The sequence below is a fragment of the Bacillus sp. BC05(2025) genome (assembly GCF_056725905.1).
Genome location: NZ_JBWYRA010000001.1, coordinates 1,035,731 through 1,093,401, shown reverse-complemented (window position 1 = coordinate 1,093,401; position 57,671 = coordinate 1,035,731). Strand labels below are relative to the sequence as shown.

Genomic DNA, 57,671 nt, shown 5'->3' with positions numbered 1-57,671 from the left:
GTCCATTGCATCCGGTCTGTAAAATTGTTACACCATTTATTACGGTGTCAGCGATTTCTCGGTGTTGGTGACCTGTTAGCAAAATATCTATTCCTTCAATTTCATGGCACATTGCATATCCTTGGTTTTCACCTGTTAAAACTTCAGTCGGTACCCCGGTTTGTAAATCGCGTTCAAATCCTCCATGATACGCTACGACTAATAAATCTGGTTTCTCGTGTTCGTGAATGTAAGAAACCCACTTTTTTGTTGATTCTAATGCATTTTCAAATTGTAAATCTTGAATGTGGTGGGGTTGTTCCCAATTAGGAATGTAATGCGTTGTCATCCCTAAAATAGCAATTTTTATATTTGATTCAATCTGTTTTATTATATATGGTTTTCCGAAATAAGATTCTTTGCTGTTTTTATCTAAAATATTTGCTGATAAATACGGGAAGTTGGCAGTAGAAATAGCATGATTTAATACATCCATTCCATAATTAAATTCATGATTCCCAATCACTGCAGCGTCATAACGTAAATAGTTTGCTATTAATGACATTGGGTTTTTCTTATCTTTTTCATATGTAGCGTAATGATAAGTAAAGGGTGTTCCTTGTATGAAGTCACCATTATCAATTAATAGGACGTTTCTATTTTGGGAACGTTCTTTTTTTATAAGAGTAGAAATTTTAGCTAAACCAATTTCAGCTTTGGAGTTATCTTGATAGTGAATTGGATAAACAGTACCATGTATATCACTTGTTAATAAGATGTTTAAAGTTACAATTTGATTTTGATTCAATATCATTCACCTTTTCTATTATTATCTACTAGTTAAGCATATCAAATATATGAAGAGAATTTTAATGAGAGTGTATAGAATGTGTAAAGATTCTGTAAATAAGCAATTATTAATAAAAATGTGTGATATATTTCTTCATGTTCACGGAAGGTAATTTATAACAATAAAAATGGAGGCATTAATATGTTTAAAAAAGTTTTTGCAATGAGCACAACAGTTGTGCTAGCAGCGGGATTATTAAGTGGCTGTGGAACGAAGGAATCAAGCGCAAGTAAAAATGAAGATACGAAAAAAGGGTATGTACCGAAGACTTTAAATGTTCAATTTGTTCCTTCTCAAAATGCAGACACGTTAGAGGCGAAGGCTAAACCACTTGAGAAGCTATTAAGTGATAAATTAAATATTCCGGTAAAAGTTAGTATTTCAACGAATTACAATACAATTGTAGAAGCGATGGCATCTAAGCAAGTAGATGTAGGCTTTTTACCTCCAACAGCGTATGTGCTAGCACATGAGAAAAAGGCTGCAAACGTAATTTTACAAGCGCAACGTTTTGGAGTAGATGATGAAACAGGAGCACCTACAAAGGATTTAGTAGACTTTTATAAATCTGAGTTTGTAGTTAAGAAAGATTCAAACATTAATAGTGTAAAAGATTTAAAAGGTAAAAAAATTGGTTATCAAGATGTAACGTCATCAGCGGGATATGTATGGCCTGCGGCTGTACTACTAAAAGAGGGCGTTGATCCGTTAAAAGATGTGAAACCTATTACATTAAAAGGTCACGATCAGTCGCTTATTGCTCTTTTAAATGGTGATGTAGATGCAGCTGTTGTATTCCAAGATGCTCGTAATATTGTAAAAAAAGATTATCCAAATATATTTGATCAAACGAAAATAGTGAAATTTACAGAGAAGATTCCAAACGATACGATTTCGGTACGCTCTGATTTAGATGCAGAGTGGAGTAAGAAATTACAGGATGCTTTCATTGAAATAGGAAAGAATGAGGAAGGTCACAAAATCATTAAAGAAGTATATTCACATGAAGGATATGTTAAATCCGATGATAGTAAATTTGATATCGTTCGTGAATATGGAAAGAAAGTAAAAACGCAATAATACATATGGAAATGGCGGCTAACTGGAAGGATATGTTTTCAGTTAGCTTGCAGTTTTGAATACATAGAAGGTAGGTAAGATGAGTGATAGAGTTTCGAAATGTCTCTAAAGTGTATCCGAACGGTACAAAAGGGTTGAATCATATAAACTTGAACATTCAAAAAGGTGAGTTTGTTGTAATGGTAGGGCTGTCTGGTGCTGGAAAATCTACACTTCTAAGATCAGTAAATCGCCTTCATGAGATTACAGAAGGTGAAATCATGATTGAAGGTGAGTCTATTACTGCTGCGAAAGGAAAAAGTTTACGCCGCATGCGCCGGGATATTGGTATGATTTTTCAAAGTTTTAACCTTGTAAAGCGATCAACGGTATTGAAAAATGTGTTAGCTGGACGTGTTGGGTATCATTCGACTTTGCGTACAACGTTAGGTCTATTTCCAAAGGAGGACTTGGAGCTTGCCTTTCAATCGTTAAAAAGAGTAAATATTTTAGAAAAAGCATATGCACGAGCTGATGAATTATCAGGAGGGCAACAGCAACGTGTATCGATTGCTAGAGCGTTGGCGCAAGAAGCAAAAATCATATTGGCAGATGAACCTGTTGCATCGTTAGATCCGCTCACAACAAAGCAAGTATTAGATGATTTGAAAAAAATTAATGAAGATTTTGGGATTACAACAATTGTAAACTTACATTCTATTGATTTAGCTAGGCAATATGCGACTCGTATTATTGGATTACATGCGGGTGAAATTGTTTTTGATGGTTCAGTAGAAGAGGCGACAGATGAAAAGTTTGCTGAAATTTATGGAGACGTTGCGCAGAAAAGTGATTTATTAGAGGTGGCAGTTAAATGAATGACGTGACGATATATTCGAAAGCGATACCGAAGCCGCCGGGTAAGTTGAAACATATGTTAACGGCTATTCTAGTCATTTTGCTGTTGTGGGGAAGTTGTGTACAGGTCGACGCATCATTTTCAAAACTAGTAGTGGGTTTTCCTAATATGATGGATTTGTTAAAAGAGATGGTGCCGCCTGATTGGAGTTATTTTCAATTTATTACAACAGCGATGTTAGATACAATACGTATGGCGATTATTGGGACGACTTTAGGAGCGATTTTAGCTATTCCACTGGCAATATTTGCGGCAAGTAATGTATTTACTAGTACATTCTTGTACGGTCCAGCTCGATTGATTTTAAATTTTATTCGAACGATACCAGATTTATTATTAGCGGCAATTTTCGTAGCTATTTTTGGAATAGGACCACTTCCAGGTATTTTAGCTCTTACTTTTTTCTCAATTGGGCTCGTGGCGAAATTGTTGTATGAGTCAATTGAATCAATTGATCCAGGCCCGTTAGAAGCGATGACAGCAGTAGGAGCAAATAAAGTACAATGGATTGTGTATGGGGTAATTCCGCAGGTGAAAGCACATTTTGTCTCCTATGTTCTTTATACATTTGAGGTGAACGTACGTGCAGCAGCTGTTTTAGGTTTAGTAGGAGCAGGTGGTATCGGATTATATTATGATCGTACACTTGGCTTTTTACAATATCAACAAACTGCATCTATTATTATCTATACCCTTGTTGTTGTTTTGTTAATTGACTACATTAGTACATTATTGCGGGAGAAACTATAATGAGTAGAACGACGATGATTGTGCCAAAACCGAAAAAACCGAGTATATATCGCTGGATTATTTTAATAGCACTTACATTTGTATATGTATGGGCTTTTTCAGGTGTACCGTTAGAAGGAATCAAAGATACGGCGGGAGAGATTACAAAAGCAATTATGACAGGTGTATTGAATCCGGATTGGTCGTATGTATCTTTGCCAGATGGTGAAGATTTAGTACATGGTTTAATTGATACGTTGGCAATTGCGATATTAGGTACATTTATTTCTGCCTTTTTATCTGTTCCATTCGCTTTTTGGGCGGCAACGAATATGAGTAGTGGAAAATTAACTTCGGGAACTGGGAAATTTGTACTTAGTTTTGTCCGTACATTTCCTGAATTAGTTATGGCCCTTTTATTTATAAAAGCTGTTGGACCAGGTTCTTTTGCCGGCGTTCTAGCTTTAGGGTTACACTCTATTGGAATGTTAGGGAAATTATATTCCGAAGGAATTGAAAATATAGATAAGGGGCCAACAGAGGCGTTGATAGCAACAGGCGCAAACCGGTTTCAAATACTTTGGTATGCAGTATTGCCACAAGTATTACCAGATTTTCTATCGTATACGTTATACAGGTTCGAAATTAATGTACGAGCCGCTGCTATTTTAGGTGTTATTGGAGCAGGTGGGATTGGCACGCCTCTAATTTTTGCACTGAGTTCACGCAATTGGTCTCGTGTAGGAATTATTTTATTAGGTATCATTTTAATGGTTATTATCATTGACTTTATTTCAAGTTCGATACGGAAGAAAATTGTATAAGTTATTTTAAAAGCACCTACAAAAGGTGCTTTTTTATATAATTAAGAATAATGAATGTAGACATTATGGAAAAACAGGAGGGATATTTTGGCTTTACAACATGATTTTGTATTTGTTTCAAATGAAAAAAAGGATTAGATTTTAAAGATATAGATTGGATTGAACTTTGTTTTCTATATAAAGAAGAGGCAACGATAGATGAGTGTGTTGTATTAAGTGATGAGCTAATCGTATATCTATTAGATTTCATTCATTGGATTCCGACCTATAATCCAGCGAAAAGAGCAGAAGGATTCGGAATTCACTATTATGGTATTACGAAAATAGAACAGCGAGGGGCAGTGATAGCAGAACAGTTATTTTGTTCGCTCGTTAGCATGTTTTCTTTAGCACCAGAAATAATCGAATTGACAGGACAGTTTCAATGGGAAAATGATAATAATACGGATGGAGAATATGAAAGATACGTATTTAATCGAAATAAATTATGCCAAGGTTTACGGTCGTTTATTTCTTTGCTTCGTAGAGTGAAAAATGGGGAAGGATATATTTTGCATTATGGAATTTAAAATTGATGAATAAATATACAGATAATTCTCTTTCTTTTTAAAATAAAAACAATGAAAAAGTATGTCATATTGAATGCCCATACATTCGCGAAATCATTGATTTTTTTATAAAAAATCAAAAAAACATCAACATATTTGTCGATACATGTTGTATAATCTTGCGTGGGAAGCTATCATATAAATGTATAAAACGTTTACTAATATAAGCGAAGGGAAGAATAGCATGTCACATTCAATCGAACAACTTTCTATCAACACGATTCGCACATTATCCATCGATGCGATTGAAAAAGCAAACTCTGGTCACCCAGGAATGCCAATGGGTGCAGCACCAATGGCTTATACATTATGGACTCAATTTATGAAACACAATCCAAATAACCCAACGTGGTTTAACCGTGATCGTTTCGTATTATCTGCAGGTCATGGTTCAATGTTATTATACAGCCTACTTCACCTATCTGGTTATGATGTAACAATGGATGACTTAAAGAACTTCCGTCAATGGGGAAGCAAAACTCCAGGACATCCTGAGTACGGTCATACACCTGGTGTAGACGCAACTACTGGTCCACTTGGACAAGGTATTTCAACTGCTGTAGGTATGGCAATGGCTGAAAGACATTTAGCTGCTAAATATAACCGTGATGCGTATAATGTAGTAGATCATTATACATACGCTATTTGTGGTGATGGAGATTTAATGGAAGGCGTTTCTGCTGAAGCATCTTCATTAGCTGCTCATTTACAATTAGGTCGTCTTGTTGTGCTTTACGATTCAAACGATATTTCATTAGATGGCGATTTAAATCGTTCATTCTCTGAAAGTGTAGAAGATCGTTACAAAGCATACGGATGGCAAGTAATCCGTGTTGAGGATGGAAACGATATTGAAGCTATCGCGAAAGCAATCGAAGAAGCGAAAGCTGACGAAAAACGCCCAACGCTAATTGAAGTAAGAACGACAATTGGTTTCGGTTCTCCAAACAAATCAGGAAAATCAGCTTCACATGGTTCTCCACTTGGTGTAGAAGAAACAAAGTTAACGAAAGAAGCATATGCTTGGACTGCTGAGCAAGATTTCCATGTAGCAGAAGAAGTATATGACAACTTCCGTAAAACAGTACAAGATGTTGGTGAAACTGCACAAGCAGAGTGGAACACGATGCTAGGTGAATATGCACAAGCATACCCAGAATTAGCAAACGAACTACAAGCTGCAATGAATGGCCAACTTCCAGAAGGTTGGGAGAAAAACTTACCAACTTATGAACTAGGATCAAAAGCAGCAACTCGTAATTCTTCAGGTGCTGTAATTAATGCAATTGCAGAGTCTGTACCATCATTCTTTGGTGGATCTGCTGACCTTGCTGGTTCTAACAAAACATACATGAATAACGAAAAAGACTTTACAAGAGATGATTACAGCGGTAAAAACATTTGGTACGGTGTTCGTGAGTTCGCGATGGGTGCAGCAATGAACGGTATTGCACTACATGGCGGTTTAAAAACTTACGGTGGTACGTTCTTCGTATTCTCAGACTACTTACGTCCAGCAATTCGTCTTGCAGCATTAATGCAATTGCCAGTAACGTATGTATTCACACACGACAGTATCGCTGTTGGTGAAGATGGCCCAACACATGAACCAATCGAGCAATTAGCAGCGCTACGTGCAATGCCAAATGTATCTGTTATTCGTCCAGCTGACGGTAACGAATCTGTTGCAGCTTGGAGACTAGCTCTAGAATCTACAAACAAACCAACTGCTTTAGTATTAACTCGTCAAGACCTTCCAACATTAGAAGGTGCAAAAGATGATACGTATGAAAAAGTAGCAAAAGGTGCATATGTAGTTTCTGCAAGCAAGAAGGAAACAGCTGATGTAATCTTACTTGCAACTGGATCTGAAGTAAGTCTAGCTATTGAAGCACAAAAAGCTCTAGCGGCAGACGGCGTTGACGCATCTGTTGTCAGCATGCCATCTATGGATCGCTTTGAAGCTCAAACAGCTGAGTATAAAGAGTCTGTATTACCAAAAGCAGTAACAAAACGTTTCGCAATCGAAATGGGTGCTACATTCGGATGGCACCGTTACGTAGGTCTTGAAGGAGATGTGTTAGGTATCGATACATTCGGTGCTTCTGCTCCTGGTGAGAAGATTATGGAAGAGTATGGATTTACTGTAGAGAACGTTGTTCGTAAAGTAAAAGAAATGCTTTAATGATTTTAGAAAAATCTCTCCGGCATGGAGAGGTTTTTCTATGTAAATGAGTTTTTTCGACAGAAAAAGTTTTTTATCTCTCCGCAGTCAGACAATCATTGCAAATTTTCTTCTATATAATGAAGAGAAAAGGTTGTCCAGATTGGGAGGCGAAAGATGAAAACGTATGAATTGTATTTAATTCAAGAGGATATTGCGAAAGCTTACTTTGGTCGTGAATATTTATTTTTTGATTTATTTGCTCGATTTTCAGAATCTGGGTCCCTTTCGGAGAAAAAAGTGTTATATAAACAAATGATGTATATAACGATGCCATTACAAGTAATGAAAATTCATCATAAATTAGAACAAGCTTTGCGCGTTCTTGGTAAATATGATCGAACACATCATACACATACACTTTATACAGGAGCGGAATATGGCGAAATAATGGTGAAACCACACTATATCCGCATGAATACCTCTGGAAATGTCTCCATGGAAACGACTTTCTTTGAGGTGCTAAGGAAGTGTGAATTAACATTTTTAGCTATGGATTATGAAAATACAAAGTACGGATGGTTGAATCCTCTAAAACAAGTACGAACATATGTGTAAAAAATGTCGAATTGTATCTTGTCTTATTGAAAAGGTTTTAGTACACTGTAAGGTAGACAACATGAAGGAGGAAAATATATGCCAATTTGGTTAGGTATTCTAGTGGGCGTAGTAGCACTAGTAGCAGGCGTGGCGTTAGGATTTTTCATTGCCCGCAAATACATGATGAATTACTTACAAAAAAATCCACCAATTAATGAACAAATGTTAAAAATGATGATGATGCAAATGGGACAAAAACCTTCCCAAAAGAAAATCAATCAAATGATGAGCGCGATGAACAAGCAACAAATGAAATAAGCGCTAAAAGACACTCGCTAAGAGTGTCTTTTCTTTTTGTTAGTTATAGAGTTTAAAACTTTTAAAAATTCTGTATTTTTGATAAACTGAAAACATCGCTCATTTTAAGGAAGGGGGAAAAATATGAAAGTGTTTATGAATTTAGCTTGGTTTTTTAAACAAGAAAAACGAGCGTACATAACCGGAATTATTTTATTATTTGGCGTTGCACTTTTAGAACTTGTCGCACCAAAAGTAATTGGGATTGTTGTAGATGAAATTAATGATGGAACATTAACGACTGATAAGTTACTAAAATGGGTTGTACTCTTAGTAGTCGTAGGTATTACGATGTACATATTACGTTACGTGTGGCGTATTATGATTTTCGGATCTTCATTAAAGTTAGCTCGTCAATTACGTAAGAATTTGTATGAACATTTTACAAAGATGAGTCCATCTTTCTATCAGTCAAATCGCACAGGTGATTTAATGGCACACGCGACCAATGATATTCAAGCAATTCAACAAACTGCTGGAGCGGGCGTTTTAACACTTGTTGATTCATTAGCTGTTGGGGGATGTGTACTCGTAGCGATGGGCTTTACAATTAGTTGGAAGTTAACATTGTTAAGCTTAATTCCTATGCCGATTGTAGCAATTTCAACAAATTATTACGGAACATTATTGCATAAAAGGTTTCATAAAGCACAGCAATCGTTTTCGGAAATCAATGATAAAGTGCAAGAGAGTATGAGCGGGATGAAGGTAATTCGATCGCTTGGACAAGAGAAAGAAGATTTACAAGCGTTCCGAAAAAAATCAGAAGATGTCGTACATAAAAATATGTTAGTTGCACGTATTGATTCGTTATTTGATCCGACAATCTCTCTTATCGTTGGATTTTCTTTTTTAATTGCAGTGTGTTATGGATCCGTATTAGTTGTGAGAGGTGAATTAACTGTAGGTGACCTTGTTACATTTACAACGTATTTAGGTACACTAGTCTGGCCAATGTTAGCGTTTGGATGGCTGTTTAATATTATGGAGCGTGGACGTGCTTCGTATGACCGTGTAGAGAAAATTCTCTCTCAAAAATCAGATGTAGTAAATAGAGAAAATGCTGTGCATACAATAGCGAGTGGTGATGTTTCATTTGCGGTCGAGTCGTTTTCGTATAAGAAAAATGAACTGTTACATTTAACGGATATTCACTTTGATTTGAAGAAAGGGGAAACGTTAGGGATTGTAGGGCGTACAGGTGCAGGGAAAACGACTTTATTAAAATGTTTAATCCGTGAGTATGATCATTTTAATGGTGAATTAAAAGTTGGAGAGCGGGATATTCGCGATGTAACACTTTACGGTGTCCGTTCTGCCATTTCATATGTGCCGCAAGATCATTTTTTATTTTCAGCAAGTATTGGGGAGAATATCGCCTTTGGAAAGGCGGATGCTACATATAATGAAATTACCCGTGCTGCAGAGATTGCTTGTATTCACAATGACATCCTTCAATTTTCAGAAGGATATGAAACAGTAGTAGGAGAAAGAGGCGTTTCGTTATCTGGAGGCCAAAAACAGAGGATTTCTATTGCGCGTGCTTTATTAACGGATGCTGAAATTTTAATTTTGGATGATTGTTTATCAGCAGTAGACGCAAAAACAGAAGAAACGATTTTAAATGCATTAAAGAGGGAAAGAGCAGGGAAAACAACGATTATTACTGCTCATCGCTTAAGTGCAATTCAACATGCCAATCTTATTCTTGTTGTGGATGAGGGCAGAATTGTGCAACGGGGTACACATGAACAACTAATGAAAGAACATGGTTGGTATAAAGAAATGTATGAGAGCCAGCAGTTAGAAGCATTAGTCGAGAAAGGAGGCGTATGATGGCTGAGAAAAAACAGAGCGATTTAAGAAGATTGCTTTCTTATATGAGGCCATATAAAGGACTGTTAGCATTAGCATTTTTATTTCTAGTTGGTGCAACTGTAACGGAAATGATGGGTCCTTTTTTAATTAAACAATTTCTTGATGAACACTTAGTACCACGTAACTTTGATCAATCAGCACTTGTTACTCTATTTGTAGTGTATATTGTTGCTCACTTATTAAAAGTATTATTTACTTATTTAGACTTGTTATATTTTCAAAATATCGCTTTTAAAATTGTTCAAGATATGCGTGTTGAAGTATATGAGCATGTTCAAAAGTTGTCATTAAGTTTCTTTGATCGTACGCCGATTGGTACGCTCGTATCGCGCATAACGAATGATACAGAAGCAATTAAAGATTTTTATGTCAGTGTATTATCAACATTTGTTAAAAATATCGTATTTTTAGTAGGGATTTTAGTAGCGATGTTTTTATTAAATGTAAAATTAGCGCTATTTTCTCTCGTATTAATTCCGATAATGTTTGCGATTATGGTGCTATATCGCCGGAAAAGTGCAGCTTTTTATTTAGAAGTCCGTAATCAATTAAGTGTGTTAAATGCAAAGTTAAACGAGTCCATTCAAGGGATGAATATTGTTCAAGTGTTCAGACAAGAAAAGCGTATGAGAAAAGAGTTTGAAGAAGTGAATACTAAACATTATAGTGCAGGGCGACGTACATTAAAGTTAGATGCATTGCTTTTACGTCCAGCAACTGATTTAGTTCATATTGTAGCTATTGCGTTAGTACTTGGTTTATTTGGAATTGATGCTTTGAAGAGTCCTGTTGAAGTAGGCGTTTTATATGCATTTGTTAACTATATACATCGTTTTTTCCAGCCTGTAAATGAGATGATGATGAAATTATCATTTTTCCAACAGGCACTTGTTTCATCATCACGTGTATTTCACTTAATGGATGAGAAAGATTTAGCGCCAGTTCAAAAAGGGGATGGAAATCCTCAAGTTATTAATGGAGATATTGAATTTAAAAATGTTACTTTTTCGTATGATGGAAAACGTGATGTTTTAAAAAATGTATCATTTCACGTGAAACAAGGGCAAACGGTTGCTTTCGTTGGACACACTGGTAGTGGAAAAAGTACCATTATGAATTTGTTAATGCGATTTTACAATATTAAGTCCGGAAATATTGTAATAGATGGTGTAGAGTTAGAGGAATTTGAAGAACAAGAAATTAGAAAGAAAATAGGACTTGTATTGCAAGATGCATTTTTATTTGCGGGAAATGTAAAACAAAATATTCGTATGTATAATGAAGAAATTACGGATGAAGAAGTAAAAGAAGCGGCACAATTTGTGCAAGCGAATACGTTTATTGAAAGATTACCAGAGCAGTATGAAACGGAAGTAGTAGAAAGAGGAGCTGCATTTTCTAGTGGTCAACGACAATTAATTGCTTTTGCTAGAACGATAGCAACGAATCCGAAAGTATTAGTATTAGATGAAGCAACAGCAAATATTGATACAGAAACTGAAGATGCGATCCAAACAGCGTTACAGAAAATGCGAAAAGGACGGACGACGATAGCAATTGCACACAGATTATCTACTATACAAGATGCAGATCAAATCTTTGTTATGCATGATGGAGAGATAGTAGAAAGAGGGACACATCAAGAATTACTGAGTGAACAAGGGTTGTATTATAATATGTATTTACTACAAAATAAAGGAAGTTTACAAAAGGCCTTGTAAAATTACAAGGTCTTTTGACTGCGTGTGAAATTTTTACAAAAAATATAGGAATAACATAGTATAATGTAGTAGAAATATGAATGAAATAAAGGAGAAAAATATATGGATTATGTGCTAATAGGTGTAATTTTATTATTATTAGCTGCGGTATTCGTGCTGTTTTATAAAAATAAACAGCTAGAATCAGAGAGTCAGCAAGCGGAATTTGAAAAGAAACAAGCAATTGAAACGTACGAAAATGAAATTGCAGCTACGGTTACAGAACATAAAGAACAACAAAATACATTGAAAAATATGGAACAGAAGAAATACAATGATTTACAAATAAGTGCAGCTAGAGAACTTGAAAATATGCGTATGATGAAAAATCAATTAGCTGTGCAACATAGTAAAGAACGCAGTGAAATGCAAGAAAAACATAGTAATGAAATACATATGTTTCAAAAGTTAATTGCAGATTTGCGAGAGTATACGAAAAGTGGAGCTGAAGTAAGCACACACGAAACATTACAATATATGAAGCGTGGTTTCGTAGAGCAAGGCATAATACAAGATCATGAATTTCATATTATGCCGAATGTTTTTATTAGAAATCAGCATGGAGGAAATGACCTTCGAATTCATCATCTCGTCTTAACTAAAACGGGTATGTATGTACTTGAGACGAAAGAATGGACAGGGAAGTTAATTCATGGCTTAACGAAAGAAAATGCTAGTATATATTCATTTATGATTGATGAAATTGGTAAGTATCAACAAGAAGTAGAGAAAGAAGAGACGCTTGAATATATTACAGGTGAAGATTCATTAACGATACAAGTGAAAAATGAAGGGAACCCAGTATATAGAGCGAAGAAACTATCTCATATTCTATACAATTGTTTGAAAGAAATGCAAGTTGATATTGTAAAGGAAAACGTAAAACCGATTGTATATTTTTATAATGAGAATGGGAAAGAAGTGCTAGATCTTTCTGAAGAAAAAACGCTGAGATTAAAAGATAGAGAGCAAATTGTAACGTTCTTTAGAAATGAATTCTTAACGGGGAAAGTAATATATACAGGTCAAGAGTTAGAAAAACTTCGAGAGACTATCAATCGAATGAATTATATAATGAATTAAAAAGAGGTGGGATTTCTGAGTGCTATATTAAGGGGTATTTTGTATGTTTATATTTGTTTGTATATACTAATGTATCTTGCTTTTATGTTTATTATTGGTATGGCTCATACGTCATTAAGTGTAATGAGCGTTTTTATAATAGTCATGCCATTTGTTTTATTAGTTATGATTCAAAAGTCGATCTTATATATTGCTAAAAATCGTAATGAAGAAAAGAAGCAAATGTCGGGAGTGTTAATAGTAGCACTTGTTCCGTTAGTAGTATGTACTGCACAATTAAGTATGAATACATACACTTCAATGTTTAACCAAGATCGGTGGTTACATGCTGAAGATAAACGGGTACATATGGTAGATGATCTAATACAAAAATATAAATTAACAGGAAAATCAAATGAAGAAATTACACAATTATTAGGAACGCCTACTGAAACGAGAAATGGAGAAAACGGGGTTATCACTTTGTACTATCTGGGAACTGAACGTGGCTTTATTTCTATAGATAGTGAACATCTTGTTTTACAATTTGATAGAGATGGTAAAGTTGTGGAATATAAGGTGCATAGCGATTAAAGAAATGTAGAAAGAAGCTAAATATTATAGCTTCTTTTTCATATTCCAATATAGTAAATGTAGGCAAATAGTAGTCATTCCTATCTATACGAATTGGGATGAGTCTGTTATAGTGTAAATGGTTATGTTGCTTAATAGTTTAGTAGATAACCTATATTTTAGTTGAGGAGGGGAAGTTTAACACGAATTTAATGATATACGTGTTAAGTAGTATGATGAAAAAAGGATTTTATAATGTTTTAGCTGCATCAATTGTATTTAGTATGGTAGCGATTCCGAATTATTCCTACGCTAGCGAGTTGGAAAAAACTGTTGTAGTTTCACCTAAAGAACAAGCTTTAAAAAGTATTGAAAACCATATGAAAGAGGAAGATGGTCGGGGAGAAGATCAAGGTGTAAAAAATGAAGTGCAAGGTGAGTTTCTTGTACATATAGTGAAAGAAGTACCTTTATATGATTCTAGTAATTTTCAAAAAGAGACAGGGGTTCGGATTTCGAATCAAGTCGTAAAAGCTGAGAAGAGAAAAGGAAACGCTTACTATGTTCAAACTTCATCGGGAACGGGATGGATACAAAATAGTGAGGGAAATGTAGAGGTTAAAGAAATTCACCCGTTATTAAGTGAAAAGTTAGTTATTAATGAAGTAACTTCTACTTACTCTGAACCATTTACTTCATATAAAGAAGAAAATGTACTAGAGCCACAAACTATTCAAGCAATTGGACAGGCTGGAGAATGGTTCCAAGTTAAAATAAATAATGAGATAAAATGGATTCATTCACCTTCAGCAAAATTTGAAGGAACAAAAGCTTCGCTTATTCAGGATACAACGCCAACACGTACAAAACGTGCAGCAGCTATGTATGCCGCGCCAATAGAAGAGAAGACAACGGATATTTATGGTGTACCTTTAAAAGAAATGATTGTACCAAAAGGAAATGAAAATATTCGTCCAGGTTATGCGATGAAGCCGAAGTATATTACGATTCATGAGACCGATAATTATAGTGTTGGGGCAAATGCTAGAAACCATGCAATATATTTATATAACCAAGCAACAGGAACGGAAGATCGTTCAGCGTCGTGGCATTTTACGGTAGATGATAAAGAGATTTATCAACATCTTCCATTAAACGAAAATGCTTGGCATGCTGGAGATGGAGCAGAAGGAACTGGAAATCGAGAATCCATTGCGATTGAAATTGCTGTAAACGAAGATGGTGATTATAATAAAGCTGTTGAAAATGCTCGTAAACTAGCAGCTTATTTAATGGGGGAATTACATATTCCTTTAGAAAATGTGAAGAAGCATCAATTTTGGAGTGGTAAAAATTGTCCAGCCATTATGATTAAAAACAATGCGTGGGAACCATTCTTACAAGGAACAAAAGTTTATTATGATGCGAACCATAAGGATGATATAACAGGTGGTTGGTACGAAGCAGATATTCGTGAATTAGACAAACGAGGTATTATGGTTGGAGATGGAAAAGGTTCTTATTGGCCAGAGCGTCTCGTAACACGTGGTGAATTTGCAAATTTAATATCAAGATCATTGGAGTTACCTGAAGGCTCATCGAATTTTAATGACTTAAATACAGCACACCCTTCGTTAATTGATGGTATTAATCGAGCAGCAAGTGCCGGAATAATAAGTGGTAGGGGAAATGGTATATTTGCCCCAAATGATACGATTAAACGAGATGAAGCTGTTATCATGATTGACCGTGCATTGCAATATAAAAAAATTAAAGGTAACTTAGTTCCACTGCCGTTCTCGGATCAAGATTTAGCATATGATAAACAAGCTGTACAACGTGTTTATGGATTAGGTATTGTAAAAGGAAATGAAAATAATGAATTTATGCCGAAAGGTTCAGCGACGCGTGGGGAATCGGCAGCATTTATTAATAGAATGTTAAAAGTAATAGAAAGTAAATAATGAAAATGCATTCGCTTTTGCGAGTGCTTTTTTATTTTTCAATATGTTATGGAAGGGAGCGGAGGTTTTTGAGTGGAATAAGGAATGAAAGCGGAGGTGATGCATATATATAGATGCGTTGGATTGTTTTTAACGAGCTATTTGCGAGCAGTCTGATTGAAAACCCATACTGGTTAAAGTTTCACTTTATCATATTGTATAAATGAAAAGGAGGTAAGACGGTGAAAGCTATACCGACTGATGTCCTGAGTAAAGAATTGATGGAAAGAGAAGGAGTTATCTCTATTACAGTAAAGGAATTTGAAAAGATAGAAGTAGCTGGAGTAGTAGTTGCTGGCCCTGCGGTTATTTTAATTAATCAAGATTAAGTACATAGTGTTGAAATAAAAAGTATCCTAGACGGATGCTTTTTATTTGTGTAGAAGAAAGAATATGGTAGATAATTGCTTTACTGGAGGGAGAGTATGTGGCAATTATTATAATAATGTTAGTAATGGGAATTTTATTAGGGTTTGTTGGAGCTGGGGGAGCTGGGTTTATTATCGCGATACTCACTTTAGTATTCCATATTCCTATTCACGTTGCGCTTGCAACGTCTTTAACTGCTATGGCATTTACGACATTATCTGGGGTTATAAGTCATTATCGTGAAGGAAATGTAGTACTTACTATAGGCGGGATTGTTGGGGGATGTGGAGCGCTTGGTTCTTATATCGGTTCAAAAATTGGTTCACTTATACCAGGACATCTTCTTCATTGGTTTACAGCTGGGATGTTATTTTTATCTGCAATTTTTATGTTTATTAAATTAATTAAGTTTCAAAATAGGGAAGAGTTACTTTTAGCAGAGATTAAAGATTTTTCGAAAGAGAACATAATGAAATGTATATGTCTTGGATTAGTCACTGGAATGATGGCTGGTTCATTCGGGATTGGTTCTGCACCATTTATTCAACTTGGATTAATGGTTCTATTAGGGTTAACGATTCAGCAATCTGTAGGAACAACAATGCTTGTTATATTGCCGATTGCGATTGGAGGGGGGCTAGGATATAGTTCAGAAGGTTACCTAGATCATATATTATTATTGCAAGTATTAATTGGGACGATGTTAGGAGCTTATGTTGGGGCGAAGTTTACAAATTATGCACCACGTATGCTTTTGAAGTTTTCAATGATTATGACACCAGTTCTAGCTGGATGTATGTTATTGATGGAATAAAATAATATAGCAAACTAATATGTTTTACGAATGAATTATGTAAGTAATTCATATTTCCCATATAAAAGGATTTGCTTTAATATAATGAGTGTAAAGTTCGAGTATTCGAAGTACTACTTGAATTATATCCCTATCCCTTTTCTAAAAATGCGAACAAGTTTTGCCCTATTCTATTCAATAATTAATTGCATAGAAATATATTGTTCGATGACCATTATGGAACGTACATAATGGGAAAATCCCGATCCTTAAAGAGGATGCCCCTAATCTTCATGTGAAAATATGATCGGAGAAGAAAGCTGACCAATTCATGGTTGGCTTTCTTTTTGTTCAAAAATTATTTCTTCTTTAATTTCTGTTTGCAATAATAAAGCTTTTCCAAAACGACGTTTACATTCCGCACGCACTTTTTCAATGGCTAGTAGCTGAGTAGTGGCGGGAACTGTTACGATAGCTTGGCGAGGTTTTCGATTTTCTTCACAAAAGACACATTCCACAACATATTTAGAAATCATATTTTCATCCTTTCGTTTTTCATTTCTAAGAAGGGATTGTCTATGAAGTTGATGTAATCTTTCGTCAATGTTTTACTATTTTCCTCTTTTTTCAAGGAGAAAATAAAAAAGAAGACGAATAGTAGTAGGGGAGGGATGTATATGGAAAGATGGATAGGTTGTGCAGCAGTATGTGTAAATGAAAAAAATGAAATTCTAATGGTGTTACAAGGTCCAAAAGGGGAAGAAAAAAGGTGGTCTGTTCCAAGCGGCGGGCTTGAAAAGGGAGAAACACTAGAAGAATGTTGTATTCGAGAAGTTTGGGAAGAAACAGGTTTCGATGTGGAAGTTGTAAATAAAATATACGAAAAAGAAGGTATTACATACGGGGTTCCTGTATACGTTCATTATTATGTCGTTAAAAAAATAGGCGGTAGTATGAAAATCCAAGATCCTGATGAGTTAATACATGAAATTGCTTGGAAGAGGATAGATGAAATGAAGGAATTAACGCTATCTTTTCCGGAGGATTATGAGATTTTAAATAAATATATAAATAAAAAAGCGAGTGTTTAAACACTTGCTTTTTAATGTATCCACGATAAGAAAAGCGGAACGATAACTAAACTAGCTCCCGCTGTTAAAAGCATAGATAAACTTGCAATCGTTCCTTCTACAGGACCAATTTCGAATGCTTTTGATGTACCAGTTCCATTCGCGCTTGTGCCTAACATAATACCTTTAGCAATTGCTGTTTTAATACGGCATATACGTATGAGAGAAGGTCCGAGTAACGCTCCTGTCAACGCGGTTAAAACAACGAATACGGCTGTTAATTGTGACATACCACCAATCATTTCTGAAATAGCCATGGCGATTGGTGTCGTTACAATATGAGGCGCTAAACTATGTTCTAACGATGAATCAATTTGAAAATAATTCGCTAGTAGTGCGGAAGTAATAACTGATAAAAAAGAACCGACAATGACATTAAGTAAAATAGCCATTCCGTGTTTCTTGAGTAAATCAAAGTATTTATAGATTGGCCATGCAAAAGCAACTGTTGCAGGTTTTAATAGTTCTGTTAACCATTGCCCACCTGTTTCGTATGTTTCATAAGGGGTGTCTAGTCCGAGTAATAAAGCAATTAAAATAATAGGGCAGACGAGAAGAGGAGAAAGTAAGCTCCAATTCCAGCGTTTATACATTTTCTTCGATATCCAATATGTGAATAGTGTTAATAATAAACAAAGAAAGCCGATCATTGCACGGATCCTTTCCGCTTTAGTAGCAATTCTGTTAAAAGTCCTGTAACGAGAGTGACACAAAGTGTACTAATCATAATAATTAAAATGAGATCGATTCCATATTGTGACAGTGTATCTTTGTAGCGTATGACAGCGACTGCAGAAGGAATAAAAAATAAAATAAGTTCTTTTAATAAAAAGTCTGCTCCGTCCTGTATCCACTCTTTTTTCACTAGGTTAAATTTTAATGAAATTAATAATAAAAAAATACCGATTATACTTCCTGGAACTGGGAGGTGTGCCTGTTTTGCAATCCATTCACCTGTCCAAGCGAAACAAAATAATAATAAGATTTGTCCGCTTAATTTCCACCATTTCATACAGTAATCACCTCTTTCTTTTTTCACATAAAAATTGTAAAAAAGAATTAACAATTTCTACTATACGTTCATTCGAAAAATTTGTCTAATATATAAATTATATGTTATTAATATATTAGATGTATTAATCGAAAGTGAAAAGGGTGTCCAAAATGGAATTACGGCATTTGCAATATTTTGTTGTAGTGGCAGAGGAGTTACACTTTGGACGAGCAGCTGCTCGTTTGCAAATGACACAACCGCCGCTTAGTCAACAAATTCAGCAATTAGAAAAAGAAATGGGAGTTATGTTATTTTCAAGAACGAAGAGAAAGGTTGAATTAACAGAAGCAGGAGAGATGTTTTTAAAAGAAGTAAAAAAAGCGTTTGAACAAATTGAAAAAGCAGTAGAGATTGCACAAAGTGCCCAAAGGGGAGAAGTGGGCTCGCTTTCAATTGGTTTTGTAGGTGCGGCGATATATGATATTTTACCATCTATCGTCAGGGAGTATAGAAAGAAATTTCCGAGAGTGTCTGTTGCACTACATGAACTGTCAACACCAGATCAAGTGCATGCGCTTCACGATAACCGTATTGATATTGGTTTTTTACGTCCACCAATTCCAACACAATTACTAGAATTAGAACCAATTCAAAAGCTTTCTTGTACGTTATGTTTACCGAAGGCACATCCACTTGCGGAAAAGGAAGAAATACATATTGAAGATTTAAGAGATGAACCGTTTGTATTTATTACGAGACCAGTATGGCCAGCATTATATGATACAATTTTATCACTTTGCCGTGAAGTTGGGTTTAGTCCACGTATCGTACAAGAAGCAACAGAATATCAAACAGTTATGGGGCTTGTGGCGGCAGGAATCGGAATTACGGTAATACCTGTATCAGCAAATAAATTGTATAAAACAGAAGTCGTATATAAAGAATTATGTGATTCTAATTTTGTTGCAGAAATGTCAGTAGCTTACAAGAAAATGAATACTAACCCAGAGCTTTTAGAGTTTTTGAAAATTGCAAGAGAGAAGAAAAGAATTGAAGTAGAGGATGAGATTAATTAAGTTATTAAAAAGTACACCTCATTAAACACTAAAGCGGAAATGCAATAGTATTGCATTTCCGCTTTAGTGTTCTTTTTTAGTTCTATACTAAAAAGGTAAACATGTGTGTTTTCTTGTAATAGTTGGTCAATAGAGTTTTTTTCCTCAAGCATTGGCACTCTTATGGTTTCATTATTCGTTTTTATTTTCTAGGACTAAAGACTTAGAACGAATTCAGGTTGTGGTGCGATGTTTAAAATGTCATATTTTTATACACTAGTAGTATAGAATGAGTTTGTTATGAAGTAAGGTAGGGGAAGAATATATGTCTTTATGTCAGTTAGTGAGAAAAAATATAAGAACATTTGCTGCCAAAAGGATGAAGCAATTTATGTGGATTGCTATGAGTACTATGGTTTTGTTTTTTATGATATCGCTCCAGTTAAATAAAGGAGCTATTGGGGAATTAGGGACTACACTTTTATTTCAAATTTGCTTTTACACGCTGTTTATTGTATTCATTTTTATATGTATTTTTACTACATATAAAATAACGCTCTCTCTTCTGCACGTGAGGAAAGAGGAAATTAAATCTTATGTAGCAGAGAATAGGAAGAGAAATGACGTACTATGTGTATTATGTCAGGAGCAATTATTTATTTATGGAGCAGCGTTTGTTTTTGGGTTAGTTAATGGGATGTTATTTTTGAAATTATTTACGATTATCTTTATGAAAATAGCGGGAATACAAGGGATAAATGGTGCACCGATTACAATATATGCAATAGTAGTTGTTAGTATCATTATGATCGTTATTCTCTTATTATCAATGGTGCAATGTTTTCGATTTGTTCAAAGTTTACAAGATGAAAATTCATTTCATTTCAAGGAAAAGGCATGAGGAATCATGCCTTTTTCTATTTTACACATAAAAATAATCATGTTACAGTGTAAAGACCTGACAAAGAATGGGAAGGAAAGGTTGTATAGAATGACAAACGAACAATCAATTGTAAAGGTCGAGCGGTTAACGAAGCGCATCGGTTCAAAGACACTTGTAGAAAATATTAGTTTTGAAGTTAAAAAGGGTGAAGTAGTTGGTTTGCTCGGACCAAATGGCGCTGGAAAAACGACTTTAATGAGAATGATGGTCGGCATGATTCGTATGACAGAGGGCGAAGTTTGGATTGATGGTCAATCTGTAAAACAGCAATTTGAAAGTACTGCTTCGAAAATTGGAGCAGTAATTGAGACACCGGAATTTTATCCTTTCTTGAGTGGCTATGAAAATTTAACATATTTCGGACGAATGAATGGGAACGTGACAGAAGAACGTATCGATGAAGTAGTGAAATTGTTAGGAATGGGACAAGTAATTGACCGCAAAGTAAAAGCATATTCACTCGGCATGAGACAACGTTTAGGAATTGCTCAAGCGCTTATTCACGATCCAGATGTATTAATATTAGATGAACCAACAAATGGATTAGACCCTAGTGGAATACATGAAATGAGAATGTACATAAAGAAAATTGCACATGAACAAGGAAAAGCGGTACTTGTATCTAGTCACTTGCTTTCAGAAGTTGAATTAATGTGTGATAGAGTTATCATTATTCAGCACGGAGAATATGTCGCGACGCAAAATATTCAGCATAATCAAAGTGAAGAGATGGAGACAATCCGTATACGTGTAGATGATGCGAACAAAGCAGCAGAAATGTTAGAACGAGATGTTTTAATAAAAGGTAATGATCTACTTATTCATGTAAAAGATGAAGAAATCCCAAATGTTATTCGTACATTGCTTGAGAAAAACATTCAAGTATATCGTGTATATGAAGAAAGAAAAACGTTAGAAGAGCAATTTTTAGAATTAACAGGGGGAAAAGATATTGTTTAATTTAGTGTATAACGAACTGTATAAAATATTTAAGCGGAAGCGAACGATTATTCCATTTGCGGTTATTGCAGTATTAATAATCGGATTAGGATGGGTTACGGTAAAGTATTTGGAACCGGAAACAAAAGGATGGAAAGTGGATTATACAGAACGAACTGTAGAAATTGAGAAAAAGCTAGGCATGAAAAAAGAAGCTATTTTGGCAGAACGATCTGGGGATGAGCTTGTAAAGGAATATCAGCTCAAGATGAAGCATTTAGATACAGGTACAGCACCGGCAAGTAGTTCTCCACTTTCTTTCATGAGAGATACAGGTTTTATCGTATTTCCAATATTACTCCCGTTTATCCTCGTGTATGCAAGTACAATTTTTGCGAATGAATATAGCTGGGGAACATATAAATTTTTAACGATACGACCAGCGAGTCGCTTTAAAATTTTGACAGCTAAATTTTTAGCAATTGTGATATTTGCAGCGTTATTGTTTATATTTAATATGATTTTTTCCATTTTATGTGGGCTTGTTATTTATAAATTCCAGCAGCCTGCATGGAGCGAGTTTATATTCCAAGGTGGAAATATTATAAAACAAAATATTTTTGTAGAAGCTAGTAAGTATTATATTTTATCGTGGTTGCCGACGATTGTGTACGCAGCATTTGCATTTATGATTTCTGTGCTAACAAGATCTAGCGGAGGTGCGATTGGTATTTCACTATTTCTCGCTTTATCGGGAAACATCGCATTACTAGCAGCAACTAGATATGATTGGGCGAAATATTTATTGCCAGCAAACACAGATTTATACAGTATTGCAAAGAATGGCAGTTTTATTGATGGAGTAACGTTCCCGTTTGCTTCATGTATGTTATTACTATACTTATTTGTATTTTTAAGTATCTCCTATACCGTATTTTTAAAACGCGATTTAACTTAATCAAAGAGAGCCGTTAAGTATTTCTTAACGGCTCTCTTTTTTATGAAAATTGTTTAAGGGCTTTTTCAGCTAGCAAAGCGAAGTATTCTGCGCTTATAGGTAACGCTCGCTCGTCTACTGTAAAAGCAGGATGATGCCATTCATGTGTACCACTCGTTCCCATAAAGACGAATGAACCAGGTATTTCTTGTTGATAAAAAGAAAAATCTTCTCCAGCCATTGACGGGGTAGGAGAGATGATATTTAAATTCATATTTTCGGCAACTTGGGTTGATAAATGTGTTAGAGATGCATCGTTATGAACAGCAGGAGGACCTGCAAAAAAACGAAATTCTGTTTTTACACCTAATGCATCAGAAACCCCTTGGATAATACGTTTCATTAGTGCTGGAATCTTTTCGCGTGTTTCATTTTGGAATGTACGTACAGTTCCTTCCAGCGTAGCTTTTTCAGGAATAACGTTCCACGTATTTCCTGAATGGATGTTTGTGACACTGACGACGGCATTATGTGAAGAACTTATATTTCGGCTTACAATTGTTTGGAGTGCCATCACAATTTGAGAAGATGCGACAATAGGGTCTACCCCAGCATCTGGTACAGCTGCATGTGTACCAACTCCGTGAATTTCAATTTCAAATCGATCAACCCCGGCCATGAGTGGACCATCTTTAATCCCGATTGTACCGACTGGTAAATCAGGTTTGTTATGCATACCGAAAATAGCTTGTACGCCATGTAAATGCCCAGCTTCAATGACTTTGCAAGCACCATCGCTACTTTCTTCAGCTGGCTGGAATATAAAGCGTACCGTTCCACTAAGAGAAGTTTCTTTTTCCTTTAATAAATAAGCGGCACCAATAATAGCAGCTGTATGAAAATCATGCCCACAAGCATGCATTTTACCGTGAATTTTTGAAGCGTACGGTAAATTTGTTTCTTCTTGAATAGGGAGGGCATCAATATCAGCACGAATTGCTATAATTGGTCCGCTATGATTCCCAGAAATTTCAGCAATAACACCTGTTTCTAAACTTGAATTTATAATCGTAATGTTTTTCTCTTCTAACCAATTCTTTATAGCTTTCGTCGTTTTAAACTCTTCGTATGATAATTCTGGATGCTCATGTAAATTCCGACGAATAGAAATTAGCGTCTTAGTTAATTTCTTTAGATTTGCTGCCACTTATAATGCCCTCTTTCTTAAATAAAGTATTTACATTAAGTATACAATAAGAAAAGAGAGGATTCTCAATTGAAAATCCTCTCCCATTAAAGTCCGATTGATGAGGGCTAATAATCGGTGGGGGATGAAGCCCCCACATTGATTAAAGTTTCACTTTATGCTGCCAATTTTTTGTGTGTAGGATGTTTACGATAACGTCCACGCATTGCATAGGCAATTTGCGGGATAGCAATACCGATTAAAATAAGTGATACACCGAACCATTGTGAAGATAGCACAGCTTCTTTTAAAACGAAGACAGACATAATTGTTGTAACTGGTAATTCTGCGGCACCAAGAATAGTTGCTAAGCCAGAACCAATCTTTGGAATGCCAATTGTAAAGGCGATAGAAGGAATAACGATACTAAATGTTCCCAATCCTAAACCGTATTTCCAAAGTCCTTCTGAAATTGCACCGTTAAAAATAAATGTTGGCGGGAATACGATCATTACTAAAGTTAAAGCGCCTGCCATTAAGAGAACACCGCGCGGTAAGGAAGGTACTTCAACAGCAACTTTTCCGCTCACAAAAATGTATGTTGCAAATGTAACAGCAGATAATAAACCTAATATGATTCCAGTCGTATCAAAATCACCTGCTGATTTTTCTAGTAAACCACTTGATAAAAATGTACCTGCAAGTAAGAAAATAACGGAAATCACCTTTTCTCTTGAAGGTAATGTTTTTGTTGCTACTGCTTCAATAATAATTCCGACCCAAACGAATTGGAATAAAAGTATGATTGCAATAGATGCTGGTACAGTTTTTAATGAAGCATAATAAAAAATTCCAGTGAAACTTGCAGATGTACCTGCAACGAATAAAATTAATGCTTGTTTTAATGGAACACGATGTCTAGAAAATAGAAGTGTAATAGCAAGCAAAATAATCCAACCGAACAAATATTGGCTGCCAATTACCTCTCCAAGTGAAAATCCTTCTGCATATGCAAGTTTAACGAAAATAGCTAAAATCCCATAACTACACGCTCCTAATAAAACTAAAAGAGAATAACGAAGCATGAAAAATTCCTCCCATCTATATGAACTTGTTCCGTAACGGACATATATAACTAGAGGGAAGTATACAAAATTAAAAATGAAGGGTCAAATAAAAGAAAAGTATGACATTTTATAGAATAATAATAAAAGTATGATATTTATGCATAATCTTGAAATTAGTAATAATAAAAGTATTGTAAAATCAGCTATGCGCTGTATAAAGATAGCATTTGAAAAAAACATTTTTTAGGGAGATAAAAGGGTAGTCCATTATAGTGTGCCAATCATTTGAGAAACTATGTTACCTTTGTTATGTTAATATCAATTAGAGAAGTTCCGTAGTTCAATTGAGATTTCTCTATATAATAGAAGGAAATGAAAACGTTTTTTAGAAACTGTGTGAAAGGGTAGTTTTTCTTATTATCACGTTGGAAAAGTGATTTCACGAATTGTTCATAGTATTTTTATATGTTTTTGCTACAATATGAAAGGAGAGGAGTGGAACAATGCAAGATATTAGTATTTTTTTAGCGTTTGGCGCAGGTTTTTTATCATTTATTTCCCCATGTTGCTTACCGCTTTATCCGGCATTTTTATCGTACATAACAGGTATGTCGGTTTCTGAGTTGAAAGAAGAAAATGCAATGCTTCGCAAAAGAAGTATGATACATACAGCTTTTTTCTTACTTGGATTTTCAATTATATTTATTGCAATTGGATTTGGTACAAGTTTTATTGGAGGCATCTTTACAAATTATAAAGATTTAATTAGACAGTTAGGTGGTATATTTATCATCGTATTTGGTCTTATTATTGTCGGTGTGTTTAAGCCGAAGTTTTTAATGCAAGATCGTAAATTCACGTTTAAAAATCGTCCGAGTGGTTATTTTGGATCTGTTCTAATTGGATTGGCCTTTGCAGCAGGGTGGACGCCGTGTACGGGACCTATTTTAGTATCGGTTATTGGATTAGCAGCAACGAACCCAGAATCAGCGATGATTTATATGATTGCATACATACTTGGATTTGCTATCCCATTTTTCGTACTATCATTCTTTATTACGAAAATGTCTTGGATTAAAAGAAACAGTATGAAGTTCATGAAAATCGGGGGATACGTTATGATTATCATGGGTATTTTCTTATACTTTAACTGGATGACGAAAATTATCGTATATTTCTCAAGTTTATTTGGTGGTTTTAAGGGTTTTTAGTATTATTCTGTGAAAATGTTGGAAATACTAACGGAAAAGCATATAATGAAAGTATATTTTGCATATAGCCACAAAAAAGGATGAGAAAATATGAACATAGTTGTTTTATCCAGTATCGTTGCTGTTTGTATGGCTGTTGGTGCGATGTTTATTCGTTTAAAAGCAGCTAAGAAACCTGCAACATTGAAAAAAATTATACTTCCACCATTTTTTATGAGTACGGGAGCATTGATGTATGTTTTTCCTGAATTTCGATTAACTCCAGCAGAAATGTTAGAAGCAATTGGTGTCGGTTTGTTTTTCTCTATTTTTCTTATTAAAACATCTAAATTTGAAATTAGAGGACAAGAGATTTATTTGAAGCGTTCAAAAGCCTTTGTTTTTATATTAATTGGATTACTTGTCGTGCGAATTGTATTTAAAACATACTTAAGCCAATCTCTTGATTTAGGACAACTTAGTGGTATGTTCTTCTTACTCGCGTTCGCAATGATTGTGTCATGGAGAATTGCGATGTACCGTTCCTTTACGAAATTGCAAAAGGAAATGGAAAAAGAAGATGGTTTTTATAATGAAAAAGATATGAAATTAACTTAAAAACTGTATATGTATAAAATAAAAAGACAGCGTTTTTTGACGCTGTCTTTTTATTTTATATTGTTAACATCTTCTGTCCCAGCCGCGTCGTATAAAACGTTCCCCATTAAAGAAACAATTTAAATTTGGTGATACAAACGGACCGATAAATGGAATAATATTTGGCTCTGTAGTCTCATCAACAGAAATCGGTGGCTTAGTAGAATCAGGTCTAAGTGTATAGCGAATGTGGGCGGTATTTTGAATGAGACCGTTTCGTGGCTCTGCTGTTACTTGAACGATAAAACGGACAACAACAGATTGACCTGGATTAACAGTTTCAATAAGAATACCAATTGTCGGATTACTTCCAGGACGTGAAACGCCGTTTACTGTTACTGAATTTGGATAGAAAGTAACTTCGGGAGGCAGTGAATCAGTAATGAGTACATTATTTGCAGGAGTAGCGCCATTATTAGTAAAGGTAAGTGTATATGTGATGAAGTCACCGAGTTCTACACGATTTACATTCGCAGTCTTAATAAATGTGTTTGGCTCATTAGGGTTTACTTCTATCGTAATTGGTGTTGTTGTTGTCGTTGTTGTGATAGGTGGTCTAGTCGGATCAGGTTGAGAAGTGTACGTAATGGAAGCGATATTTGTAATCATTCTATTAGCTGGAAGTGTAATAACCTGTACTTGGAATGAAATAGTTACTGATTCTGTTGGATTACAAATAGACTTGGCAGAAGCTAGATTAACAGCCGTAAAATCAGTAACTGTAAGTTAAAAAAGATTGCTATAATCTAGCAATCTTTTTTATGAGGAGGATTTTGTCAGTAAAGATTCATAATGAGAATAATCAATTTCTTTTTCTTGTAGTTTTTTTACTAAAAATTTATGGTCGCGTTTTGGTGTAGCAATAATATACCCTTTAATAATTAAATCTTGTGTAATTTGAGAAGCTTTTTCTTGTAATGCCAGTTCTCCAATTTTGCCAGCAATTTTTGATTTAGCAACATCGCGAAATAGTTCTGGAACAGGACTTACGAGCTCTTCTAACAATTGTTTTTGTTCGTCATCCCATAAATGCCTAGTTTTATTAATATAGTGCTCTTCCCAATCTAAAATAGACATACCATCTTCTTTTGGTAATCGTTTTAAAAATTTTCTGAACATAAAGTATCCGCCGATAGACATAAGTCCTAATAAAATAACAGTCCATAGCACAATAAACCAACTGAACCATCCTTCGAGCAAGTATATCCCCCCTTAATGATTGCGGTTTTCTATTATTCATATTATAAACAGTGAGATTCATAGAAAGCAAGAACGCTTGGTCATTTTGACCAAGCGTTATCATTTAAACAAAGTATAGTTGTTCCACACATAAATTATTATTATCATCTTCTACATATTCAATGATTAATGTGCCAACTTTACGATCTTTATCTTTAGTTGTGAAAATAGAGTAAGAAGTAAAACGTGCTGTTGATAGGCCGCTTATATGTGTAGGTAAAGAAATGTAGTCATTATCGTGGAAGAATTCCATCAGTTCAATATCCTCAAATTCTTTTCGGTCAACTTGTTTGTTTGTATAGCGGCGTTGAAGTTGTTTTAAAGACTCATTCCAAGAAATTGCTTTTGTATCGTATACCATTGTTCTATCTCCTTACTGTATGTAATCATTAAGAACATACGTTCTAAACTAGTATACTCTTTTTATTAGAAAAGGGAAAGCAAAAAATAATGTAAGCTTGGATTTCCAAGCTTACATTATCGATGCGTCCGTCATAATCTCTATTTTTATTATAAATTAGATAAGAATAAGAAACAAGATGATATATATTTTGTTGATGGTTTTCAAAATTCTGTATATTATAGGTGTACGAAAGTGCAAAGGACTGAGAGGGATGGCGTATGTAATTTCACTACAAGGACCGATGGCAAGTGGGAAAACAACATTAGCTAAGAGGTTAGAACGATTTGGGCTTTCGATTATATATGAAAATCCTTATCCAATTGTAGAAAAGCGAAAGCAATTAAATTTGGATATGAATTCAAAAGAAGGATTTATTATAAATCAAAAAATGTTTATGGAAGCAAAAATAAAGGAGTTTCAAAATGTGAAAGATTCAGTTGTAATTTTTGACCGTGGACCAGAAGATATTGAGTTTTACACACTTTTTTATCCAATGATTATAGGAAAAGAGTGGGATATAGAAACAGAATTAAAAGATGAATTATATAAATTAAGAGAATGTCGCTCAGATACTATTTTTTATTTAGATGTGACGGAAAAGAATGTATATGATAGAAAAAATAACGATAGGACAAGAAAACGAAGTACATTTGAGGAGCAATTTAAATTAGTAGAAATGGAAAAAGACTGGTATAAACAATTTCCTGTAACTTATGTGGACACGAATAAATTAACAGCAGAAGATTTAGAGGTATATTTTATGAGGTGGCTAAAGAAGAAAGGTCAATATGACGATGGAGAAACTTTTACTTGAGAATGTATAAAAGCTAGCTAATGCTAGCTTTTTTCTTTTTGACATCGATAAATGGCTAACGTTTTCGGATCGCGCCATATACCGTTATGAAGTAACAATTCATTTTCTACTTCTTCTTTTAGCCATTCCTTCATTTCGGCGTGAAGATGTGTATTATCAGGTATATTTAGCGATGGAAACATGCTAGAAATATAGTTTACAATTGGAATAGCATGATGGAAAATGAGTGCATTATGAATAATAGTTTCTTCAACAGTTTGAAAAGTAGACTGTAATATCTCTTTACCATTTTCCAAACAAAATGGCGTGACTGAAGATGTTGTTTTCGGTAAATCAAATGCGTCTAACATGCGGTTACACATTTCAACTATACGAGGTAATGTAACGTCAGAATTTGTTGTAGCTAAAAGTGAGCCACCAGGACGTATTACTTTATGGAATCCTTGGACTGTTTTTTCGACGTCTTTCATGTGGTATAACATATGTCTTGCGACGATCCAGTCGTAGCAATTAGCTTCGAAAGGAAGTTTACCAGCGTCACCTAGTCTCCACTCAATTATGCTATTTTTTATTGTAGCTTCAGAAAGCATCGTTTTCGATTGATCCAAACCTGTTAAATGTCCTGTATGACCGTTAATTTGTAAAAGGGAAAGAAAACTCCCGTTAGCGCACCCAACCTCTAATATTTTTTCATCTCCTTGAAGTTGTAAATGATCCATGACGACTTCATCTAAATTTACATGTTTTTCTTCATAATGTTTATGCGTATCGATACGTGTTTGTAAATGGTTGCTTACGTTGTATTGGCGTTTTACATCATTCATTTTTTCGCATTCCACCTTTGTGCAAAATTGCTGAATTGCGTGCGTTAATACGTCGGTTTTCTTTAAACCTTCGTAATGAAGTGCAGATTCAAACCTTTCAAGTAATTTTTCTTCAATTCGAAAATGAATATCTTTTCGCTTCGTCAATGAAATCTCGCTCCTTTGCATCTGTTAGTGAGACTATAGCACGCCTAGAAAATTTGTGTAAATCATTTGTGTACACAAATGGAGGAGATGAAAAAATTGTTTGAATGTGAGTTTAAACTATTGACGATTTAACCGTTTTCATATATTCTTAAATTAAGAAATATTCAAATAATTAAAAGAAATGAGAGAGTCACATGCTTCTTCAAGGAACACATCGAATTGGTCGTATGGCCATGCTGTTGGCACTTGCGGATGAGAATGAAAGCCCTGTATTATCTATCCCGAAAGGTTGGAAGTATTGTACGGGGAAAGTGGGTTCGATGAATTCGCAAAAGGTTGTCGCAGCAATGGAAACAGCGGCTAAAAGCAACCAAGTTATTGAAACAGACGTTTACAGAGAAACACATGCACTTTATCATGCAATAATGGAAGCTTTGTACGGAGTGACGAGAGGTCAAATTCAGTTAGCAGACGTTCTTCGTACAGTAGGACTTCGATTTGCGATTGTGCGCGGTACACCATACGACGGAAAAAAAGAAGGCGAATGGGTTGCTGTTGCATTATATGGAACGATTGGTGCACCTGTAAAAGGATCTGAGCATGAGGCGATTGGTTTAGGAATTAATCACATATGATTTGCCCATAGTCTATTAGTTAGAAGGGGGCCTTACTTTTTTAGGACAGAAGTCTGTCTTAAAAAGATAAGGTCTCCTTTTGCCTTTTTAAGGAGGAAAAAGAATGATTACGTTAACAGGACACACATTGACAATTGAAGAAATGAAGAGGTTGTTACTTGAAGGAGAAGGTGTAACAGCTTGTCCAAATAGTCTGCAAAAGGTGGCGGAGTGCCGCGAAGTAGTTGAGAAAATTGTAGAGGACGGAAAAGTCGTTTACGGTATTACAACTGGATTTGGAAAGTTCAGTGACGTGCTTATTCAAAAAGATGATGTAAAAGCACTGCAACACAATTTAATTCAGTCACATGCATGCGGGATAGGTGATCCATTCCCTGAAGAAGTATCACGCGGTATGTTAATTTTACGAGCGAACACGATGCTTAAAGGAGTATCTGGCGTTAGACCACTTGTTGTAAATATGCTTCTTGAGTTTGTAAATCGAAAAATTCACCCAGTCGTTCCGCAACAAGGTTCACTTGGTGCGAGTGGCGATTTAGCGCCTTTATCTCATCTTGCGCTCGTATTATTAGGTGAAGGCGAAGTGTTCTATAAAGGGAAACGCGTTCATGCGATGGTGGCTCTTACAGAAGAAGGTCTTGAGCCGATTGAACTTGAAGCGAAAGAAGGTCTTGCATTAATCAATGGTACGCAGGCGATGACAGCGCAAGGAGTTCTTTCTTATATAGAAGCAGAAGCAACGGCATATCAAGCTGAATTCATTGCTTCGATGACAATCGAGGGGCTACAAGGCATTATTGATGCATTTGATGAAAATGTTCATAAAGCACGTGGTTATAAAGAGCAAGTGGAAGTAGCGAGCAGAATTCGTGACATCCTTCATGATAGTAAATTAACAACAAAGCAAGGAGAACTACGAGTACAGGATGCATATTCACTTCGCTGTATCCCGCAAGTACACGGTGCTTCTTGGCAAGTTTTAAATTATGTGAAAGAAAAATTAGAAATTGAAATGAATGCAGCAACAGATAATCCACTAATCTTTGATGGCGGGGAAAAAGTAATTTCGGGTGGTAATTTCCACGGTCAACCGATTGCGTTTGCGATGGACTTCTTAAAAGTAGGAATGGCGGAACTTGCAAATATTTCAGAGCGTCGTATTGAGCGTTTAGTAAATCCACAATTAAATGATTTACCAGCATTTTTAAGTCCAGAACCAGGACTTCAGTCTGGTGCAATGATTATGCAATACGCAGCAGCATCACTAGTTTCTGAAAATAAAACATTAGCACATCCGGCGAGTGTGGATTCAATCCCGTCATCAGCTAACCAAGAAGATCACGTAAGTATGGGAACAATCGCTTCACGCCATGCACATCAAATTATTCAAAACGTAAGACGTGTTCTTTCAATTGAAATGATTTGTGCGATGCAAGCTGCAGAATATCGAGGTATTGAAAACATGAGTACAGTGACGAAGAGCTTTTACCATCAAGGTCGTCAGCAAGTACCTTCTATTACAAATGACCGCATATTCTCAACGGATATTGAAAATATTGCGTATTGGTTAAAAACGAATTATTCGATCAAAGAAAGATTAGATGTAAACGCAGCACTATAAAATGAGAAAAGGGAGAGATTGAAATGGAAAAAGTTAAACAAACAATTCGCGCGCCAAGAGGTACGGAGTTACAAACGAAAGGGTGGGTTCAAGAAGCTGCGCTTCGTATGTTAATGAACAATTTAGATCCGGAAGTTGCTGAAAAGCCAGAAGAATTAGTTGTATATGGCGGAATTGGCCGTGCAGCTCGTAACTGGGAAAGCTACAATGCAATTGTAGATTCATTAAAAACGTTAGAAAGCGATGAAACATTACTTGTTCAATCAGGAAAACCAGTTGCAATCTTTAAATCACATGAAGATGCACCTCGCGTTCTTTTAGCGAACTCAAACTTAGTACCGAAGTGGGCGAACTGGGATCACTTCCGTGAACTAGAGAAAAAAGGTCTTATGATGTACGGACAAATGACAGCAGGTAGCTGGATTTATATTGGAACACAAGGTATTTTACAAGGAACATATGAAACGTTTGGAGAAGCGGCACGTCAACATTTCGGTGGTTCATTAAAAGGTACATTAACACTTACTGCCGGTTTAGGTGGTATGGGTGGTGCACAACCTCTTGCTGTAACGATGAATGGCGGTGTTGTCATTGCTATTGATGTTGATAAGCGCAGCATTGATCGTCGTATTGAAAAGAGATACTGTGATATGTATACAGAATCATTAGAAGAAGCATTAACGGTTGCGAACGAGTATAAAGAGAAGAAAGAACCAATTTCAATTGGTTTATTAGGAAATGCGGCAGAAATTTTACCAGAACTAGTGAAGCGTAATATTACGCCAGATTTAGTTACAGATCAAACATCTGCTCATGATCCATTAAACGGTTATATTCCAGTAGGTTACACGTTAGAAGAAGCAGCAAAACTTCGTGAAGAAGATCCGGAGCGCTACGTACAATTATCAAAAGAAAGCATGACAAAACATGTAGAAGCAATGCTTGCTATGCAAGCAAAAGGTGCAATTACATTTGATTATGGAAATAACATTCGCCAAGTTGCTTTCGATGAAGGTTTGAAAAATGCATTCGATTTCCCAGGATTCGTTCCAGCATTTATCCGTCCATTATTCTGCGAAGGAAAAGGACCATTCCGCTGGGTAGCACTTTCTGGTGATCCAGAAGATATTTATAAAACAGACGAAGTAATTTTACGTGAGTTTGCTGATAATGAACATTTATGTAACTGGATTCGTATGGCACGTCAGCAAGTTGAGTTCCAAGGTCTTCCATCACGTATTTGTTGGCTTGGTTACGGTGAGCGCGCGAAATTTGGTCGCATCATTAATGAAATGGTTGCAAATGGTGAATTATCAGCACCAATCGTTATCGGCCGTGACCATTTAGATTGCGGATCAGTAGCATCTCCAAACCGTGAAACAGAAGCGATGAAAGACGGTAGTGATGCAGTAGCAGACTGGCCAATTTTAAATGCATTAATTAACAGTGTAAACGGTGCAAGTTGGGTATCTGTTCACCACGGTGGCGGCGTTGGTATGGGTTATTCACTTCACGCTGGAATGGTTATCGTTGCAGATGGAACGGAAGCAGCAGCAAAACGTATTGAGCGCGTATTAACTTCTGACCCTGGTATGGGTGTTGTTCGTCATGTGGATGCAGGATATGACTTAGCTGTGGAAACTGCGAAAGAAAAAGGCGTTAACATTCCAATGATGAAATAAGGAGGAGAAAACATGCTGGACACTTTACTAATAAATATCGGTCAATTACTAACAATGGATCAAGAAGATGGCTTGTTAAGACGGGAAGCGATGAACACGCTTCCTGTTATCGAAAACGGTGTAGTTGGAATTGAAAATGGTGTAATTACTTTCGTTGGAACAGCAGAAGAAGCGAAAGGATTACAAGCGAAAGAAGTTATTGATTGCGGCGGAAAAATGGTTTCTCCTGGTCTTGTTGACCCGCATACTCACCTTGTATTTGGTGGATCTCGTGAAAATGAAATCGCACTAAAACTACAAGGAGTTCCGTACTTAGAAATTTTAGAACAAGGCGGAGGCATTCTTTCAACTGTAAATGCAACGAAACAGGCGTCGAAAGAAGAACTTGTTCAAAAAGCGAAATTCCATTTAGACCGTATGCTATCTTTCGGAGTTACAACTGTAGAAGCGAAGAGTGGTTACGGATTAGATGACGAGACAGAATGGAAACAATTAGAGGCAACTGCACAATTACAAAAAGAGCATCCAATCGATTTAGTTTCTACATTTTTAGGTGCTCATGCTGTTCCGAAAGAGTATAAAGGTAGATCGAAAGAATTTTTACAATGGATGTTAGACCTACTACCAGAAATGAAGGAGAAGCAATTAGCTGAATTCGTTGATATTTTCTGCGAAACAGGCGTGTTCTCTGTTGAAGAGTCGAAAGAGTTTTTATTAAAAGCAAAAGAGCTGGGCTTTGACGTGAAAATTCATGCAGATGAAATTGATCCTCTTGGTGGTGCGGAAGCAGCGGCTGAAATTGGTGCAGCATCAGCCGACCATTTAGTTGGTGCTTCTGATAAAGGAATTGAAATGCTTGCAAACTCTAATACAGTAGCCACTTTATTACCAGGAACAACTTTCTATTTAAATAAAGAAAGCTTTGCCCGCGGTCGTAAAATGATCGATGAAGGTGTTGCAGTTGCGTTAGCTACAGACTTTAACCCAGGTAGCTGTCCAACTGAAAACATTCAGCTTATTATGAGCATCGCAATGTTAAAGCTGAAAATGACACCAGAAGAAGTTTGGAACGCGGTAACAGTTAACTCTTCTTATGCTATTAATCGAGGCGATGTAGCTGGAAAAATTAGAGTTGGTCGTAAGGCAGATTTAGTTTTATGGGATGCTTACAATTATGCTTACGTACCGTATCATTACGGCGTAAGTCATGTAAATACAGTATGGAAGAATGGGAATATCGCATATACAAGAGGTGAACAATTGTGGAGCACGGCCACTATTTAAAGAAAAATGCAAAGTTTATTGATCGTGAAGTGACGAAATGGAGTGAGATGATTAAAGATTGGGAGGAAGGTGTAGAAATATTCGGTGCAGCCTTAATTGGAGCACCACTTTCTAAACCATCTATTAGTCATTCAGGAGCAAGTTTTGCTCCAAAAACAATTCGTGCGATGTTAGATGCATATAGCACATACGCAATTACAGAAGAACATGATATGAAAGAAAGTGTCTTATATGATTGCGGCGATATTACGATGCATGTGACGGATATAAAAGAAAGTCATAACCGGATTGCGAAAACAGTTGGTCATGTAACGAAAGTAAATCCGAACATGATACCAATCGTCCTTGGCGGTGATCACTCGATTAGTTTTCCGAGTATAACAGGATTTGCAAACAGTAAAGGAAAGATCGGTATCATTCAATTTGATGCCCATCATGATTTACGTAATTTAGATGATGGTGGTCCGTCAAATGGTACCCCTTTCCGTAGTTTATTAGAAAATGGTGTCATTACAGGAAAACAACTCATTCAAATCGGTATTCGTAATTTTTCAAATGCACGAGCGTACCATGAATATGCAAAAGAACATGGTGTGACAGTATATACAATGAAAGATGTACGAGAACGAGAAATAAAAGATATTATGACGGAAAGTATTGAAGTTTTAAGAAAGCAAGGCGTGACTTCAATTTACATTTCTCTTGATATGGACGTATTAGATCAAGCATTCGCACCAGGTTGTCCAGCAATTGGCCCTGGCGGAATGGACAGTATGACTTTACTTGATGCAATTGAATTCCTTGGTAAAGAACCGCTTGTGCAAGGTATGGATATTGTAGAAATCGATCCAACCCTTGATTTTAGGGATATGACTAGCCGAGTAGCTGCGCAAGTGATTATGAGTTTTCTTTTAGCGAGAGAAACAGTCCGGAAGCAGGTTAGTATATAGGCGTGAAGTTAATAGAGAATTTTTACCGATTTCGTATAAAAAGACACATTACTACTCATAGGTAGTAATGTGTTTTTATGTGAAAAGAGAAAGCGAAATTAGAGTGTATATATGTGCGGGAAAGTTAAGAAGATTGTGGGTTTTAAGTGATATTTTCCGAGTTTATTTTTTGAGTTTGAAAGGATTGACACTAAAAATAATTTTATGATAAAATAAAAATTTTGCTAAAAAAACGAATATATGTTAAGATTGAGAAGGTTACCATATATGGAGGTGGATTATTTGTTTCAAATTGGCGATAACATTGTTTATCCAATGCAAGGAGCAGGTATAATTAAAGCCATAGAAGAGAAGGAAATCGCAGGGGAAAAACAACAATATTATGTTATAAAAATGTCGGCTAGTAATATGGAAATAATGATTCCTGAAGGGAAAATATTGAGTTCAAATATACGACCAGTAACGGATATCGCGGCATTAATACACATAATAGATATTTTTCAACATGGAGAATCAGATAGATTACTTACGTGGAAACAAAGGTATAAATTGAACACTGATAAAATAAAAACGGGTAAAATGCAAGAAGGTGCTGAAGTTGTGCGTGATTTAATGCGTATACAGAAAGAAAAAGCACTTAATGCAAGCGAAAAGAAAATGTTAGATAACGCACATGAATTTTTGATTAGTGAACTAGGATTAATTGAAGGTATCACAGAAAATCAAATAAAAAGCTTTTGTTAAGGTTTATTACAAATAATGTATTGCATCCCAAAAAAGATTTTGAATTTTTTGGGAACAAAATTATAGACAATCAATCATTTCAAAGACATTCAACTCTTTTAAACCACTTTTTGAGCATTAACCTCTTTTGTTATTACTACAATCAAATCCATTTTTATTTTTTAATTCTTTTACGAATGTTCGAAGTTTAATTAAACACTTCGATAGAATAGTTACTTGATTTTTGCAATCCTGATTCACACTGGCACGGACGAGGAGCCGTAAGGATGAAAGAGAGGTAGGGCTTTCATTGTTTTAGGTTTATAAGTTATTATTTTTAGAAGAATACTGAACCATTTCCACTTCTATTGATAAGGAATTTTTTATATGTGAAGAGATAATAATTCTTTATATAAAAGAGATAAAGAAATTGATACCCATATATGGTCAACTAAAAAAGGTTTCCTACTAAGGAAACCTTTTTTAGTGTATTTATCCCGCTATTTGCCGGGCAGTAAGACCCCACCTCAAAATTCAGCGGAAGCAAAGAAGTTAGGTGGGGGTTGGGCTGCCCGTAAAAGCCCGATTGGTGAGGGCTGATTAAAGTTTCACTTTATAGCATTCTATTTGTTTGATATTCGAATATTTCGTGTTTAAAGCGTATAAATTGACGTTACTATCTAAAAGTAAGTATGATGCGATTATAGTAAGTATATTTTTAGGGGGAAGAAAAATGACAAGTTCAAATAATAAAGCAGCAAGTATTTATGAAGGAACAAATATAAACGCTTGGGGATCTTTTGAAAACATTGAAGAAACGAAGTTGTTTGATCCGATTCAAATTGGATCTTGGTCTCTTCGTAATCGTATAGCAATGGCACCGATGACGAGATGTTTCGCGAATCATGAAACGGGAGTCGTTGGTGCTGACGTAGTTGAGTATTATAGAAAGCGTGCAGCTGATGGAGTTGGATTCATTATTACAGAAGGAATCGTCATTAGCCCAAGAGCAAAAGGGAATCCGGGAGTACCAGGGATTTATACACAAGAACAAATCGATTCTTGGAAGCCTGTTACAGAGGCAGTACATAAAGAAGGTGGAACGATTATTGCTCAAATATGGCATGTTGGACGTATGAGTCATCACGAAATAATTGGTGGGCAAATGCCACAAGCACCGTCTGCTATTGCTGCAGAAGGAAATGTTCCACGTTTTCGTAAACCGTTTGATACGCCAGAAGCAATGACGTTAGAAGAAATACAAGAAGTGATCGGTCAATACGCACAAGCTGCGAAGAATGCGATTGAAGCTGGATTTGATGGAGTAGAAATTCACGGTGCACACGGATATTTAATTGATCAATTTACTTATGAGTTTGCAAATAAGCGTACTGATAAATACGGCGGTGACTTAAAGGAAAGATTAACGTTTATGAAAGAAGTAACTGAGGCTGTAATAGAAGCCGTTGGAGCTGATAAAACACTTCTTCGCTTCTCTGCTTTCAAAGGTGATAATCCTACTTATATGTGGGAAAATCCTGAATTTGCAATTGAAACATTTGTAAATATGTTCAAAGAAGTTGGGTTAACGATGATTCACCCTTCAACAATGAATTATACGGCAGTTATTGCTGACGGAAAGAATTTTCATCAATTAGTAAGAAAATATTGGGATGGTACGATCGTAGGAGTAGGAAATTTAAATCCGAAAGAAGCTGAAGAAGCGTTGCAAGAAGGAACAATTGATGTAGCGGCATTCGGAAGACCTTTAATTGCTAATCCAGATTTTGTTCATCGAATTAAAAATGCTGAAAGTTTAGTTGAATATGATGCGAAAGAGCATCTTGCTACATTAATTTGAATAAAGATAAAAGGAGAACACATCAGGTGTTCTCCTTTTATTATGGATTTCATAGGAGGAAGCGGGATGAGTGAAACGCTACTCGTTATTATTAGTATATTGCTCTTATTGATGCTACTATTAATCATTTTTTTTATTATTACATTTTTCATTAAAAAACGGACGCATCATTCTATATTAAAGCTGCATCCATACTTAGGGAGAATGCGCTATTTACTTGAAAAGATTGGACCGGAATTTCGGCAATATTGGTTTGATCATGATACGGATGGAAAACCTTTTTCACGTTATGATTTTCAAAGTGTAATGTTTCTCGCAAAGTATCGTTCTGAAATACTCGGTTTTGGATCAAAACGAGATTTTGATGTATCTGGCTATTATATTGCTAATACATTATTTCCGATATTAACAGATGAATTAAGTGTGAATGTAACGCAAGAACGTGAAGGGAAAAAATATGTGATTCATAAAGAGGGGTTATTTTCACGAAAAGAAAAATTGACAGCGGATACAACGAATCTTTGGTTATATGAAGAAGATGATGCAATTATCGTCGGTGAAAGTCGTAAATATCCATGGAAACTGTATGGTATGTTTGGTGCATCAGCAACGTCTTACGGTGCGATTGGCGAAAATTATATTTTAGCGAGTGGTCTTGGTGCGAAGATGGCTGGCGGTTCGTGGATTAATACGGGAGAAGGTGGTGTAATACCAGAACATTTACATACAGGTGCAAATATTGTTGCACAAATTGGTCCAGGTTTATTCGGGTATCGTGATGAGGATGGTAATTTTTCAATGGAGAAATTTATGGAGAAAGCGAAAGAAAGTAATATTAAAGCATTCGAATTGAAATTTGGGCAAGGTGCGAAAATACGTGGTGGCCATCTAGAAGGACAAAAAGTAAATGCAAAGATTGCTTTTGTTCGGAATGTACGAGAAGGCGAGACAATTAATTCACCAAATCGATTTTCATTTTTAAATAATGCAGCAGATACACTTTATTTTATTCAGCGTTTGCAAGAAAACGGCGGTAAACCAGTCGGTATGAAAATTGTAATTGGGCAGCAAGAGCCGCTAGAAGACTTATTCAAAACGATGAAAGAGTTAAACATCTATCCAGATTTCATTACCATTGATGGTTCAGAAGGTGGATCAGGAGCAACGTATAAATCGATGGCAGATAGTATGGGGATGCCGCTTATTCCAGCATTATTAACTTGTATTGATACAGCGAGTCATTATGGTATTCGGAATAAATTCAAAGTGTTTGCCTCAGGGAAATTAATTACACCAGATAAAGTGGCAATTGCTTTAGCAATTGGAGCAGATGCCGTAAATTCAGCACGCGGATTTATGATGGCAAGTGGCTGTATCATGGCGCTTCAATGTAATTCCGGACAATGTCCATCTGGGGTTGCCACGACGAACCCGCATTATCAAAAAGCGCTAGATCCGTATGAGAAGAAATGGCGCGTCATGAATTACGTTGTTAGTATGAGATATAGTTTGTTTTCACTTGCGGCAGCGGCGGGAGTAAAGAGTCCGCGTCATTTAACGAGAGAGCATATTGTATTTAAAGATGAGGTGGGGAGAGTAGTTCCTCTTTCGGAATTGTTTCCTATAGTGAATCAAACTTAAAAGTATATTTAATATGTAAGATTTTTTCGTAGGATAATTATATTATTCAGAGAATATTAGGAGTATAATGGGAAAGTATTTTAAAAATGCCTATTTTTGGGGAGAGATTCATTTGCAACAAGGTTCGTACAGTATTACAATTTTTTTACTCGTCATAGGGATCGTTATATTTAGGCGTATGCGCTCTATGAATCGCCCTATTAAAAATAAGGGAAGACGACTATTACTGCCATTATTCTTTTTATTACCAGGTTTGTCTTTATATGCTGCACCGATACAACTTGCTAGTTGGCAAATTGAGGTAGCTGCTGGAATTGGACTGTTATTGTCAATTCCACTTATTATTTTAAGTGGGTATGAAGTGAGAGAAGATGGCCAAATTTATGCGAAAAAAAGTATTGCTTTTATTGCTACATTTTTAGTTATCGTTCTTTTACGTGCTTACTTTAGAAGGCATTTACAAGGTTTAGATCCAAAGTCAATCGGCATTCTTTTCTATACTCTTGCAGTTTGTTATATAGTGCCTTGGCGAATTGGCTGCTATATAAAATTTCGCAAAGTATACGTAGAGGAAGAGAAAATCGCGATGTCAATAAGCTAAAAGTCATACATTCGTATGGCTTTTTTCTTTTAAAAATTTGTCTGATAAAATAATGAAAACAGGGTATAAAAAACAGTGTTATATTTTCTGAATATTTTTACTTCATTTTCTTTTGAAAGCCGGGTAATTCACTGGGATAAAGGCGTTTATAGCGGTTTTCACATGTAGTGAAAAGGGTTTGTTCACTTGAAAGAACAAAAAATGTTTGGTAAGGTAGGGAACCATAAGCGAAAACAAGAAAATAGAAAAAGTCATTTTTCGAAATTTTGAATGGCTTATGTAACTAAGGGAGAGATTTGGTGAAGATTGAGATTATGGTTTCGCTTGCTATTTATATGGCAGGTATGTTGTATATCGGTTATTGGTCTTATAAGAAGACATCCGATTTATCAGATTATATGTTAGGCGGAAGGGGACTCGGTCCAGCAGTTACAGCTTTATCAGCTGGTGCTTCTGACATGAGTGGTTGGATGCTAATGGGATTACCTGGTGCGATGTATGCAACAGGATTATCGAGTGTATGGATTGCGATAGGTTTATTAATAGGTGCTTATGCAAACTATTTAATTCTTGCCCCGCGTTTGCGAACGTATACAGAAGTGGCAAATGATTCAATTACGATTCCAGACTTTTTAGAGAATCGTTTTAAAGATCGTACAAAAATACTTCGTTTTGTCTCCGCTATCGTCATTTTAGTATTTTTCACATTTTATGCGTCGGCTGGTTTAGTATCAGGTGGACGTTTGTTTGAGAACTCTTTCAACCTAGATTATAAAGTTGGTTTATTTGTAACTGTCGGTGTCGTAGTTGCTTATACACTATTCGGTGGCTTTTTAGCAGTAAGTTGGACCGACTTTGTGCAAGGGTGTATTATGTTTATTGCTCTTGTATTAGTACCAATTGTTGCTTTTACAGATGTGGGCGGTGTAACAGAAACATTCAATACAATTAAGCAAGTTGATGCATCGCGTTTAGATATGTTTAAAGGGACTACAATTCTTGGTATTATTTCATTTTTAGCATGGGGTCTCGGGTATTTTGGTCAACCGCATATTATTGTCCGCTTTATGGCAATTACTTCTATCAAAGATTTAAAAACTTCTCGTAGAATCGGTATCGGTTGGATGACGATTTCAATTATAGGTGCAATGCTTACTGGACTAATTGGTATTGCTTATTACGCTAAAAATAATGCGACATTACAAGACCCAGAAATGGTCTTCGTAACATTCTCAAATATTTTATTCCACCCGTACATCACTGGGTTTTTACTATCAGCTATTTTGGCTTCGATTATGAGTAGTATTTCCTCGCAATTACTCGTTATTTCAAGTGCTGTAACGGAAGATTTCTATAAAACATTTTTCCGTCGTAACGCAAATGATAAAGAACTTGTATTTATCGGTAGACTGTCAGTATTAGTAGTAGCTATGATCGCAGTTGTTTTAGCTTATCATCCAAGTGATACAATTTTAACACTTGTCGGTTATGCTTGGGCAGGATTCGGTTCAGCATTCGGACCAGCAATTTTATTAAGTTTATATTGGAAGAGAACGAACAAATGGGGCGTTCTTGCAGGGATGATTGTAGGTGCAGTAGTTGTAATTACTTGGGTACAAATTCCAAGTTTAAAAGCGACTATGTATGAAATGGTGCCTGGATTCTTCTGTAGCTTATTAGCTGTTATTATTGTAAGTTTAGTAACGAAAGAACCAGTGAAAGCAATTCATCGTGAATTTAATGAGATGGAAGCAGTGCTCGAAGAGGAAACGAAGTAATTAGCGAAGAGAGTAAACTGGCGTTTACTCTCTTTTTATCCCACTTTAATGGGCAGTAAGATCCCCACCTCAAAATTCAGCGAAAGTAAAGAATTTAGGTGGGGCCGGGCTGCACATAAAAGTCCGATTGGTGAGGGCTAATAATCAGTGGAGGATGAAGAAAACCCTCACTGATTAAAGTTTCACTTTATTTAAAATGAAAATAAGGAACTTGTTGACAACTAAAAGTAAGTAACTTATAATAAGTTTAAATTCAAGATAATTTGTGTTACGAATAAAGATTTCAGATGGAGTAAATATTTTTTTGGAAATTATCTTGAATTCGAGATAATTTCGATGAACTAGATATGGATGTATAATTTTATAATTGATATCTTGAATTCGAGATAAAATAATAATAGTGGATTTTACTTTGCAGTATGGACAAAATGAATAATGAATTTTATTGTATAAAAACTTTTATAAGGGACTAAAAAGGAGTGAACGAAATGGAAAAGAAAACAATGGGGATCCATCATATTACAGCAATCGTAGGGCATCCACAAGAAAATGTAGATTTTTATGCTGGTGTATTAGGGTTACGTTTAGTAAAACAAACTGTGAATTTTGATGATCCAGGCACGTACCATCTTTATTTTGGGAATGAAGGAGGAAAACCAGGAACAATTATTACGTTTTTCCCATGGGCTGGTGCTCGTCAAGGCATTATTGGGGATGGTCAAGTAGGCATTACGTCTTATGTCGTACCAAAAGGTGCAATGGAGTTTTGGGAACATAGATTAGAAAAATTCGATGTTGCGTATATAAAAATGACTCGATTTGGAGAGCAGTATTTAGAATTTGATGATCCACATGGTTTGCATATAGAATTAGTAGAAAGAGAAGAGGGCGAATTAAATAATTGGACTTTTGGAGAAGTTACGCCAGAAGTAGCAATTAAAGGATTTGGCGGTGCTGTTCTTTTATCTGCACAACCTCAAAAAACTGCTGAACTATTAGAGCATGTTATGGGTCTTGAGAAAATTGGAGAAGAAGGTGAATTCGTTCGATTCCGTTCTTCTGCTGATATTGGGAATGTTATCGACTTGAGGCTGTCAACAATCGGGCGTGGTCAAATGGGTGTTGGTACAGTTCATCATATTGCTTGGAGAGCGACTGACGATGATGATCAACTAGACTGGAAAGAGCATGTGACTCGTTTTGGATATCACGTAACACCTGTACAAGATCGAAATTATTTTAACGCAATTTATTTTAGAGAACACGGGGAAATCTTATTTGAAATTGCAACAGACCCTCCTGGTTTCGCTCATGACGAATCGTTAGAGACGATGGGTGAGGAATTAAAGTTACCGGAGCAATATGAATCACATAGAAAACAAATTGAACAAACACTTCTACCATTTGAAGTGAGACATTTAGATTAAAGTGATTGAAAGGGGAAAAGGATTATGATGAAACATGTTTTTCAAAAAGGAAAAGATACGTCAAAACCAGTGCTGTTATTACTTCATGGTACAGGAGGTAATGAATTAGATTTATTACCACTTGCAGAAATAATTGACCTAGAAGCATCTGTATTAAGTGTTAGAGGTAATGTATTAGAAAATGGCATGCCACGTTTCTTCCGTAGATTGGCAGAAGGCATTTTTGATGAAGAAGATTTAATTTTTCGTACGAAAGAATTAAATGAGTTTTTAGATGAAGCTGCAAAAACATATGAATTTGATAGAAATAACATTGTAGCTATCGGTTATTCAAATGGAGCAAACATTGCTGCAAGCCTATTATTCCATTACGAAAATGCATTAAAAGGCGCTATGCTTCATCACCCAATGGTGCCTAGAAGAGGAACACAATTGCCTAATTTAGCAGGAAAATCCGTGTTTATTGCTGCTGGGACAAATGACCCGATTTGTTCATCAGGAGAGTCAGAGGAATTACAGGTACTATTAGAAGATGCAAACGCTAATGTAACAATGCATTGGGAAAATAGAGGGCATCAATTAACTATGAGTGAAGTAGAAAAAGCAAAAGAATGGTATGACAAAGCATTTTAAAAAAGAAGCATCTGCTAACAATTAGCAGATGCTTCTTTTATTATTTACGACTGAATTGCAAGATGAGATGAAGAAAGCGGTAATTGAATGTCAACGATCGTACCTTTATTTAATTCGCTTGCAATGTGTAATTTACCATGATGTTCCTCAATTATTTTGTAACACATCATTAATCCTAGTCCTGTTCCCTTTTCTTTTAAACTGTAAAATGGTTCGCCTAGACGAGAGATACGATCTTCTGGGATACCGCAACCTTCGTCAATAATCCGTATTAAAATAAAGGTATCATCTAATGGTTTTGTTTGGATGTAAATATTTCCGCCATTTGGCATCGCTTCTATCGCATTTTTTAATATATTTATAAAAACTTGTTTTAATTGGTTACCATCGCATTGAATATCATGTTTGTAATCAAAATGATCCATAATAATATGAACACTATGCATAACAGCAGTTGGTAAAATAAATGTAACGACCTCTTCAATTAAAGCTTGTATGTTACAAGTTTGGATAGATAATACTTGTGGTTTAGACATCGCCATAAATTGACTAGTGATAGATTCCATCTGTGAAATCTCACTTAACATAACATCGATATACCATTTTTGCTCCTCGTTGATTTCAGGGAGTAGCAATGTTAGAAAACCTTTTAGAGAAGTGAGTGGATTTCGAATTTCATGGGCGATTCCAGCTGTCAGTTGTCCGACTACTGCGAGCTTTTCTGATTTTCGTAATAACTTTTCCGTTTCTTTTAGCTCGGTAACGTCTCTTCCCATTACGATAAGACCTTTTCGCGAGCCGTCAGGATGATAAAGTGGAACTTTCGATATACTTAAGATTAGGTCGGAATCATCTCTATGAATAATGAATTCTTCACCATGAAGAATTTGTCTTTGTTGCCATGCTAGTTCGTCCACTTCTTCACAATGTAAAAAAGCTTCTCGGTAGGCTTCGTTATATTGAATGAGTTCACTATCTTTTTTTCCGTGATAAGGTACATGGTGGAAATTGAAACAAGAAAGTGCATAGTCATTTGCTTCAAGCCAGCGTCCTTCATGATCCTTAAATATAACAAACGCAGGCATGGAGTCCACTAATGTACGTAATCTCTTCTCACTTTCTTTTAGCATATTCTCAATTCTTTCTGATTTTTCAAGAGGTTTCATAATGGCATATACGCCAGTTAGACGATTTTGGACAAAAATAGGAACTAGTTTTGTTACGACGTCTAATAAGAATCCATTTTTATGATAAATAGATAAAATATATTCTTGTTGATTATCCGCTTCCGTATTCTTTATATTTTGTAATACTTGCTCAGAAATATGGGCTTCTAAAATAGAGGTAATATTTTTCTGTTCTAATTCTAAAGAAGTATAACCTAATATTTTTTCGGCAGAAGGATTTATATGTAAAATAATGCCCTCCAAATTTAATGAAATAATACTATCAGGATTATGTTTGAACAGAGATGCGTACATTTCTGTTAATGAACGATCTTGTATATGGTTTCGCAAACGTCTAGAAATGTTCGGATGACGTTTTCTTTGAGTTGATGAATATTTTTTACGACTCATAATAGTTCCTCCGTACAAATAGCATCTAAAAAGATTTGTCTATTCATAACTATAATATAGATGTAACGTGTATTTCTATAAAAAATGGAAGTTATATAATAAATTTTGTTTTCTTTATTTTTTGCAAAGTGAGTGCCAGGTGGTAATAAGGGGAGCTTATATTGTTTTATAAACCTTTTGTAAGTTACAAAAGTGGGTTTTCTGTATAACATTAGGGTAGAAGAGGGGGAGAGAAAATGAGAAATTATATTCAAGGGATTGATCATGTACAAGTAGCTGCGCCTGTAGGGTGTGAAGAAGAAGCGCGAGCGTTTTATGGTGAAACAATAGGTATGGAGGAAATCCCGAAGCCAGAGGAATTAAAGAAGCGTGGTGGATGTTGGTTTAAGTGTGGAAATCAAGAGATTCATATCGGAGTTGAGCAAAATTTCAATCCAGCAAAAAAAGCACATCCGGCTTTTTATGTTTTAAAAATTGATGAATTTAAACAAGAGTTAATAAAGCGAGGTATTGAAGTAATAGATGACCATGCACGTCCAGATGTAATTAGATTTTACGTATCAGATCCGTTCGGAAATCGAATTGAATTTATGGAAAATAAAAACTAGGTTGAAATCCACCTAGTTTTTTAACCTTTTCTAAACAATCCTAATACTTCAACCGTTTCGGTAATGTTAACGAATGCATGAGGGTCAATTTCAGAAATTGTTAATTTCATGCTTGCTAATTCTTCACGAGAAACGACTGTCATAAGTACACGTTTCTTTTCGCTAGAATAAGCACCTTCGCCATCAAGTAATGTAATTCCACGTACAACAGTTGAAAGAAGTTGTTTTTTCATTTTTTCTGCTTCATTTGTTACAATCATAAGTGTAACCTTTCGATGTTTCGTATGAATGGCATCGATAACTTTACCAGTTACATAAATTGAAAGTAAGCTTGTAAGAGCGACATCCCAAGTGAAGAAGAATCCTGCAATGATTACAACGACTGCATTTAAAACAATAAGGAATCCGCCAAGTTTAATATCTCTTTTGCGAGACAACAACATACCGATAATATCAAATCCACCAGTTGATCCATTACAGTTAAAAACAAGACCGATACCAGCTCCGGCAATGACACCACCAAAGATAGATGATAAAAGCGGATCTGTTGCGACGACTTTCACTGGAACATAGTATAATGCAACAGATAATACAATAACAGAGATAATTGTGTTGAAAATGACTTTTTTTCCAAGACCTATGTATCCTAAAATAAGGATAGGTAAGTTTAATACAAAATTAATAATACCTGTGTTTACAGGAGTTACAATCCCTAAAATAATAGCAATTCCGCCAATTCCACTACTTAAAATTTTGTGGGGGATAAGGAAAAGATTAAAGGCAATCGCAATAATAATAGAACCAATAATAACACCAAGAAATCTGACCATCTCTTTCCCGTCCTTCACTAAAAAATTCATATTATTTCAAGATTATATATGATATTGAAAGTTTTGGGTAAAAACAGTTTATTTCGGGAAATTTGATTAATCAAAAGAATTTGAGTATTTTATTATTTGAAAGGGGATACAGTTGTGAAGATAAAAACATATCAACAGAAAAGCCCGTTGAAGCAAGAATGTGAGGATTCTTATTTTTGTAATGAAGAAAAAAAGATGTATGGTGTATGCGACGGTGCAACACCGCTCGTCCCGTTTCGTGATGAAAAGGGACATAATGGAGCATACATCGCTTCGCATTTATTTGCAAGTTATTTTGCTTCATTACGTGAAAATCATAGTTTACCAGTTGCAGTTGCAAAAGCAAATGAAGCATTGCAAAGAAAAATGTTAGAATATGAAGTAGACACGAGAAAAAAAGAGCATTTGTGGTGCACATGTATTGCGGCAGTGCAAATAGATGGGGAGAAAATTGAATATGTACAGTTAGGGGACTGTATGATTGTCGCAATACTTCAAAATGGAACGATGCAAGTATTAACGAAAGACACGGTTGAAGGAATTAGTAAAAGAGCCAAAAAGAAAAGAGAAGAAGATCGTAAAAAGGGATTATCTGTACCAGAAGAACATGTTTTTCAAGATGTGCGAGAACAGTTAAAATATAATCGTTATCTTGCAAATGTGAAGGGTGGGTATTCCGTTGCGAATGGAATGAAAGAAGCGATTCATTATTTGCAGCATGGGGAATTACATATAGATGAAGTGAGTGGGATTTTTATTTGTTCAGACGGATTATTCCACCCAGATTGGCCACTCGAACAAACTGTTGCATATATAAGAAAGAATAGTATAAATGAATATGTAGCAATTATTGAAGAGCTAGAAGGGGAAAAGAAAATACGACCAGACGATAAAACAATTATGATCATTGATTTTTAAGGGAGATGTTCAAATGGAAATTAAATGTGTTAATTTAACATTTCAAGATGAATTAGTTCCTTTAGAAAAAGTGAATAAACTGATTATCCATCATACATCCGAAGATGGATGGGATGTGTATAAAACACATGAATTTCATCAAAAAGTAAGAGGATGGAGCGGAATCGGTTACAATTATTTTATTGAAGAAGATGGAACTGTAATCGAAGGACGAGGTTTACATATTGGAGCACATGCGAAAGATAATAATAGAGATACAATTGGGATATGTATGACGGGTAATTTTGATAAATATGATCCAACTACCGCACAAATGAATGCATTATATTCTTTATGTAAAATGTTTATGAAACAGTTTGCTATAAAGAAAGAAAATATACTCGGTCACAGGGAGCTAGAAGGCGTTACAAAAAGTTGTCCTGGAAAGCGTTTTTCTATGGTAGAGTTAAGAAACGTACTATCTTACATATAGAGGAGTAATAAATGATGATGAATATAAAAATACCAAATGATAAAAAAGAAGAGCTAGTAGCACAAATTCAGCAATTTTTCGTTGAAGAAGATTTAGATGAAATTGGGCGCTTCCAAGCAGAGCGTTTAATAGAAGAAATGATTAAATTAGTAGGACCATTTGCATACAATCAAGCAATTGGAGATGCTAGAAAGCTTGTAACAGAGAAATTATCTAATATTGAAGAAGATTTATATGTATTAGAGAAGAATGAAGGGAAGTAAAATTTTCCTAATTATAAAGTAAGTATTTGCCACGGCTTCTTTCCGATATTTTATTTGGAAAGGACTATGGAATTGTTTTTGAACATATAAAATAAACTTTTTCTTTTTTACCAAAAGGTATCCTATAATTTAAAAAACGTTATTCTTTCTTAACAAGCTAGATGAGAAAGAATAACGTTTTTTTAGATTGAGATTAAAAATATATTATGTTAATTTTATCTTTTTTTAATAATTTATTTATGGGCAATTTATAGTTGCTATTTATAATTTCTATATACAACAGCTATGGATATTACGAAAAAAACTTGGAGGTGTAAGCGATTAGCTGTAATCAAAATTTAAAACATGAATTGCTCACATAGAATCTTATTTTGGAAGATAAGTGGTGTAATTCTTTGTTAAATGAAGGGATTGGGAAACTATGAATAAAACAATTTTAAAAACATGTATCATATCAGCAGTTTTAGGTGGAAGTTTATTAAGTGAAACGAATGAAGAGGTGAAAGCAGAAGCGGTTACACCAAACACGAATCATACTGGTGTATTCAAAGATGTTCCAAAGGGGCACTGGGCATATGAGGCGATTCAGCAATTAACAGGTGAGAAAATCATTTTTGGCTATGATGATGGAAGATTTGGTTTTGGAGATAACGTAACACGCGAACAGGTTGCAGCTTTAATGTATCGTTATTTTAATATGGAAGAAAACAAAAATTACCAAAATCCATACGGTGACGTAAGTGAAGATTCAACAAGCTATATAAAGGAAATTTTATCGTTAACAGAAATGGGGGTTTTTAAGGGGGATGAGCATGGAAACTTTAGACCAAAGGCATCGTTAACACGCGCAGAAATGGCGCAGGTTCTTACAAATGCTTTTCATTTAAAAGCAAAGAGTGATCACACTTTTACTGACGTTTCAACGAACTCATGGGCAAGAAATGCAATTAGTGCTGTTCAAACAAATAATATTGCAAAAGGAGTAGGAGAAGGGAAATTTGCTCCAAGTATGGATGTGACACGTGAACAATACGCTCAATTTTTATACAATGCAATACGAGAAACTAAACAAACGAAAGGGCAAATATTGGCTAGTATACTTGGTGAAACAAATTGGCAAGGGACAAAAGTCTATGACAAAGATCATAATGATGTAACGAAAGAAAATCAAAATTTCATCGGGCTTGCAAAATATGATGCTAAAACTGCAAGGTATGAATTCTTTCATGCAAATACAGGAGAGAGTCGTAATGATAGCGGTACCTTTTTTATAACGAACGATGGGAAGAACAGAGTGTTAATTTCTGAAACGCAAAATTATCAAGCAGTTGTTGAATTAACGCAATTAGATAAGGAGAAATTTACATATAAAAGAATGGGGAAAGATGCAAAAGGAAACGATGTAGAAGTGTTTGTTGAACATGTTCCTTATCATGAAAAAGAACTTTCTTTCACGCGACCTGATAAAAGTTTAGAAAGCTCGACAGGGAAAATAGTTACGGACGTTGATGGAGATGAAATTTTATCTAGTACATTATGGAATGGAACGGCAGTATTAGACGAACAAGGTAATAATGTAACAAAATACAACTCAAACTTTATTAGTTTAGCAAAATACGATAAAAATACAAATAAATACGAGTTTTTCAATGTGAATACAGGAGGAAGTCGTGGAGACTATGGTTTCTTTGATGTTGTACATGGTAATAAAATAAGGGCTCACGTTTCGTTAGGAAATAATAAATATGGTGCTGTCCTTGAACTTACTGAGCTAAATAAAGAGAAATTTACGTATACAAGACTAGGGAAAGATGCGAATGGAAAAGATATAAAAATCTTTGTTGAGCACGAACCGTATACAGGTGGCCTAAAACCAAATTTCACAAAGTAAGATGTAAAAGAGTTGTTTATCAAAAAGATGCCTTCAGGCATCTTTTTGTCGTTTTAAAATGATTTTATGGGCAAACAATCATACATCTTCGTTCTTTTTTATTTATTTATTTATTTTCTTTATGCTCTTTGTATTCATGTACTTTTTCTTTCACATTACCAACCGTATCTTTAGCAGTGCCTTTTACTTTATCCCATTTTCCTTCAGCCTGTAATTTTTTATTGTCAGTTACTTTCCCGACAACTTCTTTTACTTCGCCTTTTACTTTATCAATAGCACCTTCTACTTTTTCTTTTAAACCATGATCATGTTTAGTCATACATTTCTCCTCCTTGTGGTTTGATGAGAATTCTCTTTTCATATTGCAAGTTGAATGATGTATCTAGTAATAGCGTAACAAATATAGTTTGAATATTCAAATGATTAATGGTATAGAAAAAGAATTGTCATAGAATGTATAAGATTGTAATGCAAGGAGAAGGAATGTTAATTATATGTCTTTTGCAGTCCATATTGATTTCGTATAGGCAATTTTCATATGGGCACGTTCCATATTGTTTTGACTGCTGCTACCGAACCTTGCTTGTCCAACTATTAAATGACAATTGGATTCAATAGCTGTCTCAATTCGTTTTTGAATTAATGCAGTATGACAGCCTTTACGCTGAAATTGTGGCAAAGTAGCAGAAGCAGCCAATGAAGCAATCCCATTATTTATATACAAGACACCAATGCCGGCAGGAGTATTTTGAATTTCTGCTATGAAAAAATGCCATCCTGGTTTATCGTAAAGAATTTCGTTATTTTGGCGAACTCCATCTTTTGTAAAGGATGGCATGTTAAATCCACGTACATATATGTCTGCAAAAATATGAAATTCATTTTCTCTTAGTTGGCGTACTGAAATGTTAGAAGGAAGAAGGGATGAATCTTCTCTCGGTATACTATATAAAGCAGTATGGAAGCTAGATTGATAAAAACCTTTTTCAGATAAGTAATGAAATAGTTCAGCTGTACCTTGAGCGGGTGTAATTTCAAAACGACAAGGGATTTGTAGTGATTGATAATAAGAGATAATTTCATCTACCTTATCTGTATTTGTAAATGTAATACCTTTTACCGTATTAAAAGCCGGACCAGCAATTACTTTTGATGAAAAAGCAGTGGCACTCCCGAACTTTTTCATTTGTATTTGCATTGGATTTCCGCTTATTACTTGCAGTAGCGCTAATCTAGAAGAGAGCATATGTATTTCTGCGTTTTCAATTTCTTGAGCTGTATTAAGCGTCATAATCGTACTCATACAATTCCTCCGTCAATAAATATACTTTATAGTACTTATACGATGTTTGTTCTGAGATTCCTGTTGAAATGTAAGAGAATAACAGGTTTTTTGGAAGGGAAATGGAAGTGAACTGTCGAAGGGAGTAGAAACAGATTAAAGGTGGTGCTCTCATGAAACAGAAAGACGTGCAGACATGCTCTAATTGTGGTTCTAAAAATATAGGAGAAGGTGAGTTTGTCGGTTATGCACAAATACGGAAAAAAGAGACGATGTTCACATCTTCACCAGTAGATGCTTATATTTGTACAGATTGCGGAAATGTCCTTTTATTAAAAGTACGACATTATGAAAAGTTTAAGCAGAAGCCTTTATGATTATTGAGAAGTGGTTTTATTAAGGAAGTTAATAGGGGCAACATCTTACATGTATATATGAATATACTTTATATAAAGAGATGACAACATATACCATATACTGTCGCTATATGGCATACAAAAATGTTAAAAGAACGTAAGGAAAAAGGTAGATAGTTTATAAAAAGTAAAGAACATGTTCCGAATCAACGTATTCAAAACATGCTTTTTTCTCGTTCTGAATTATTTCCAAAGAAATAATTCAGAAAATACAGAAAAAAATAGTGGTTATTTGTAGAAGTCTGTTATAATAAACAAAAAATAAAAACGCTTTAAAGGGGGATATAACCAATATGATGATGAATGTACCGCTAACAATTAGTTCTATGATGGAAAGAGCAGAAAAGCTGTTTTCAAAGAAAGAAATTGTTTCACGGACACATGATACAGTTACGACGTTAACGTATAAGCAGTTAGGTGAAAGGACGAGAAGGCTTTCCAGTTCGTTAAAAAAATTAGGAGTTAAAGAAGGCGAGCGTATAGGAACGTTAGCGTGGAATCATCATCGACATGTGGAAGCATATTTTGCTATTCCTGGTATTGCTTCCGTTTTACACACAATTAATATTCGTTTATCTCCTCAACATATTTCATACATTATTCAGCACGCAGAAGATCGAATTCTACTTATAGATGAAGATCTCGTACCACTCGTTGAAAATATTCAATCACAATTATCAACTGTACAAGCCTACATTATTATGACTGATAAAGATGAACTTCCCAATACTACGCTAGAACCTGTATATCATTATGAAAAGCTATTAGAAGAAGGCGATCCAACTTTCCAATTTGTAAAAGATATTGATGAAAATACACCTGCTGGTATGTGTTATACGTCAGCGACTACAGGAAATCCAAAAGGTGTTGTATATACGCATCGTAGTACTGTACTGCATTGCATGGCACTCGGTTTAGCGGATACAGCTGCTTTATCGGAAAGTGATGCGGCAATGGCAATTGTACCGATGTTCCATGTGAATGCTTGGGGACTTCCTTTCGCTGCTACTTGGTTTGGATCAAAACAAGTTCTTCCAGGACCGATGTTTACGCCAAAAATTTTATTAGAAATGATTCATTCTGAAAAAGTGACGTTAGCTGCTGGTGTGCCAACAATTTGGCTCGGTGTATTACAAGAATTAGAAAATAATAGTTACGATTTATCTAGTATGACGAGAATACTATGCGGTGGTGCAGCTGCACCGAAAAGTGTTATTAAAGCATTTGAACAGAAACACAATGTTCCGTTCATCCATGCATATGGTATGACCGAAACAAGCCCACTCGTAACACTTGCACGTTTAAAAAGTTATGAAACAGAATTATCATATGAAGAGCAATTAGAAATTAGATCAAAACAAGGGTATCTTGTCCCTGGTGTAGAGATGAAAGTAGTCGGTACAAATGGTGAAGTGAAGTGGGATGGTACGGAAATGGGAGAACTATGTTTACGAGCGCCGTGGATTGCTGAAAGCTATTATAACGATGAACGTACTGTTGAAGGGTTTCGCGATGGATGGTTATATACTGGTGATGTTGTCACAGTGGACGAGGAAGGCTGCGTGAAAATTGTTGACCGTACGAAAGATGTCATTAAAAGCGGAGGCGAGTGGATTTCTTCAGTTGACCTTGAAAATGCTTTAATGGCACATGATGCTATATTTGAAGCAGCTGTCGTTGCCGTTCCTCATCCGCAGTGGCAAGAGCGCCCAGTTGCATGCATCGTTCAAAAGAAAAATAGTATGGTTACAAAAGAAGAAATATATGAGTTTTTAAAACCACAGTTTGCGAAGTGGTGGTTACCAGACGATATTGTATTTATGGAAGAAATACCGAAAACATCTGTTGGAAAGTTTTTAAAACAAGCACTTCGGAAAGAACTTGAGCATTTGCATAACGAGAAATAATAGAATTTATATTTGTAAACTTATGATTAAAACAAGTTGACAAACGCCAGATAGAAAGATAATATAACTCCTATAATATGTTATCTAAAAGTTATTTTAAGTTTACAAATAGGAGAAGCAAATATGAATATAAAAAATTTAGTTTTCGTCGCTTTATTTAGTTCTATTATGGGAGTGTTAGGATTAATACCTCCGATTGCTCTTGCTATTACACCAGTTCCAATTACATTACAATCACTCGGTGTTATGCTTGCTGGTGGATTGTTAGGCTCACGTCTTGGTGCGTTAAGTCAGCTTATTTTCTTACTTATTGTAGGAGTTGGAGCACCATTGCTTGCTGGTGGACGCGGTGGCCTTGGTGTATTTGTTGGACCAAGTGCAGGGTATTTACTTGGTTATATCGTTGGAGCGTTTGTCATTGGTTATTTAATTGAGCGCTTACGTGAAATTTCTATACTAAAGGTATTATGTATTAATATAATTGGTGGTATTTTTGTAGTTTATATATTTGGCATTACTGTACAAGCTTTCTTAATGGGTGTTTCCGTATGGGAGACGATGAAAGTGAGTGCTGTGTTTTTACCAGGTGATTGCATAAAAGCGATTATAGCAGCGATTCTCGTAACGAAATTACATCGTTCATTGAAACATATAATTACGCCTGCTCTAAAGGGCGGGAAATATACAAATGCGGGATAAGAAAGAAAAGAAACACGTTCATTGCGTGTTTCTTTTTATTATTTTGTAGAGAAAGGGACAAATCATATGGGAATTACAAAAGAATATAAAAAACATGCCTTTTTACAACCGAATAAAATAGCAATAAAGGAAAATAATCGAGTTTTAACATATAAAGAGTGGTTTGAGGCAGTGTGTAAAGTTGCAAACTGGTTGAATAAAAAAGAATCGAAGAATAAAACGATAGCAATTGTATTAGAAAATCGTATCGAGTTTTTACAACTATTTGCTGGTGCTGCTATGACCGGATGGGTTTGTGTGCCATTAGATATAAAGTGGAAACAGGATGAGCTCAAAGAAAGAATTGCAATCAGTAATCCAGATGTGATTGTGACAGAGCGATATAAGGTAAATGATCTACCGGGTGAAGAAAAAAGAGTAATAGAAATTGATGAGTGGAAAAGAATGATAGAGAACGACCTGCCTACATATTATCCTGTAGAAAATGTACAAAATGCTCCTTTTTATATGGGATTTACATCAGGATCGACTGGGAAGGCAAAAGCATTTTTACGTGCACAACAATCGTGGGTTCATAGTTTTGATTGCAATATACATGACTTTCATATGAAAAAAGAAGATTCTATTTTAATAGCTGGGACGCTCGTTCATTCTCTTTTTTTATACGGTGCAATAAGTGCATTACATATAGGACAAACGGTGCATATTATGAGAAAGTTTATTCCAAATCAAGTGCTGGATAAGTTAGAAATGGAACATATTCCGGTCATGTATACAGTTCCGACAATGCTTGAATCTTTATATAAAGAAAAAAGAGTAATAGGAAATGGAATAAAAATTATTTCGTCAGGAGCGAAATGGGAAGCTGAAGCGAAAGAGAAAATAAAAAGTATATTTCCTTATGCGCAAAAATATGAATTTTACGGTGCATCGGAACTAAGTTTTGTAACAGCACTAGTTGATGAAGAGAGCGAGAAAAGGCCCAATTCTGTAGGGAAGCCTTGTCATAATGTGCAAGTTCGAATATGTAATGAAGCAGGAGAAGAAGTACAGAAAGGTGAGATAGGAACTGTTTATGTGAAAAGTAATCAGTTTTTTATGGGATACATATTAAATGGGATTTTAGTTCCAGAGATGAGTACGGATGGCTGGATGACAGTACGAGATGTAGGGTATGAAGATGAAGAAGGCTTTATTTATATTGTCGGTAGAGAGAAGAATATGATTTTATTTGGAGGAATTAATATTTTCCCAGAAGAAGTAGAAAGTGTATTGCATGAACATCCAGCCGTTGATGAAATAGTTGTAGTTGGTGTGAAAGATAGTTATTGGGGTGAAAAACCTGTCGCCATCGTAAAAGGAAGTGCTACGAAGCAACAATTAAAAAGTTTTTGCTTACAACGGTTATCCTCGTTTAAAATACCGGAAAAATGGCATTTTGTAGATGCAATACCGTATACAGACAGCGGTAAAATAGCTCGTATTGCAGCAAGAAATATGATTGAAAATCGGGAGAAAATATATGAATAGAGCGGTTATTGTAGAAGCGAAAAGGACACCTATTGGTAAGAAGAATGGGATGTTGAAAAATTATGAAGTTCAGCAATTAGTAACGCCACTTCTTACGTTTTTAAGTAAAGGAATTGAGAGAGAAATAGACGATGTCATATTAGGTAATGTTGTTGGACCAGGGGGGAATGTTGCGAGATTATCTGCTTTAGAAGCAGGACTTGGCTATCATATTCCTGGTGTAACGATTGACCGGCAATGTGGTGCTGGTTTGGAAGCGATTCGCACCGCATGTCATTTCATTCAAGGCGGGGCTGGTAATTGTTATATTGCAGGAGGAGTAGAGAGTACAAGTACATCACCTTTTCAACATAGAGCGCG

The 57,671-nt window shown here is 35.4% G+C and carries 57 protein-coding genes and 4 pseudogenes (2 of these 61 running past the window's edge); 46 read left to right on the top strand and 15 right to left on the bottom strand.

The annotated features are described in order from the left end of the window. Positions 1-787, bottom strand: partial view of a bifunctional metallophosphatase/5'-nucleotidase gene (locus ACZ76X_RS05685; RefSeq protein ID WP_479849838.1) — the 5' end (the start) only. It extends 797 nt beyond the left edge of the window; 787 of the gene's 1,584 nt are visible here — the first part of the coding sequence; its start codon is at positions 785-787; its stop codon lies beyond the left edge, outside the window. A 183-nt stretch (positions 788-970) separates the two neighbouring features. Between ACZ76X_RS05685 and ACZ76X_RS05680 the strand changes: the two genes are divergently transcribed. The 15 genes and pseudogenes from ACZ76X_RS05680 (at position 971) to ACZ76X_RS05610 (ending at position 16,548) form a co-directional block, all read left to right on the top strand. Continuing rightward, positions 971-1,909 (top strand): phosphate/phosphite/phosphonate ABC transporter substrate-binding protein, encoded by a 939-nt coding sequence (locus ACZ76X_RS05680; RefSeq protein WP_479849837.1) that lies wholly within the window; start codon positions 971-973, stop codon positions 1,907-1,909. 83 nt (positions 1,910-1,992) lie between these two features. Continuing rightward, positions 1,993-2,766: a phosphonate ABC transporter ATP-binding protein gene (phnC, locus tag ACZ76X_RS05675; RefSeq protein WP_479849836.1), complete on the top strand. Its 774-nt coding sequence runs from the start codon at positions 1,993-1,995 to the stop codon at positions 2,764-2,766. After that, a complete protein-coding gene (phnE, locus tag ACZ76X_RS05670) occupies positions 2,763-3,557 on the top strand; it encodes a phosphonate ABC transporter, permease protein PhnE (protein WP_479849835.1) in 795 nt (264 codons plus the stop codon). Before phnC ends, phnE (ACZ76X_RS05670) begins: the two co-directional genes overlap by 4 nt. Then, entirely contained in the window at positions 3,557-4,360 is an 804-nt protein-coding gene (gene phnE / locus ACZ76X_RS05665; protein ID WP_479849834.1) for a phosphonate ABC transporter, permease protein PhnE, read from the top strand. Before phnE (ACZ76X_RS05670) ends, phnE (ACZ76X_RS05665) begins: the two co-directional genes overlap by 1 nt. 87 nt (positions 4,361-4,447) lie before the next feature. Then, positions 4,448-4,929, top strand: a pseudogene (locus ACZ76X_RS05660) (coproporphyrinogen III oxidase). A gap of 223 nt (positions 4,930-5,152) precedes the next feature. Continuing rightward, on the top strand, positions 5,153-7,153 hold the full coding sequence (gene tkt / locus ACZ76X_RS05655; protein ID WP_479849833.1) for a transketolase: 2,001 nt from the start codon (positions 5,153-5,155) through the stop codon (positions 7,151-7,153). 156 nt (positions 7,154-7,309) lie between these two features. Continuing rightward, entirely contained in the window at positions 7,310-7,750 is a 441-nt protein-coding gene (gene sirA / locus ACZ76X_RS05650) for a sporulation inhibitor of replication protein SirA (RefSeq protein ID WP_000860645.1), read from the top strand. Between the two features lie 78 nt (positions 7,751-7,828). Further along, entirely contained in the window at positions 7,829-8,050 is a 222-nt protein-coding gene (locus ACZ76X_RS05645) for a YneF family protein (RefSeq protein ID WP_001123317.1), read from the top strand. Between the two features lie 123 nt (positions 8,051-8,173). Next, positions 8,174-9,925 carry an ABC transporter ATP-binding protein gene (locus ACZ76X_RS05640; RefSeq protein WP_479849832.1) on the top strand — a complete coding sequence of 584 codons (1,752 nt, stop codon included), beginning with the start codon at positions 8,174-8,176 and terminating at the stop codon, positions 9,923-9,925. Next, positions 9,925-11,688, top strand: coding sequence for an ABC transporter ATP-binding protein (locus tag ACZ76X_RS05635; protein WP_479849831.1), 1,764 nt, complete (start codon positions 9,925-9,927; stop codon positions 11,686-11,688). Before ACZ76X_RS05640 ends, ACZ76X_RS05635 begins: the two co-directional genes overlap by 1 nt. A gap of 102 nt (positions 11,689-11,790) precedes the next feature. Continuing rightward, complete coding sequence (locus ACZ76X_RS05630; RefSeq protein ID WP_479849830.1) at positions 11,791-12,810, top strand: nuclease-related domain-containing protein; 1,020 nt, start codon at positions 11,791-11,793, stop codon at positions 12,808-12,810. A gap of 6 nt (positions 12,811-12,816) precedes the next feature. After that, positions 12,817-13,383: a hypothetical protein gene (locus tag ACZ76X_RS05625; RefSeq protein ID WP_479849829.1), complete on the top strand. Its 567-nt coding sequence runs from the start codon at positions 12,817-12,819 to the stop codon at positions 13,381-13,383. 215 nt (positions 13,384-13,598) lie between these two features. After that, complete coding sequence (locus tag ACZ76X_RS05620; RefSeq protein ID WP_479849878.1) at positions 13,599-15,326, top strand: S-layer homology domain-containing protein; 1,728 nt, start codon at positions 13,599-13,601, stop codon at positions 15,324-15,326. Between the two features lie 221 nt (positions 15,327-15,547). Next, complete coding sequence (locus ACZ76X_RS05615) at positions 15,548-15,694, top strand: BC1881 family protein (RefSeq protein ID WP_000644411.1); 147 nt, start codon at positions 15,548-15,550, stop codon at positions 15,692-15,694. A 98-nt stretch (positions 15,695-15,792) separates the two neighbouring features. Then, positions 15,793-16,548, top strand: a complete 756-nt coding sequence (locus tag ACZ76X_RS05610; protein ID WP_479849828.1) for a sulfite exporter TauE/SafE family protein — start codon at positions 15,793-15,795, stop codon at positions 16,546-16,548. Positions 16,549-16,856: 308 nt separating this feature from the next. Here ACZ76X_RS05610 and ACZ76X_RS05605 read toward each other — a convergent pair whose 3' ends face one another. Beyond that, complete coding sequence (locus ACZ76X_RS05605; RefSeq protein WP_479849827.1) at positions 16,857-17,063, bottom strand: DUF3903 domain-containing protein; 207 nt, start codon at positions 17,061-17,063, stop codon at positions 16,857-16,859. Positions 17,064-17,204: 141 nt separating this feature from the next. Here ACZ76X_RS05605 and ACZ76X_RS05600 point away from each other — a divergent pair, with 141 nt between their 5' ends. Then, entirely contained in the window at positions 17,205-17,618 is a 414-nt protein-coding gene (locus ACZ76X_RS05600; protein ID WP_306182190.1) for an NUDIX hydrolase, read from the top strand. Positions 17,619-17,629: 11 nt separating this feature from the next. On the opposite strand, the gene ACZ76X_RS05595 is transcribed toward ACZ76X_RS05600, so the two are convergent. Together ACZ76X_RS05595 and ACZ76X_RS05590 are read right to left on the bottom strand one after the other, a co-directional pair. Then, positions 17,630-18,307: an LrgB family protein gene (locus tag ACZ76X_RS05595; RefSeq protein WP_078417389.1), complete on the bottom strand. Its 678-nt coding sequence runs from the start codon at positions 18,305-18,307 to the stop codon at positions 17,630-17,632. After that, positions 18,304-18,669 carry a CidA/LrgA family holin-like protein gene (locus ACZ76X_RS05590; RefSeq protein ID WP_000872364.1) on the bottom strand — a complete coding sequence of 122 codons (366 nt, stop codon included), beginning with the start codon at positions 18,667-18,669 and terminating at the stop codon, positions 18,304-18,306. The genes ACZ76X_RS05595 and ACZ76X_RS05590 overlap by 4 nt, the downstream gene beginning before the upstream one ends. A 152-nt stretch (positions 18,670-18,821) precedes the next feature. On the opposite strand from ACZ76X_RS05590, the gene alsR reads away from it, so the two are divergent. After that, positions 18,822-19,727 carry an acetoin biosynthesis transcriptional regulator AlsR gene (gene alsR, locus ACZ76X_RS05585; RefSeq protein ID WP_306182191.1) on the top strand — a complete coding sequence of 302 codons (906 nt, stop codon included), beginning with the start codon at positions 18,822-18,824 and terminating at the stop codon, positions 19,725-19,727. Here alsR and ACZ76X_RS05580 read toward each other — a convergent pair. Then, positions 19,724-19,912: pseudogene (locus ACZ76X_RS05580) on the bottom strand (histidine kinase); the annotation flags it as partial. The gene alsR and the pseudogene ACZ76X_RS05580 overlap by 4 nt on opposite strands. A 119-nt stretch (positions 19,913-20,031) precedes the next feature. On the opposite strand from ACZ76X_RS05580, the gene ACZ76X_RS05575 reads away from it, so the two are divergent. The 3 genes from ACZ76X_RS05575 (at position 20,032) to ACZ76X_RS05565 (ending at position 22,546) form a co-directional block, all read left to right on the top strand. Continuing rightward, complete coding sequence (locus tag ACZ76X_RS05575) at positions 20,032-20,607, top strand: ABC transporter permease (RefSeq protein WP_479849826.1); 576 nt, start codon at positions 20,032-20,034, stop codon at positions 20,605-20,607. Between the two features lie 90 nt (positions 20,608-20,697). Further along, positions 20,698-21,609: an ABC transporter ATP-binding protein gene (locus tag ACZ76X_RS05570; RefSeq protein ID WP_071715452.1), complete on the top strand. Its 912-nt coding sequence runs from the start codon at positions 20,698-20,700 to the stop codon at positions 21,607-21,609. Beyond that, positions 21,602-22,546, top strand: a complete 945-nt coding sequence (locus ACZ76X_RS05565; protein ID WP_479849825.1) for an ABC transporter permease — start codon at positions 21,602-21,604, stop codon at positions 22,544-22,546. Before ACZ76X_RS05570 ends, ACZ76X_RS05565 begins: the two co-directional genes overlap by 8 nt. Positions 22,547-22,586: 40 nt before the next feature. Here the strand turns inward: ACZ76X_RS05565 and ACZ76X_RS05560 are convergent, their stop codons facing one another. Beyond that, positions 22,587-23,732, bottom strand: coding sequence for a M20 peptidase aminoacylase family protein (locus ACZ76X_RS05560; protein ID WP_479849824.1), 1,146 nt, complete (start codon positions 23,730-23,732; stop codon positions 22,587-22,589). Between the two features lie 155 nt (positions 23,733-23,887). Continuing rightward, positions 23,888-24,796: an EamA family transporter gene (locus tag ACZ76X_RS05555; RefSeq protein WP_098670047.1), complete on the bottom strand. Its 909-nt coding sequence runs from the start codon at positions 24,794-24,796 to the stop codon at positions 23,888-23,890. Positions 24,797-25,122: 326 nt separating this feature from the next. On the opposite strand from ACZ76X_RS05555, the pseudogene ACZ76X_RS05550 reads away from it, so the two are divergent. From ACZ76X_RS05550 to ACZ76X_RS05540, 3 genes and pseudogenes are all read left to right on the top strand, one after another. Next, positions 25,123-25,295, top strand: a pseudogene (locus ACZ76X_RS05550) (peptidase T). Continuing rightward, positions 25,282-25,989, top strand: coding sequence for a cytochrome c-type biogenesis protein CcdA (gene ccdA, locus ACZ76X_RS05545; protein WP_001152682.1), 708 nt, complete (start codon positions 25,282-25,284; stop codon positions 25,987-25,989). Before ACZ76X_RS05550 ends, ccdA begins: the two are co-directional and overlap by 14 nt. A gap of 90 nt (positions 25,990-26,079) precedes the next feature. After that, on the top strand, positions 26,080-26,586 hold the full coding sequence (locus ACZ76X_RS05540; protein ID WP_001028639.1) for a CcdC family protein: 507 nt from the start codon (positions 26,080-26,082) through the stop codon (positions 26,584-26,586). A gap of 63 nt (positions 26,587-26,649) precedes the next feature. On the opposite strand, the pseudogene ACZ76X_RS05535 reads toward ACZ76X_RS05540, so the two are convergent. From ACZ76X_RS05535 to ACZ76X_RS05525, 3 genes and pseudogenes are all read right to left on the bottom strand, one after another. Beyond that, positions 26,650-27,297 (bottom strand): annotated as a pseudogene (locus ACZ76X_RS05535) (hypothetical protein); the annotation flags it as partial. A gap of 87 nt (positions 27,298-27,384) precedes the next feature. Continuing rightward, entirely contained in the window at positions 27,385-27,825 is a 441-nt protein-coding gene (locus tag ACZ76X_RS05530; protein WP_000889381.1) for a DUF2621 domain-containing protein, read from the bottom strand. Between the two features lie 103 nt (positions 27,826-27,928). Further along, positions 27,929-28,225, bottom strand: a complete 297-nt coding sequence (locus ACZ76X_RS05525; protein WP_479849823.1) for a hypothetical protein — start codon at positions 28,223-28,225, stop codon at positions 27,929-27,931. Between the two features lie 253 nt (positions 28,226-28,478). Between ACZ76X_RS05525 and ACZ76X_RS05520 the strand changes: the two genes are divergently transcribed. Next, a complete protein-coding gene (locus tag ACZ76X_RS05520) occupies positions 28,479-29,081 on the top strand; it encodes an AAA family ATPase (RefSeq protein ID WP_479849822.1) in 603 nt (200 codons plus the stop codon). 23 nt (positions 29,082-29,104) lie between these two features. Here ACZ76X_RS05520 and ACZ76X_RS05515 read toward each other — a convergent pair whose 3' ends face one another. After that, positions 29,105-30,052: a class I SAM-dependent methyltransferase gene (locus ACZ76X_RS05515; protein WP_479849821.1), complete on the bottom strand. Its 948-nt coding sequence runs from the start codon at positions 30,050-30,052 to the stop codon at positions 29,105-29,107. A 194-nt stretch (positions 30,053-30,246) separates the two neighbouring features. Here ACZ76X_RS05515 and hutP point away from each other — a divergent pair, with 194 nt between their 5' ends. The 12 genes from hutP (at position 30,247) to ACZ76X_RS05455 (ending at position 44,888) form a co-directional block, all read left to right on the top strand. Then, positions 30,247-30,687, top strand: coding sequence for a hut operon transcriptional regulator HutP (gene hutP / locus ACZ76X_RS05510; RefSeq protein ID WP_000926516.1), 441 nt, complete (start codon positions 30,247-30,249; stop codon positions 30,685-30,687). Positions 30,688-30,790: 103 nt separating this feature from the next. After that, complete coding sequence (gene hutH / locus ACZ76X_RS05505; RefSeq protein ID WP_479849820.1) at positions 30,791-32,308, top strand: histidine ammonia-lyase; 1,518 nt, start codon at positions 30,791-30,793, stop codon at positions 32,306-32,308. Positions 32,309-32,331: 23 nt separating this feature from the next. Next, complete coding sequence (gene hutU / locus ACZ76X_RS05500; protein ID WP_000416706.1) at positions 32,332-33,990, top strand: urocanate hydratase; 1,659 nt, start codon at positions 32,332-32,334, stop codon at positions 33,988-33,990. A 12-nt stretch (positions 33,991-34,002) separates the two neighbouring features. Further along, the gene (hutI, locus tag ACZ76X_RS05495; protein ID WP_479849819.1) at positions 34,003-35,274 is read left to right on the top strand and encodes an imidazolonepropionase; all 1,272 of its coding nucleotides are present in this window, start codon (positions 34,003-34,005) and stop codon (positions 35,272-35,274) included. Beyond that, positions 35,253-36,224, top strand: coding sequence for a formimidoylglutamase (gene hutG, locus ACZ76X_RS05490; protein WP_263703571.1), 972 nt, complete (start codon positions 35,253-35,255; stop codon positions 36,222-36,224). Before hutI ends, hutG begins: the two co-directional genes overlap by 22 nt. A gap of 282 nt (positions 36,225-36,506) precedes the next feature. Then, entirely contained in the window at positions 36,507-36,968 is a 462-nt protein-coding gene (locus ACZ76X_RS05485; protein ID WP_479849877.1) for a CarD family transcriptional regulator, read from the top strand. Between the two features lie 712 nt (positions 36,969-37,680). Next, the gene (locus tag ACZ76X_RS05480) at positions 37,681-38,808 is read left to right on the top strand and encodes an alkene reductase (protein ID WP_098670038.1); all 1,128 of its coding nucleotides are present in this window, start codon (positions 37,681-37,683) and stop codon (positions 38,806-38,808) included. Between the two features lie 66 nt (positions 38,809-38,874). After that, positions 38,875-40,449 (top strand): glutamate synthase-related protein, encoded by a 1,575-nt coding sequence (locus tag ACZ76X_RS05475; protein ID WP_479849818.1) that lies wholly within the window; start codon positions 38,875-38,877, stop codon positions 40,447-40,449. 112 nt (positions 40,450-40,561) lie between these two features. Beyond that, positions 40,562-41,050, top strand: coding sequence for a CcdC protein domain-containing protein (locus ACZ76X_RS05470; RefSeq protein WP_479849817.1), 489 nt, complete (start codon positions 40,562-40,564; stop codon positions 41,048-41,050). A gap of 299 nt (positions 41,051-41,349) precedes the next feature. Continuing rightward, positions 41,350-42,828 (top strand): sodium/proline symporter PutP, encoded by a 1,479-nt coding sequence (gene putP, locus ACZ76X_RS05465; protein ID WP_142337605.1) that lies wholly within the window; start codon positions 41,350-41,352, stop codon positions 42,826-42,828. A 488-nt stretch (positions 42,829-43,316) separates the two neighbouring features. Next, on the top strand, positions 43,317-44,255 hold the full coding sequence (locus tag ACZ76X_RS05460) for a ring-cleaving dioxygenase (RefSeq protein WP_479849816.1): 939 nt from the start codon (positions 43,317-43,319) through the stop codon (positions 44,253-44,255). A 24-nt stretch (positions 44,256-44,279) separates the two neighbouring features. Continuing rightward, complete coding sequence (locus ACZ76X_RS05455; RefSeq protein WP_098670034.1) at positions 44,280-44,888, top strand: alpha/beta hydrolase; 609 nt, start codon at positions 44,280-44,282, stop codon at positions 44,886-44,888. A 44-nt stretch (positions 44,889-44,932) separates the two neighbouring features. Here the strand turns inward: ACZ76X_RS05455 and ACZ76X_RS05450 are convergent, their stop codons facing one another. Beyond that, the gene (locus ACZ76X_RS05450) at positions 44,933-46,465 is read right to left on the bottom strand and encodes a BA3702 family sensor histidine kinase (protein WP_479849815.1); all 1,533 of its coding nucleotides are present in this window, start codon (positions 46,463-46,465) and stop codon (positions 44,933-44,935) included. Between the two features lie 236 nt (positions 46,466-46,701). Here ACZ76X_RS05450 and ACZ76X_RS05445 point away from each other — a divergent pair, with 236 nt between their 5' ends. Continuing rightward, positions 46,702-47,073, top strand: coding sequence for a VOC family protein (locus ACZ76X_RS05445; protein WP_479849814.1), 372 nt, complete (start codon positions 46,702-46,704; stop codon positions 47,071-47,073). A 20-nt stretch (positions 47,074-47,093) separates the two neighbouring features. On the opposite strand, the gene ACZ76X_RS05440 is transcribed toward ACZ76X_RS05445, so the two are convergent. Continuing rightward, entirely contained in the window at positions 47,094-47,903 is an 810-nt protein-coding gene (locus tag ACZ76X_RS05440) for a YitT family protein (protein ID WP_000251333.1), read from the bottom strand. A gap of 126 nt (positions 47,904-48,029) precedes the next feature. On the opposite strand from ACZ76X_RS05440, the gene ACZ76X_RS05435 reads away from it, so the two are divergent. From ACZ76X_RS05435 to ACZ76X_RS05420, 4 genes are all read left to right on the top strand, one after another. Then, a complete protein-coding gene (locus ACZ76X_RS05435) occupies positions 48,030-48,851 on the top strand; it encodes a protein phosphatase 2C domain-containing protein (RefSeq protein WP_479849813.1) in 822 nt (273 codons plus the stop codon). 13 nt (positions 48,852-48,864) lie between these two features. After that, complete coding sequence (locus ACZ76X_RS05430) at positions 48,865-49,323, top strand: peptidoglycan recognition protein family protein (protein WP_144488125.1); 459 nt, start codon at positions 48,865-48,867, stop codon at positions 49,321-49,323. A gap of 11 nt (positions 49,324-49,334) precedes the next feature. Continuing rightward, positions 49,335-49,586, top strand: coding sequence for a DUF2164 domain-containing protein (locus ACZ76X_RS05425; RefSeq protein ID WP_001994665.1), 252 nt, complete (start codon positions 49,335-49,337; stop codon positions 49,584-49,586). A 421-nt stretch (positions 49,587-50,007) separates the two neighbouring features. After that, a complete protein-coding gene (locus tag ACZ76X_RS05420) occupies positions 50,008-51,477 on the top strand; it encodes a DUF4822 domain-containing protein (RefSeq protein WP_479849812.1) in 1,470 nt (489 codons plus the stop codon). 106 nt (positions 51,478-51,583) lie between these two features. Here the strand turns inward: ACZ76X_RS05420 and ACZ76X_RS05415 are convergent, their stop codons facing one another. Next, positions 51,584-51,796, bottom strand: coding sequence for a CsbD family protein (locus ACZ76X_RS05415; RefSeq protein ID WP_000160409.1), 213 nt, complete (start codon positions 51,794-51,796; stop codon positions 51,584-51,586). Positions 51,797-51,967: 171 nt separating this feature from the next. Continuing rightward, complete coding sequence (locus ACZ76X_RS05410; protein ID WP_479849811.1) at positions 51,968-52,780, bottom strand: GNAT family N-acetyltransferase; 813 nt, start codon at positions 52,778-52,780, stop codon at positions 51,968-51,970. A 152-nt stretch (positions 52,781-52,932) separates the two neighbouring features. Here ACZ76X_RS05410 and ACZ76X_RS05405 point away from each other — a divergent pair, with 152 nt between their 5' ends. The 5 genes from ACZ76X_RS05405 to ACZ76X_RS05385 all read left to right on the top strand — a co-directional run. Then, positions 52,933-53,136, top strand: coding sequence for a hypothetical protein (locus ACZ76X_RS05405; protein ID WP_479849810.1), 204 nt, complete (start codon positions 52,933-52,935; stop codon positions 53,134-53,136). Between the two features lie 332 nt (positions 53,137-53,468). After that, complete coding sequence (locus ACZ76X_RS05400; protein ID WP_479849809.1) at positions 53,469-55,082, top strand: long-chain fatty acid--CoA ligase; 1,614 nt, start codon at positions 53,469-53,471, stop codon at positions 55,080-55,082. A 123-nt stretch (positions 55,083-55,205) separates the two neighbouring features. Continuing rightward, positions 55,206-55,781, top strand: coding sequence for a biotin transporter BioY (locus tag ACZ76X_RS05395; protein WP_479849808.1), 576 nt, complete (start codon positions 55,206-55,208; stop codon positions 55,779-55,781). 66 nt (positions 55,782-55,847) lie between these two features. After that, positions 55,848-57,311 (top strand): acyl-CoA synthetase, encoded by a 1,464-nt coding sequence (locus ACZ76X_RS05390; protein ID WP_479849807.1) that lies wholly within the window; start codon positions 55,848-55,850, stop codon positions 57,309-57,311. Next, a protein-coding gene (locus ACZ76X_RS05385; protein WP_479849806.1) for an acetyl-CoA C-acyltransferase crosses the window boundary here: on the top strand, positions 57,304-57,671 show its beginning. It continues 724 nt past the right edge of the window; the window shows 368 of its 1,092 coding nt (coding positions 1-368); its start codon is at positions 57,304-57,306; the stop codon falls past the right edge of the window. The genes ACZ76X_RS05390 and ACZ76X_RS05385 overlap by 8 nt, the downstream gene beginning before the upstream one ends.

Excerpts from the sequence above, each read along its gene's own strand:
- ACZ76X_RS05680 (WP_479849837.1), top strand. The coding sequence starts at position 971 with ATGTTTAAAAAAGTTTTTGCAATGAGCACAACAGTTGTGCTAGCAGCG.
- phnE (WP_479849835.1), top strand. The coding sequence starts at position 2,763 with ATGAATGACGTGACGATATATTCGAAAGCGATACCGAAGCCGCCGGGT.
- phnE (WP_479849834.1), top strand. The coding sequence starts at position 3,557 with ATGAGTAGAACGACGATGATTGTGCCAAAACCGAAAAAACCGAGTATA.
- tkt (WP_479849833.1), top strand. The coding sequence starts at position 5,153 with ATGTCACATTCAATCGAACAACTTTCTATCAACACGATTCGCACATTA.
- sirA (WP_000860645.1), top strand. The coding sequence starts at position 7,310 with ATGAAAACGTATGAATTGTATTTAATTCAAGAGGATATTGCGAAAGCT.
- ACZ76X_RS05645 (WP_001123317.1), top strand. The coding sequence starts at position 7,829 with ATGCCAATTTGGTTAGGTATTCTAGTGGGCGTAGTAGCACTAGTAGCA.
- ACZ76X_RS05640 (WP_479849832.1), top strand. The coding sequence starts at position 8,174 with ATGAAAGTGTTTATGAATTTAGCTTGGTTTTTTAAACAAGAAAAACGA.
- ACZ76X_RS05635 (WP_479849831.1), top strand. The coding sequence starts at position 9,925 with ATGGCTGAGAAAAAACAGAGCGATTTAAGAAGATTGCTTTCTTATATG.
- ACZ76X_RS05630 (WP_479849830.1), top strand. The coding sequence starts at position 11,791 with ATGGATTATGTGCTAATAGGTGTAATTTTATTATTATTAGCTGCGGTA.
- ACZ76X_RS05620 (WP_479849878.1), top strand. The coding sequence starts at position 13,599 with ATGAAAAAAGGATTTTATAATGTTTTAGCTGCATCAATTGTATTTAGT.
- ACZ76X_RS05605 (WP_479849827.1), bottom strand. The coding sequence starts at position 17,063 with ATGATTTCTAAATATGTTGTGGAATGTGTCTTTTGTGAAGAAAATCGA.
- ACZ76X_RS05600 (WP_306182190.1), top strand. The coding sequence starts at position 17,205 with ATGGAAAGATGGATAGGTTGTGCAGCAGTATGTGTAAATGAAAAAAAT.
- ACZ76X_RS05595 (WP_078417389.1), bottom strand. The coding sequence starts at position 18,307 with ATGATCGGCTTTCTTTGTTTATTATTAACACTATTCACATATTGGATA.
- ACZ76X_RS05590 (WP_000872364.1), bottom strand. The coding sequence starts at position 18,669 with ATGAAATGGTGGAAATTAAGCGGACAAATCTTATTATTATTTTGTTTC.
- alsR (WP_306182191.1), top strand. The coding sequence starts at position 18,822 with ATGGAATTACGGCATTTGCAATATTTTGTTGTAGTGGCAGAGGAGTTA.
- ACZ76X_RS05575 (WP_479849826.1), top strand. The coding sequence starts at position 20,032 with ATGTCTTTATGTCAGTTAGTGAGAAAAAATATAAGAACATTTGCTGCC.
- ACZ76X_RS05570 (WP_071715452.1), top strand. The coding sequence starts at position 20,698 with ATGACAAACGAACAATCAATTGTAAAGGTCGAGCGGTTAACGAAGCGC.
- ACZ76X_RS05555 (WP_098670047.1), bottom strand. The coding sequence starts at position 24,796 with ATGCTTCGTTATTCTCTTTTAGTTTTATTAGGAGCGTGTAGTTATGGG.
- ccdA (WP_001152682.1), top strand. The coding sequence starts at position 25,282 with ATGCAAGATATTAGTATTTTTTTAGCGTTTGGCGCAGGTTTTTTATCA.
- ACZ76X_RS05540 (WP_001028639.1), top strand. The coding sequence starts at position 26,080 with ATGAACATAGTTGTTTTATCCAGTATCGTTGCTGTTTGTATGGCTGTT.
- ACZ76X_RS05525 (WP_479849823.1), bottom strand. The coding sequence starts at position 28,225 with ATGGTATACGATACAAAAGCAATTTCTTGGAATGAGTCTTTAAAACAA.
- ACZ76X_RS05520 (WP_479849822.1), top strand. The coding sequence starts at position 28,479 with ATGGCGTATGTAATTTCACTACAAGGACCGATGGCAAGTGGGAAAACA.
- hutP (WP_000926516.1), top strand. The coding sequence starts at position 30,247 with ATGCTTCTTCAAGGAACACATCGAATTGGTCGTATGGCCATGCTGTTG.
- hutH (WP_479849820.1), top strand. The coding sequence starts at position 30,791 with ATGATTACGTTAACAGGACACACATTGACAATTGAAGAAATGAAGAGG.
- hutU (WP_000416706.1), top strand. The coding sequence starts at position 32,332 with ATGGAAAAAGTTAAACAAACAATTCGCGCGCCAAGAGGTACGGAGTTA.
- hutI (WP_479849819.1), top strand. The coding sequence starts at position 34,003 with ATGCTGGACACTTTACTAATAAATATCGGTCAATTACTAACAATGGAT.
- ACZ76X_RS05480 (WP_098670038.1), top strand. The coding sequence starts at position 37,681 with ATGACAAGTTCAAATAATAAAGCAGCAAGTATTTATGAAGGAACAAAT.
- ACZ76X_RS05475 (WP_479849818.1), top strand. The coding sequence starts at position 38,875 with ATGAGTGAAACGCTACTCGTTATTATTAGTATATTGCTCTTATTGATG.
- ACZ76X_RS05460 (WP_479849816.1), top strand. The coding sequence starts at position 43,317 with ATGGAAAAGAAAACAATGGGGATCCATCATATTACAGCAATCGTAGGG.
- ACZ76X_RS05455 (WP_098670034.1), top strand. The coding sequence starts at position 44,280 with ATGATGAAACATGTTTTTCAAAAAGGAAAAGATACGTCAAAACCAGTG.
- ACZ76X_RS05450 (WP_479849815.1), bottom strand. The coding sequence starts at position 46,465 with ATGAGTCGTAAAAAATATTCATCAACTCAAAGAAAACGTCATCCGAAC.
- ACZ76X_RS05445 (WP_479849814.1), top strand. The coding sequence starts at position 46,702 with ATGAGAAATTATATTCAAGGGATTGATCATGTACAAGTAGCTGCGCCT.
- ACZ76X_RS05440 (WP_000251333.1), bottom strand. The coding sequence starts at position 47,903 with ATGGTCAGATTTCTTGGTGTTATTATTGGTTCTATTATTATTGCGATT.
- ACZ76X_RS05430 (WP_144488125.1), top strand. The coding sequence starts at position 48,865 with ATGGAAATTAAATGTGTTAATTTAACATTTCAAGATGAATTAGTTCCT.
- ACZ76X_RS05425 (WP_001994665.1), top strand. The coding sequence starts at position 49,335 with ATGATGATGAATATAAAAATACCAAATGATAAAAAAGAAGAGCTAGTA.
- ACZ76X_RS05420 (WP_479849812.1), top strand. The coding sequence starts at position 50,008 with ATGAATAAAACAATTTTAAAAACATGTATCATATCAGCAGTTTTAGGT.
- ACZ76X_RS05415 (WP_000160409.1), bottom strand. The coding sequence starts at position 51,796 with ATGACTAAACATGATCATGGTTTAAAAGAAAAAGTAGAAGGTGCTATT.
- ACZ76X_RS05410 (WP_479849811.1), bottom strand. The coding sequence starts at position 52,780 with ATGAGTACGATTATGACGCTTAATACAGCTCAAGAAATTGAAAACGCA.
- ACZ76X_RS05405 (WP_479849810.1), top strand. The coding sequence starts at position 52,933 with ATGAAACAGAAAGACGTGCAGACATGCTCTAATTGTGGTTCTAAAAAT.
- ACZ76X_RS05400 (WP_479849809.1), top strand. The coding sequence starts at position 53,469 with ATGATGATGAATGTACCGCTAACAATTAGTTCTATGATGGAAAGAGCA.
- ACZ76X_RS05395 (WP_479849808.1), top strand. The coding sequence starts at position 55,206 with ATGAATATAAAAAATTTAGTTTTCGTCGCTTTATTTAGTTCTATTATG.
- ACZ76X_RS05390 (WP_479849807.1), top strand. The coding sequence starts at position 55,848 with ATGGGAATTACAAAAGAATATAAAAAACATGCCTTTTTACAACCGAAT.